We start from the raw sequence: 46340 nt of genomic DNA, 5'->3' as shown, positions 1-46340 counted from the left end.
CCGCCCGCCGACTCACCCGCCGACGCGGACGCCACCGCGGACGCCGACCTACTCCCCGTGCTCGTGACGCTCGTCCGCGGGAGAGTCGCACCCGCCTGGCGCTCGCTCGACCTCGGGGTCTCCTCGTCGCTCACCCGCCGGGCGGTGGCGAAGGCGACCGGCGTCGACGCCGACCGCGTCGACCGCGAGTGGGAGGCGACGGGCGACCTCGGCGACGCCGCGGCGTGGGCCGTCGAACACGCCGCTCAGCGCACGCTGTTCTCGACCCCGCTCACGGTCCGTCGGGTGTACGACACGCTTCGCGACCTCGCGACGTACGAGGGGGCGGGCAGTCGGGACCGCCGGGTCGACGCCGTCGCGGGCCTCGTCAGCGACGCCGACCCGGAGGAGGCGCGCTACGTCGTCCGGACCGCGCTGGGCCACCTGCGCGTCGGCATCGGCGAGGGCACCGTCAGAGACGCCATCGCCCTCGCCTTCCTCGACGGGGCGGGCGACGGCGACACGCTCGTCACGGACGCCGCGGTGGCGGCGGTCGACCGTGCCCACCAGGTGACCAACGACTTCCCGCTCGTGGCGACCGCCGCCCGCGACGAGGGTGTCGAGGGCCTCGCTACGCTCGGAATCGACCTGTTTCGCCCGGTGAAGTCGATGCTCGCGGAGAAGGCCGAGGGTCTCGACGACGGCCTCGACAGCGTCGCCCCCGCCCCGTCGAGCGTCCTCCTCGAACACAAGTACGACGGCGCACGCATCCAGATTCACGTCGACGGCGACGACGTGCGGGTGTTCACCCGTCGGCTGGAGGACGTCACCGAGCAGTTCCCCGACGTCGTCGCGGCCGTCCGCGAGGCCGTCACCGCCGACTCGTGTGTCCTCGACGGCGAGGCCGTCGGCTACGACCCCGACACCGAGCGGCCGGTCGTCTTCCAGGAGTTCTCCCGGCGCATCAAACGCGAGAACGGCGTCGACCGCCTCGCCGAGGAGATTCCCGCCGTCGTCTTCCTGTTCGACTGCCTCGCGGTCGACGGCGAGTCGCTGCTCGACGCGCCGCTCCGCGACCGCCTCGACCGTCTCGACGGCCTGCTCGACCCCGAGCCGATGGCGCTCGAACGCGCGACCCACCGTTCGCTCGCCGACTGCGACAGTCGGGCGGAAGCGCTCGACGTCGCCGAGTCGTTCTACGCCGACGCCCTCGACGCGGGCCACGAGGGGTTAATGCTGAAGAACCTCGACGCGACCCACCAGCCGGGTCGTCGCGTCGGTGCGATGATGAAGGTGAAGCCGACGATGGAGCCGCTGGACCTCGTCGTCCCGCGCGCACAGTACAGCGAGGGGCGACGCAGCGACTGGCTCGGGCGACTGTTCCTCGCCGCCTACGACCCCGAGGACGACGCGTTCGTCGAGGTCGGTCGCCTCGCGACGGGCTACACCGACGAGGAGCTACGAGAGATAACCGACCGTCTCGAAGCGCTCGTCGTCGACCGCGACGGCCGACTGCTGGACCTCCAACCGGAACTGGTCCTCGAGATCGAGTACGAGGAGATACAGGCCTCGACGGAGTACGCCTCGGGCTACGCGTTGCGGTTCCCCCGGTTCGTCCGCATCCGCGAGGACCTCGCACCCGAGGACGCCGACACCGTCGAGCGGGTCGGTGAGTTGTTCGAGGGGCAGTGACGTGTCGGTGCTCGGGCGGTCTGCAGAGGGGTGCCTGCGCTGGCGGCGACAACGCTCACGTGTCCGCGTCCCCTCACCGAAGTAGTGACCGGAGTCCGCCTGCGCGACGGCGTCGAACTCACCCTCGACTCGGGCGAGCGCGTCGTCTGTGACGCCGACGCCCCCGACGGCGACGTGAACGTGCTGAGCCACGCCCACGGCGACCACCTCTACCGCGACGCGCCCGACGAGGTGGTCTGCTCGGACCTGACGGCCGCCCTCGCCCGCGCCCGTCGCGAGGACGAACCCCACCCACGGACCCGCGAGGACCACCCCTACGTCGACCTCTCGCCGGCGGGTCACATCCCCGGCTCTCGGGCGACGCTCGTCACCGACCCCGACAGCGGCTACCGGACGCTCTACACCGGCGACTGCTCGACCCGCGAGCGCTTCGGGATGGACGGGTTGGACGCGCCCGACGCGGACACGCTGGTGATCGAGACCACCTACGGGAAACCCGAGTACGAGTTCGCCCCACAGGCCGAGTTGGAACGCGACATCGTCGACTTCCTCGACGACAGCGACGGTCCACTGCTCCTCTTCGGCTACACGCTCGGCCGGGCGCAGGCGCTCGAACTGCTCGTCGAGCGCTCCTCGCGGCCCAGACCGTACGTGACGAAGGCGACCGCACGCATCAACCGCGCTATCGAGTCGGTGGAGGGTGTCGACTACGGGGCGCGGCGCTACCGCGAGGCCACCGAGTTGGGCGAGGAGGACGTGTTGATACTGCCCTCGCAGACGAGCAAGCTGACGTTCGTGAACCGCATCGTCGAGGAGACCGGTGCGACGAAGGTGGGGTTCTCGGGGTGGGCCAGCGACTCGTCGTTCAAGTTCCGCGGGGACTACGACGAGACGTTCGTGCTCTCGGACCACTGCGACTTCTCCGAGTTAGTCGCCGTCGTCGAACGGGTCGACCCCGAGATGGTCTACACCCAACACGGCTTCGCCGCCGAGTTCGCCGACCACTGCGTCTCGCTGGGCTACGACGCCCAGGCGCTCAGACGCAACCAGACCTCGCTGGGCGACTTCTAGGTATCAGTCGCCCTCCTCGGCCGACCACCGCACGTCCGCGAGCGTCCGCTGGACGACCTCCTGACCGACCGACGCTGCGAGCGTCTCGAAGCCCATCCGCTCGTTCGTGTCGCTCGCCTCGGCGACGAGACGCGAGACGATGAACTCCGGCGTCGAGCGCCCCACGGTGCCGAACCGTGGCTGGTAGTCGACCTCCAGTTCGAGGTCGGGGGTCAATCCCTCCGCGAAGATGCCGTCCACGCGAGCGACCTCGGGGAGCGGTTCGAGGTCCTCGGCGAGGTGGGTGACGTACGCCCCCAGCGCGTCGCGTTCGACGGTGAGCGTCACGAGGCCGTGGAGCAGGTCCGCCGCAGAGCCCGGTTCGGTGATGGCCTCGAACTCGTCGACGAGCATCAGCGTCCGGCCCTCCGTGGTCAGCGGCGGGACGACCGAACGCAGCGTCGATTCGAGGACGCCTGCGTTGAACGAGGCGTGCCGGCGGTGGAACACGAGCGAGTCCACCAGCCCCACTTCGCACTCCTCGGCGGGCACGGGCAGCCCCATGTGCGCGAGCAGCGCGACCTGACAGAGCGTCTCCAGAAGCGTCGTCTTCCCCCCGGAGTTCGCGCCCGTCAGCACCGCCACGCGGTCGCCCGAGGGAGCCTCCCCGCCCAGCGAGTGGTCGCCGACGGCGTAGTCGACCGACTGGACCGAGACGTCCGCCGCCAGCAGGTCGAGGTTGCGTGCGCCGCGCATCGCCAGCGCGTCGCCCTCGACCAAGGTGGGTGCACGGAGGTCGAACGCGACGGCGAAGCGCGCCAGCGACACCTGCAGCGCCACGTCGTCTACCGTCTCGACGGCCGCGTCGACGGCGTCGCGACCAGCTTCGACGTCCCCCTCCAGTGACTCGCGGACGGCCTGCTCGCGGTCGTGGACGCGCTCGCGGAGGTCCGTCGACAGCGTCCGGAGCGTCTCGGTCGCGAACGCGGTGGTGTCGATGGCGTCGTCGGGCATCGCGTCGCGGACCGTCTCGCGCTCGACCCGCGACTCCGAGGTGATCTCGCGCAGCATCGCGTCGCGGAAGTCGCTGGCGTCGCGCGCGGCGGACTGCACCGACTCGGCGACGCTGCCCGCGTCGGCGGTCATGTCCTCGACCTCGCCGAGGGCCGCTCGAAGTCGGTCCAACTCCTCGTCCGCGCCCTCGCCGACCCCCTCCGCTTCCAGTGCACGGAGGGCGACCGCCGACTCCCGGAGCGTCTCCGCGTCGAGGTCAGCCAGCGGCGCGAAGACGCCCTCCGAGACCCCGGTGTCTCGCAGGGCGAGCGCGGTCTCCACCGCGGCCGCCGTCCCGGCCCGGTCGTCGTGGGCCTCGAACGCCGCGACGACGGCCTCTCGGGTGTCGTCGTCCAGCGCCCGCCAGGAGTCGACCGCGGCGGTGACGTCTGCCAGGCGCTCTTCGATTGCCTCGCGGTCGCGCAGCGGCGTCAGGACACGAACTCGGTCGGCGGCGTAGCCCGTCACGGCGAACGACTCGGCCTGCGAGACGAGGTTCCGGTAGACCGAGCGTGCGTCTCGCGTGGCGAGCAGGTCCATCCCGTCGCCGCCCTGGACCCGGCGGAGGATGCGCGTGGCCCGCCCGCTGGGCAGGCCCGCGGCGACGAGCGTCCGACCGTCCGCGGCTTCGATGGCCTCGATGGCCGCCTCCTCGCCCAACTCCTCGCGCAACAGTGCGGCGGTCTTCGGTCCGACGCCCCAGTAGTCCTCCAGTCGCATGACAGGGGGTGGCGCGCGGCGTGGCTTAACGCCACGGACTTCGGTTCGGTGTCAGGTCGTCTCGCGGCGTCGTCGCACGTCCGCTCAGTCGAGGTAGTTCGGTCGTTCGGCGTACTCGATAGGGTCCCGCTCGCCGGCCCGCTGGAACGCCTGGAGGCGGTAGGCACAGGAGTCACACGTCCCACACGCCGGCTGTTCGTCGCGGTAGCACGACCACGTGTGTTCGAACGGGACGTCCAACTCGGTGCCGCGTTCGACGATGTCGGTCTTCGACCACTCGACGAACGGCGCTTCGACGTCGATGGTCGTCTCCGGGCGCGTCCCGACGTCGACGACCCGCTCGAACGCCTCGAAGAACTCGGGGCGGCAGTCGGGGTAGCCCGCGTAGTCCTCGGAGTGCGCGCCGACGAACACCGCCTCGGCGTCCTGGGCCTCGGCGTAGGAGACGGCCATCGCCAGCAGGTTGGCGTTGCGGAACGGGACGTAGGTGTTCGGAATCTCCTCCTCCTCGTCGTCCTCACTCTCCTCACTCATCTCGGCGTCCTCGACGGCCATCGCCTCGTCGGTGAGCGACGAGGCCCCGATGCGCGCGAGGTGGTCGGTCTCGACGTGGAGCGTGTCGAGCGCGTCGAAGTCCGTGGCGAGCAACTCGGCGCACTCTGCCTCGCGGGTCTCGGTACGCTGGCCGTAGGAGGTGTGCAAGAACAGCGGGTCGTAGCCCCGGTCGATGGCCTCCGCGACGGTCGTCGCAGAGTCCATCCCTCCGGAGACGAGAACCACGGCTCGGGGGCGCTCGCTGCCGTCTGTAGCGCTGTCTCGGTCGGTCGTGTCGGTACGGTCGGTCGCGTCGTGGTCGTCGGTCATGAGTGGTGTGTCGGGGGTGTTCTCCGGCGGTGCTGTCGGCTGACGGCGTCGGCTCAGGTGCCCGGCGCGTCGTTCCAGAGGTCGACGTGGAGGCGTGGCGTGTAGCGATAGCCGTGTTCCAGCGCGAGGTCCGCCACGGTGTTTCGGGTCTCGTCGACCTGCTCGCGGGTGACGCCCTCGGGCATCAACAGGACGCGGTCGTTCGGCACCGGGGCGCTCGCGCGGTCACGAACCTCCTCGACGAGCGTCTCTATCTCGGGCATATCGTCGGGCCCTGTGACGACGAACTTCAGTTGCGTCTCGTAGGCCTCGACGAGTCCGACGAGGGCGTCGTAGTCGATGCGCCGGGCCTCGTGGCGCTGTTCCCACGCGCCGGCGTCGACGCCTTCGGGTGCGTTCTCGAGGGTAGGCGTGCTGGAGGCGAGTTTCGGGCTGACGCTCGCGAGGTCGATAGCGGCGTCGCGGTAGACGGTGCCGTTGGTCTCGACGGTGGTGTGGTACCCCTTCGAGGAGAGGCGGTCGAGCAGGTCGACGCTCGCCTCGTGGACGAGCGGTTCCCCGCCCGTCAACACGACGTGGTCGGCGTCGAACTCGGCGACGCGTTCGACGACGTCGTCGACGCTCAGCCACGCACCGGTCGGCTCCCAGGAGGTGTGGTAGGAGTCGCAGAACCAACACCGGAGGTTACAGCCGCTGGTGCGGACGAACACGCTCGGCGTGCCGACGAGCGTCCCCTCGCCCTGCAGCGAGCAGAACAGTTCGTTGATGGGCAGCGCCTCGCTCGCGTCGAGGTCGTCGGGCATCGAGTCGCTCGGGGCGTCGGTCCCCGTCGACGGGTCGGTCAGCGTCGTCGCGTCGTCGTTGACGGGCATCTAGTACTCCGCGCAGAGTTCGGCGGTCTCGGCGACGGCCACCGAGACGTCGGTGACGTTCTCGGGCAGGCGCTCGGCCAGGCGGCGTTCGAGGAGGACGGCCATCACCTCCGCCGTCGGCGGGTGGTCGAGGACGACGAGTCCGTCGGCGTCGCCCGACGCCTCGAACGCCTCGACCAGCGGGTCGCCCCTTTCGACGAGGAAGCGGTGGTCCCACTCGTCGACGATACCCGTCACGTCGCCCTTGTCGACGACCCACCCCTCCTCGGTCAGAGTGCCCCGAACCTCGACGCGAATCTCGTAGTTGTGGCCGTGGGGTCGGGAACACTTCCCGTCGTGGTGCATGAGGCGGTGGCCCGCGCTGATGCGGATGGGCCGGTCGCCGCCGACGACGAGGACGCGTTCGCCGGCGTCGGCGAGCGTGTCGGGTTCTCCCAGTGTGACTCCAGTCATATCGTGATGTTCCCTCGGGACTACTTACCTGCTCGGGTTCGGGACGACGAGTCGGGGGGCGACGAGCCGCAGTCGTGCGATTCGGGCCGTGTTGGTGCCCGTCGTATCGTCGTCGTACCGCCACCGTACGGTCACCGCCCCGCCACCGCAACCGAAATCGACCTCGCGCCCCTCTCGGCGGTATGGCAGACAGACGCGCCGCGGTCCGTCGTGCGTGGGACGCCGTCGCCGAGGACTACGCCGCCAAGCGCCGCGCCGACGGCGAGGACTCGGCGCTCCTCGCGGACCTGCTCGACGCGCTCGGAGCGGCCCCGCTGGTCCTCGACGTGGGCTGTGGCGACGGTGCCCGGACGCTCGCGAACCTCCCGCTCGGGAGCGTCGGCCTCGACTTCTCCCAGCGACAACTCGAACTGGCCGCCGACCGGGTCCCCGACGCCCGCTTCGTCCAGGGCGACATGACGAGCCTCCCTCTCGCGGACGCGAGCGTCGACGCGGTCACCGCCTACCACGCCGTCTTCCACGTGCCACGCGCGGAGCACCCGACGGTGTACGAGGAGTTCGCGCGCGTGCTCCGGCCGGGCGGCCTGCTCCTGCTGACCGTCGGGACGGGTAGCGGCGACTCGACGACGAGCAACTGGCTCGGCAGCGGCCACGAGATGTTCTGGTCGACGCCCGGACGCGCCGCGACCCGCTCGCAGTTGGAGGCGGCCGGGTTCGCCGTGGAGTGGGAGCGGTTCGTCGACGACCCGCTCGGCAGTCGGGCGCTGTTCACGTTCGCGACGCGAACGTGAGCTCCGAGCGAGAATCGAGAGCGACCGTGTGCTGTCTCGCGCGACGGCCGTGACCGGGGGTGGCCGCGATTCACACACCGACCGCTATCGACTCACCACGACCCGAGAATCGCCCGGACGGCCGTCGCCTCGGCCTTCCGAAGGTGTTCGGCGGCGGTGCTCGGTGCACACGACAGCGCCGTGGCGACGTCCTCGACGCTCGCCTCGCGCGGGACGTCGTAGTAGCCCAACGCCAGCCCCGCCGCGAGCGCCTCGCGCTGGCGCTCGCTGAGACGCGTCTCGCCCGACGGAGGGACGTGGGTCAGTCCGCCGACCTCCTCGACGTCGACCTCGACGGGCGGGTCGATGGCCGCGACGGTCTCGCGGAGTCGCTCTCCGGGGCCGAACACCGACAACGTGACGCGGCCGTCGGCGTGGTAGACGATGGGCGGGACGACGACGACGCCCTCGCCCGCGAACGCGCCGAACAGTCCCCGCGAGGCGGCCGTCAGGCTGTCGACGACGTAGGCGTAGAACGCGCCCTCTCCCGCGGGTTCGAGTTCGTAGTCGACGACGGGGTCGATCGCCCCGATCGCCTCGTCGAACGCGTCGACGTCGCCCTCGACGTGGTGGAGGATGCCGAGCGTGTCGCCGGTGACGTTCCACTGGAGCGCGGTCGCCCGCTCGACGAACGGCGCGTTGGTGAGCACGTCGTACGTCGGGTGGACCGCCCCCTCCTCGCCGTGGGCGGTGATGGCGACCCGGACGTGTTTCATGCGCGGGGGTTCCGGTCGAACGACATAAACCCCCCGGGCCAGTGCGGCAGCCAGGTTACGCTCTCGCGTGACCGACGTCCTCCCATGACCAGAACCCTGCTCACCGGGGCGACCGGGACGCTCGGGACCGCACTCCGGCCACGACTGCGCGCGGCCGGCCACACGGTCCGGGCCGCGAGTCGCACGCCCGTCGACGACGCGAACGAGTGGACCGCCCTCGACCTCGCGACGGGCGAGGGCGTCGAGGCCGCCGTCGCGGACGCCGACGTCGTCGTCCACACCGCGAGCGCCCCACGCGGTGACAGCGAGGCGGTCGACGTCGAGGGGACGAAGCGCCTGCTCGCCGCCGCCGAGGACGCCGGTGTCTCGAACCTCCTGTACGTCTCCATCGTCGGCGTCGACGAGATACCGCTGTCGTACTACGAACACAAACTGGCCGCCGAACGGGCCGTCGAGGCCAGCGCGGTCCCCTCGACCGTCGTCCGGGCGACGCAGTTCCACGAGTTCGTCGCCGACCTCCTCGACGGCGTCTCGCGACTGCCGGTGTGGCCGCTCCCGACGCGCTTCCGGGTCCAACCCGTCGCGGTCGAGGCGGTGGCGGCCGCCGTCGTCGAGCACGCGACGCCCGAGTCCGGTGGTCGGGTGTCGCCGGTCTGTGGCCCCGAGGTGCTGTCGCTCGGCGAGGTGGCGAGAACCTACCGCACGACGAGAGGCCTGCGCCGGCCCGTCGTCAGACTGCCGGTACCGGGGGCCGTCGCCCGCGGGTTCCGCGACGGCGCGGCGACCTGTCCGGACCGGGGCGTCGGAGCGACGTGGGAGGAGTGGCTGGCCGACCGGTACGGGTCGACGACGACCGGCCCCTCGGTGCGGACGGGGTCGCCGTCCTGACACACCACGTCGGGTCGACTCGACCGCTCAGCCGCGCTGTGTGACGGCGTCACCGGCCGTCCCCGCCGACAGGACGGGGTAGCCGACGACGGCGGCGACGGCGACCAGCACGCCGCTGCCGAGGACCGTGATCAGCCGCGCCCACGGGGTGACCGCGACGACGTCGCCGGTCGCGAGGAGTCGTCTCGCGGGACCGAACAGCGCGTCGGCAGCGACGACCGCGAGCGCGACGACGCTCCCGACGGCGAGTGCCCACCGTGCGGGCGCGGTTCGACGGTGCGATGCGTGGACGAACACGAGGCCGCCGCTCAGCACGCCGAGGCCGACTGCGGCGACTACCAGGGGGAGGTACACTCCAGACAGTCTCTCGAACTGGCTTGTAAGCCTTCTACCGCTCGCCCCGGCGTCGCGCGCCGTCGTCGAGCGAGTCCGCCTCGGGTCGTCACCCGTCGCCGTCGGGCGTCTCGGTGGTTCCGCCGAGGTCGTCGACCCGTGCCCGCGCCCGTTCGACCAGCGCGGGTCGCGCCTCGAAGGTGAAGTGGACCGTCTCGCCGTCGTACTCGCGGCCGACGACGGTGCCGTGGTCGTGCGCCCACGCGAGGAACGCCTCCGTGTCGCCGCCGTTCGGGAGGTTCGCGCGGAGCGTCTCGCCGGGGAGTGCCTCGTGCACGCGGTCGCACAGCGCGTCGACGCCCGTCCCCTCGACGGCGCTCACCGCGAGCACGTCGTCTACTCGGTCCAGGTCGGCGACGGCCTCGCGGCACTCGTCGAGTGCTCCGTCGTCGAGCAGGTCGCGTTTGTTGAGCACGACGAGTAGCTCCCCACGCGGGTCGTCAAGTTCGCCCAGCGACACCCGGAGTTTCTCGCGGACTGCCTCGACGGGGTCGCTCGCGTCGACGACGAGCAGCCCCACGTCGGCGTCCGCGACGGCGTCGAGCGTCGCGCTGAACGACGCCACGAGGTCGTGGGGGAGCGCGTCGACCAGCCCGACCGTGTCGGTCAGGAGGACGCGCCGCCCGCCGACGGTCGCGCGTCTGGTCGTCGTCTCCAGGGTCTCGAACAGGCGGTCCTCGACCGCTGCGGTGTCGTCGAGGTCGGCGTGGCCCGTCCCGAGTGACTCGACGGAGAGGTCGTCGGCCAGTCGGTGCAACAGCGTCGACTTCCCGGCGTTGGTGTACCCCGCGATGGCGACCGGGTCGAACCCCTGTTCGCGGCGCTCCGTGCGGCGGCGCTCGGCACGGTCGCTGACGGCCTGCAACTCGTTGTGGAGGCGGTCGATGCGGTCCTCGACGTCGAGGACGACCGACCCCTTCTCGGTCGCCTGGTTCAACAGCGACTCCTCCGTCACCTGCCGGAGCCGCGGGAGTCGGTACTCCAGTGTCGCCAGTTCGACCTGCAGCTGTGCGGCGCGGTCGGCCGCCCCCTCGGCGAAGATGCCGAGAACGAGTCGATAGCGGTCGAGCAACTCGACGTCCGGTGGGAGCAACGCCGCCCAGTTGGCGTACTGCCCGGGGCTGAGCGCGCCGTCGTACACCACGGCGTCGACGTCGTGGTCGGCGGCAGTCTCGGCGACCGCCTCGGCCTTCCCCTGGCCGAGGCCGTAGCCAGCGTCGCGTGCGCGGCGCTGGGTCCGCTCGGCGACCACCTCGTAGCCGGCGGCGGCGGTCAGTCGGCGAATCTCGGTCGTGTCCGGTTCGTCGTCGGTGCGGCGGGCCGCGACGACCGCGGTCCCGCCCTGCAGTGAGTGTCCTGAGTTCATGCGTCGTGTGGCCGCAACGCCGCCGACCGACACCCGCGGGGGCGACGGTCGGTGACGGACGGCCCGGTCCGCTCGGCATCCGATACCCGCCGACGGAGCGTGACGATGGGCGTCACCACACGCGTCGCTCGGCGGCGGTCGGTGCTGTCCGGGACGCGCCCGCGCGTCGTCCCCTCAGCAGGACGAGGAAGAGGTCTCCATTCGTTCACGTCGAGCGACGCGACACACTTCAACGTTACTCGGGGGTGAGAGGAGCTGTCACGCCTCGGTCGGGTATCGGGTGATCATCGGCCGCCAACGGCCGTGAGCGACGGTCAGTCGGCGACGACGAGTCGGCCATCGTCGTCGCGAACCGGGACGGCGTCGAGGGTGTCGAACGCCCGGATGACGCGCTGGTCGGGGTGGACGTCCGGCGGGTTGTTCAGGTGGCCGGCGGTGGCGTAGACGTGGTCGAGCAGTCGCAGGTGCATCGCGTCGGTGACCGACGACCCGCCCTCCAGCAGGTGGTGGAGGACGCGGTAGACGCCGAAGGTGTCTTCGACGGCCTGGTTCCCGCGGGTGCCCGCCGCGACGAAGTGGACGGGCGAGTCTCGACCGTCGAGCCAGTCGGCGACCGCGCGGGCGTTGACGGGTGAGGCGACGACGCAGTCGGCGTTCTCGCGGACCGCACAGACGGCGTTCGCGCCGTTGATGGACTGGAGGCCGACGGGGGTGTCGTCCCACTCGTGGTGGGCCTCGGCGCAGTCGCTCGGCGAGTTCTTCAGGTCGCCGCGTCCGGGGTCGTCGTGGGTGTAGTCCCCGCCGACGAGCGCCTCGGGGGTTCGCTCGGCGAAGCTCTCGGCGGCCGCCTCGTCGCGAAGCGGCGTCACGGCCGAAACGCCGCGGTCGAGCAGCCACGCGACGGTCGTCGAGAAGTTGATTGCGTCGACGACGACGTACGCCCCGTCGGACTGGTCGGCCGGGTCGGGAAGCGCCTGGTAGGTCTCGTAGAACGTCCAGTCGGTCGCCCGCCCGAGGTCCGTCGCCGGCAACGTGACGACACCGGGGTCGAGCGGTTCGGTCGCCGTTCGGTGGGTGATGGGCTCGTCGTACCGTTGCACGTCTGCTCCTCGGCGACCGACCGGCTTAAACGGCGCTATAGATGCGACAGTCTCTCTATATTCGTGGCCGTGGTCCCCCTCCATCGTCGTCGGTCGTGGCCGGTCAGGACCGGTGGCGGGGTCGTCGCGGCGTGGTACGGTGTCTCGGTCCATCGGCACGCTCTTGGGGCCGTCGCCCGGAGTGTCGCCAATCCATGGTCATCGAGCTCTCCGGGGAGTACACCGACGCTCGCGTGCTGGTCGACGACGAGTCGCTCGTCGAGGAGAGCGCGCTCGACCAGGTCCGCGAACTCATCGACCACCCGGCGTTCACCGAACCGGTCCGGGTGATGCCCGACACCCACTGGGGGGCGGGCGCACCCATCGGGTTCTCGATGCCGCTGTCGGACCGTATCGTCCCGAACATCGTCGGCGTCGACGTCGGCTGTGGCATGACGGCCACCAGGCTCGGCGACACGCTCCCGCTGGCGGACGCCGAGCGCGAGCGTGCGGTCCGCGACGTCGTCCCGATGGGTCGGAACACCCACGACTACGACGACTCGGTCCACCTCGTCGAGCAGTTCCCGTTCGAGCGCGCCAACGAGGTGTTCGCGTCGTTCGACGCCGCCTACGAGGAGCGCTTCGGTCGCCCCGTCGCCCCGCTGGAGTTCGAGTTCGACGGCTACGACGGCGACTACTTCGAGTCGCTCTGTGCGCGCGTCCTCGCCGGACGCAACCCGGGGATGGGCCACATCATCCAGTCGGCGGGCACCCTCGGCGGCGGCAACCACTTCGTCGAGTTCGCACGCGGCCGCGAGTCGGGCGACTACTGGCTGGTCGTCCACAGCGGGTCGCGCTACCTCGGTCTCGCGACCGCACAGTTCTGGCAGGAGCGTGCCAGCGAACGGCGCAACACGCAGGCCATCAGGGACGCCGTCCCCGAGGAGTACGCCGAGTACCTTCGATTCGACCCCGAGACGGTCTCCGACGAGGACCTCTACGCGTGGGTCACCGGCGGGATGGGCGAGTCCCACATCGACAAGGAGCGTCTGCGCGCCGAACTGGACGGGAAGGCCATCGAACACGCCTTCGACGCGCTGGGAGACCTCGCGCCGACGAGCGACGGTAGCGAGGAGCGAAACACCGACCTCGACTGGCTGGCCGGCCGAGAGGCCCACGGCTACTACGTCGACATGCTGTTCGCCCAGCAGTACGCCCGCTGGAACCGCGAGTTGATGAGCGAGAACGTCTGCGAGGCGCTCGGCGTCGACCCGGTCGAACGCTTCGGCTCGATTCACAACTACATCGACTTCAGGGACCTGACCGTCCGGAAGGGCGCGACGCCCGCCCGCGATGGCCAGCGCCTCGTCGTCCCGTTCAACATGGCCGACGGGTCGGTCATCGCCCGCGGGAAGGGGAACGACGAGTGGAACGACACGGCCCCCCACGGCGCGGGTCGGACGATGAGCCGTCGGCAGGCCCACCGCGAGGGGTCGCTGGAGGAGTTCGCGGCCGCGATGGACGGCGTCTACTCGGAGTCGGTCGTCGAGTCGGTGCTCGACGAAGCGCCGATGGCGTACAAACCCGCCGACGCCATCGCCGACGCCATCGAACCGACGGCGACCATCGAGGAGTGGCTAGACGTCGTCCACAACCTGAAGGCGACCGAGTAGGTGGGGTCGGTACGCCGCCGGGTTACACCGACTCCTCGACCGTCACCGACTCGACGGTCACCTCGTCGGTCGTGTCGTGGCCCGGCGACTCGTGGTCCAACTCGGGGTGTCGACCGGCGTCGTAGCCAGCGACGGTCGGCGTCTGCCACTCCGAGCCGTGGCGCTCCATGCGGATGCGCCAGCCCTCGACGGTGCCATCCTCGTCGACCCCCTCGGCGTCGTGGTAGCCGGTGATGGTCGTGCGCACGTCGTGGGTCGACGCGGGGTTCCGCACCGACTCGGGGTCGTGGACGGACCTGACGGTGAACGTCGCGTCGGTGTGGGTCGTCCCGTCGTACTCGATGGTCTCACCGAACGTGACCCGGAGGCGGTCGCCCTCCTCGACGCCGAGCAGTGTCTCACGCAGGTCGTGACCATCTCGTTCGTCGCTCGCTCGTCTCGATTCGTCCATGCCGTCCGTAGTCGCGGCGGTCACCTAAGCGACCACGCTGCCCGTGCGGGGTGGGGCGGTGACCGGGCAGGCGACGGGGCCGCCCGGCCACGTCCGCGACGCTACTCCGTCCCGGACCGTCAGTCGACGTTGACTCTCCGGAACTGTCGATTTTCGTCCGTCAGCGAAGGAGAATGGCCGAACATTCGGTAATCGTCCTACCCTCGTGAACTATATCGAGAATATTTACGGCATTCGTACGGAATCGAAGACAGGTGGCCGTGGAAGCTAAGGATGTCTGGGTCTCCTCTCGGGACACACCAATGTTGGATAGCGACGATATCGCCGTCAGTACGCGCGTGGTCGCGGCCGTCGCGGCGACGAAGGACGTCGATCCGCTCTCGCTCACGCCGCCGCTCGCAGACGAACTCGACCCCGACGCGCTCGATAGACTCGTCGAGGCGGACGCGCCGTTGCGCATCACCTTCGCCGCGTGGGGGTGTCGTGTCACCATCGACGACGGGACGGTGTCGGCCGTCGAGTGCCCGTCGCTCGTGACGGTCCCGGCGGGTTGAGGGGCGTCGGTAGTTACTTCAGGTCGGCGAGAGTTGCAGTGACTGGTTCGTCGGTGCACGAAGTACGTCGACACGACGAACGCACTGACGCCGTTCTGTCAGTACGTCGGGCCGCCCGACGCTCGGCTGGGCACGTCGGAATGTCGACCGAACGCCGTGGGCGAAGGGCTTCACGCGGTACACCGTCCACGGTGCAGAGCAACCCGCTCGCGGTGTCCCAGCGACGACTGCCGCCCGCTCGGCCGTCGCCTCGGCCGGCGGGCCCACTCGTCGGCGACGCTCTCGACGAACGACGAGCACCGAAAAAGCCCCAGAGGGGCTTCGGGCTTCACGTAGGGGCGATACCGCCCCGGCGATGTGCAGGAGTACGTCGTATTGAAGCTACCGCGTTCGCCCCGCTTCGGATGTCACTCGTTCTCACTCTCGGAGCCGACCGCTCGCCGAACGCCCCTACCGGAGTAACCACGGACGGTTGAGACACGCTTATCGTTCAACCACTACGAGTTACGTGGTATGACGGCCGACTCGCGGGTCGACCGGCGGACCGTCCTGGCGGGACTCGCCGGGACGCTCGGTGGTCTCGGGGGGTGTTCTGGCGTCCTCGGTCGCGGCGGGGGGTCGCGAGTCGTCTCGCTGCTCGCCGCCGGCAGTCTGAACAACGCCCTCGAGAACGGCCTCCGCCCGAGCGTGGACGCGCCGCTCGCCGTCGAGGCGCGCGGGTCGGCGGAGGCCGCCCGTCTCGTCGCGGCGGGGCAGAAGACCCCCGACGTCGTCTCGCTGGCCGACGTGGCGTTGTTCGACGTCGTCGACGCGCCGTGGTACGCCGAGTTCGCGACCAACTCGCTGGTCGTCGCGTACAACCCCGACACCGAGGGCGGGCGGCGCGTCGCCGCCGCCGGCGTCGAGGGCTGGCACCGGACGCTCCTGCGGGACGACGTCGCCCTCGGGCGGACGGACCCCGACCTCGACCCGCTCGGCTACCGGACGCTGTTCCTGTTCGAGTTGGCGAACGCGTACTACGACACCGACGTCGACCTCCGGGCGGCCGTCCCACGGGACGACCAACTGTACCCCGAGACGCAGCTGCTCGCCCAGTTCGAGACGGGCGGTATCGACGCGGCGGTCACCTACCGGAACATGGCGGTCGAACGCGGCTACGACTTCGTCGACCTCCCGCCCGACGTCGACCTGGGCGACCCCGCGTTCGCCGAGCGGTACGCGACGGCGACGTACGAGTTGCCCGACGGCACCGTCGTGTCCGGCGGCGTCGTGAGCTACGGGTCGACGGTCCGGCGACGCTCGCCGGCGGTCGACGACGTGTTCCGCGCCCACGTCACGGGTCGCTATCTGACCGAGTTCGGGTTCGTGGTGCCCGCCGACTACCCACGCTACACCGGAGATGCACCCGACGCGCTCACGGTCTGAGTCCACCGGACGACGCGCGGGCGTCGACTGGCTCTCGGTGTCGTTCCTGCTCGGTGCGCTGCTGTGCTGTTACTACCTCCTCCCGGTGGTCGCGCTCGTCGTCGCCCAACCGCCGGGCGTCGTCCTCGCCCGCCTGGGCGACCCGACGGTGGTGTCGGCGGCCGCCACGTCGCTGGTCGCGGCGCTCGCGAGTGCGACGCTCGCTGCAGTGTTCGGCCTCCCGCTGGCGTACTGGCTGGCACGGGCGGAGGGGCGGGCGCGGACGCTCGTCACCGCGCTCGTCGTGTTGCCGCTCGTGCTCCCGCCCATCGTCAGCGGGATGGTCCTGCTGACCGTCGTCGGGCCGACCACGCTCCTGGGGAGTCTCGCCGCGGCGAACGGCGTCCCGTTGACGCGCTCGCTGGCGGGCGTCGTCCTCGCTCAGACGTTCGTCGCCTCGCCGTTCGTCGTCGTCACCGCGACGGCGGCGTTCGAGGGCGTCGACCCGCGACTGGAGGCCGCCTCGCGCTCGCTCGGGAAGCGTCGCCTGACGACGGTCCGTCGGGTGACGCTGCCGCTGGCGTGGCCGGGCGTCCTCGCGGGTGTCACGCTGGCGTTCGCCCGCTCGATGGGCGAGTTCGGCGCGACGGTGATGCTCGCGTACTACCCGCGGACGATGCCGGTCCAGATCTGGGTGTCGTTCACCACGCTCGGCCTGGACGCGGCGTTCCCGGTCGCCGTCGTGCTCGTCGGTGTCGCCGTCGTCACGCTCGTCGTCCTCGACCGCCTCGGCACGACCCCGTGGGGTCGCTGAGCGTGCTGGAACTCGCCGGCCTCGCCAAGCGCTACGCCGGGTTCGAGTTCGGCCCCGTCGACCTCGCGGTCGGCGAGGAGGTGCTGTGCGTACTCGGCCCCTCCGGCAGCGGGAAGACGACGCTGCTCTCGTTGGTCGCCGGTCTCGTCACCGCCGACGCGGGGAGCGTCTCGCTCGACGGTCGGTCGCTCGACGGCCTCCCGCCCGAGCGTCGGAACGCGGGTGTCGTGTTCCAGGACGGCGCGCTGTTCCCACACCTGACCGCCCGAGAGAACGTCGCGTACGCCGCGACCGACGAGGGTCGCGTCGCGGACCTCGCCGCGTTGCTCGAACTCGACGACGTTCTCGACCGACGGCCAGCGACGCTCTCGGGCGGTGAACGTCAGCGGGTCGCGCTCGCCCGGACGCTCGCGGCCGACCCGGACGTGCTGTTGCTCGACGAACCGCTGTCGAGTCTCGACGCGCCCATCCGTCGACGACTGCGCGAGGACCTCCACGACCTGTTCGCCGCGCTCGCCGTCCCCGTCGTCTACGTCACCCACGACCAGCGGACGGCGACGGCGCTGGGCGACCGCCTCGCCGTGTTGCGCGAGGGCCGTCTCGAACAGGTCGACACGCCACGGTCGGTGCTCGAACGCCCCGCGACGCGGTTCGTCGCGGAGTTCACCGGCTGTGAGAACGTCTACGAGGTGCCGGTCGTCGGGAGTGGCGAGGGGGTGGTTCGTGTCCGCCTCGGCGACGCGACGCTCCGTGTGCGCTCTGCGACGGCGAAGCCGACTTCGGGAGCGACCGTCACGGCCTGCGTCCACCCCTCACGCGTCCGATTGGACGGCGCGGTGGGTGCCCTCGACGGCCCGAGTGCGCCCGACCAGTCGTTCCCCGGGACGGTCCGTCGCTGGCTGGACGAAGGGGACCAGTACCGCGTGGTCGTCGCCCTCGACGCCGGCGTCGACCTCGCGGCGACCGTCTCCCCGGCGACGGCCGACCGGCTCGCGTCGCTGGACGGGGCCGCCGTCAGCGTCGCGATACCGCCGGATGCTGTCCACGTCCTGTCGTAGTCCCGCTCGGCTCTCCGCGAGGGTCACGATTCGTTCGGCGAGCGTCCCGGAACACCCCTCGAACGGCTGGCCCGTCGCGGCCCGAGGGACGGAGCCTCCCCTCCGTCGGACTCTCCGGGGTTCGCGAGCGACCTGTCTGCGTGGCTACAGGGTTATGCTGGTGCTGGCGCTACCGTCGGCTATGGCTCCGAAAGGGCGGAGAGAACGACGACGAGCCAGGCGTGAGGCGCGGCGCGCAGCACGACGTGGCGAAGAATCGAGCGACGACCAGCACGGGGAGCGACCGGGCGACACCCCCGGATGGGAGCGCTTCGTGATGACACAGAAGCTCGTCGCCGTCGGTGACGACTACACGGTCGAGACCGCGGCGGGCGACCCGGCGTTCGAGGTCGACGGGAAGGCGTTACGGGTCCGCGAGACGCTGCGGATGATCGACCTCCGGACCGGCGACGAGTACAAACTGCAGGAGAAGTTGGCCCGCGTCAGAGACACGATGACTATCGAGAAGAACGGCGAGCGAGCGGCGACGGTGAAGAAGGCGCTCGTCGCCCCGTTGCGCGACCGGTTCACCGTCTCCATCGACGGGATGGACGACCTCCGCGTGCAGGGGAACGTCTTCGACCACGAGTACGAACTGTTCCGCGACGGCGAGCGCGTCGCGGGGGTCTCGAAGGCGTGGTTCAGGTACCGCGACACGTACGGTATCGAAGTCGCCACGGGGATGGACGCGGGTCTCGTCGTCGCCTGCGCCGTCGTCCTCGACATGATGGTGCAGCCAGAGCGGTAGCCAGACGGCCGACCGCGCTCGCTCCCCGACGGTCTGGTGGTCGGGTGTGCGAAACCGTGACGTTCGCCTGTCGCCTCCGGTCGGTCGAGAGACCATGGAGACCGTCACGTCGGCCGACGGAACGACCATCGCGTACGAGCGAACGGGGCGTGGTCCGCCGCTCGTCCTCGTCCACGGGTCCGCCGGCGACCACACTCGCTGGGAACTGTTCGGCGTGCGAGAGCGCCTCGCCGAGGAACACACGGTGTACGCCGTCGACAGACGCGGACGCGGCGAGAGCGGCGACGCGCCCGAGTACGCCATCGAACGGGAGTTCGAGGACGTGGCCGCGGTGGTCGACGCCATCGACGAACCAGCCGCGGTGCTCGGTCACTCCTACGGCGCGACCTGTGCGATGGAGGCGGCCCTCCGGACCGACGCCGTCGACCGACTCGTCCTCTACGAACCGGACCTCGTCGTCGACGACCTGCTCGACGACCTCGAATCGCGGGGCGTGCTCGCCGACCTGAAAACCCGTCTCGACGCGGGCGACGACGAGGGCGCGCTCGTGCGCTTCCTGGCGGACGTCGCCGAACTCGACCCCGCGGAGGTCGACGCGCTCCGAGCGGCTCCGAACTGGCCCGACCGCGTTGCGGCGGCCCACACCCTCTACCGCGAGACGGTCGCACCGCGCGAGTACACGTTCGACCCGACCCGATTCGAGAGCCTGACCACACCCACCCTGCTGTTGACCGGAAGCGAGAGTCCCGCGTACCTGCGGGCGTCGACCGACCTCGCCCGCGACAGCCTCCCGAACTGTCGCGTCGTCGTCTTCGAGGGCCACGGCCACGTCGCGATGAACACCGCACCGGAGCGGTTCGTCGAGGCGGTGCTCACCTTCTGTCGCGAGTGAGGGGGCGACGCACCCTCCGAGCACCGCTCGGCCGCCGTCGCTCGTCGCCAACGAGTGTGGGTGTCGGCAAGGCCCGCAGCGAGCCCCAGACGTATGCGTCGCCGGGGTGAGGACACGAACGGATATGCCCACCTGTGACCACTGCGACGCGCACATCTCCGAACAGTTTCGGGCGGTGTTCGCCGACGAACGCGGCGAGGTTCTGGCGTGTCCGAACTGTTCGGCGAACTCCGGAATCGCCGACGAGTCGCGCCGCCGGTCCGGGTCCGGGTGACCCGGCCCGCCGCGGCGTTCTCTCCGTCCCCGAGCGTCAGCTCAGGATGAGCGGGCCGACGGTGAGCGTCTGTCTCGCGAGCGTCGCCAGCCGGAGGATGTAGGCGGTGAACACGAGAAACGGCGTCACCGAGAGCGCGAACGCGGCGCTGACGACCCACAGCGTCGTCTCCAGACCGAGTATCGTCCCGCCGAACGTGGTGGCGTCGACGAACACGACCATCCCGCCGGCGACGATGAGCGCCGGAATCGAGGCGTAGAGGATGGCCCGCGACAGTTTGACGAGCGCCCACTGGATGTACAGCACCTTGATGTACTCGCGGACGGGGCCGAACATCGTCACCGCCTCCAGCATCTCTCGGAACGCCGTTCGCTGGGGCTCGGTGAGTTCGGTCTCGTACGCCTCACCCAGCCGTCTGATGTCGTGCATCTTCCGGGCGTAGTTGAAGTCGAGGGCGGGCGAGACGACGGCGAACGACCCGAAGTCAGCGTCGTCGAGTTCGCCGTAGGCGGTGTCGGCGTTCTCCTTCAGGTCGTCGACGTAGGCGTCGACTCGCGCCCGGAGGTCGTCGTCGTCGGTCTCGCCGACGACCTCCCGGAGTACGTCCGCGCGCTGCTCGCAGGTCTCGATGAGCTTCCGGAGGAAGACGGCGGGGTTCGCGGGCGTCACGTCGCCGAACAGCTCGTCGGTGTTCTGATAGAAGTCCATCGTCGTGTCCATTCGGCTGCGCTGGGTGCCGAGCGACCCGATCTCCTGGGAGAGCACGAGCTGGTTGATGGAGACCACGAGCGTCGTCGAGGTGATGATGGCTCCGACCAGCCCCGAGAACACCGTCTCGACCATGTCGCTGGTCGTCATCATCTCCCGGAGCAAGACGGGTTTGGCGACACCGAACAGCATGAACGACGCGAACACGACGAGCGCGAGGGCGGCGACGAGCACCCACCGGTTGAGGCTGAGCAGCACCCAGAACAGGTAGGTGTTCACGTCCGTCCGTTCGCGAAGCCGGTCGGCCGTCGAGAGGTCGGTCTCCTTGTCCGACTCACTCATCGTACACCGGTCGTTTGAGGACCAGTAGCTTCGTCCCGCCCTTGTCGTAGTCGATGGTCGCGGTCAGCTCCCAGCCCTCCGCGCCGAGGCCGTTGAGGCGGTCGGTCGGGTCGATGGTCTCGCGCTTGGTCAACCCCTTCGGCGGTTCGATGGTCATGTACTCCCAGTTCGGTCGGCGCGGCGCGTCCATACGCCTCCCAACAGAACACGGCCCATTAAACGACGGCGTTGCGAGCACCCGCGCTCGCCGTCGGCGACGCCGCCGTTCTCTCCGCTCGTCCGTCCGAGCGGCCGCCCCGCACGAGCGTCCCGGAGACCGACGCGTGCAGGGTGAACGGTTTTTCACGTCGCCCCGGAAGGGGGCGGTATGCACACCGACCGGTTCGGTCGCCTCCTCCTCGCGGTCGCGGTGACCCTGGCGCTCCCGCTCGGGGGGTGTCTCACGCTCGACCCCTCCGTCGACGCCGCCGTCGCCGACTCGACGGTGTTCGACGACATCGCGGCGACCGAGTCCTGGTCGGGGTCGGGCGTCCGCGTCGTCGCCACGCTCGCGTCGACGCCCAACGCCAGCGAGGTGACGACCGTCTCGGTCGTCCGCGCGAACGGCGACCCGTACCACACGACCCAGCTCGAACCGGGCCAGTCCCGGGTCGTCTTATCGCTACCCGCCCACGAACGCGTCACCCTCGTCGCCATCAACAGCGTCAACTCGACGACCGTCGAGAGGCTGAACGTCACCACCGGCGGCGACCGGGTCGTGTGAGCGGCCTCCCCAGTACGGCTCTCGACGGTACGTGGTTCGCGGCCTCGTCGTTGCTGGAGACCACACCCGGGCGCGACCGACGAGCCCGATTCACACGAAGAGTTCACGCTCGGTGAGTTCACGCTCGGCGCTCCGTACGACTACGCGTGGACTGCTCGTCAGCGCGCGCCCGGCGTCTCCCGTCCGGGTCCGCTGTGGGTCGGCCCTCGCTCAGGCCATCATCGTCCGACAGCTCTCGGCGCACTCCCGGAGGACCTCGGCACAGGTCTGGCAGTGGTCGGCGTCGTGCTGCTCGCACTCGTCGGCGCAGGCATCACACGCGTCCGCACAGGCTTCTGCGATACCGTGGTCGTAGTCGGACTGCCGGAGGCACGTCCGAGCGCAGAGCGCGGCGATGTCCGCGACGTCCCGACAGAGCCGGACGCACTCGGCCATCTCCTCGCCGTGACCGGCGCACTCGTCGGCACACCACTCACAGGCTTGGACGGCCTCGAAGCAGTCGTCGATGCAGTTCTGGGCGTTCTCGTCGAGGTGACTGAGGTCTTGCAGTACCATCGCGTCTCGATAGACGGGTGGCTGTTTCAAGCGATTTTTCGCTAACAGTTCGACCCCCTCTGTGCCGGCACTACGTTGATACGGTTCGACCAGACCGCCGGTCCTGGGGTCGCTCGCCGACTGTCGACCGACCCTCCCACCGATCGCCGGTTTACGAATCGAAAGTGACCGGCGGTCGGACTCGGCCTTCGCAAAAGCAGCGTTCGCGTGGTCGCTGGTTAGCAGGCGTCCACCGTGTACAGGAAGGCAGTACAACCTCTCACGAGCCACCTGAGGCCGCGTGCACAGTATCGGACGTACACTTTGGAAGCCGAGGGGCAAACGCGTTAAAACAGGCGCGTGAACAGTGTGGCGAGCAATGGTCGAAGACATCGGCGTGACTGCGACCCCTCTAGCACGGTCGTCTGGAGGACCCAGCGGTCTCACGAGGCAGGTCGAGCACGCGTTGGAGCCTGCCCGAGAGGCGCTCGTGCCCATCCTCTCGGACCCGCTCGTCGTCGGTGTGTGGGCGCTCGTCGTCCTCGCGTGTGTCGGCGTGCTGTGGTGGGACCTCTGGTCGAACAACGAACCGCTCGGGTCGATGATGAAGGGTGTCTGGACGCTCGTCGTCGCCTACTCCGGGCCGTTCGGCCTCGCCGTCTACTGGTACACCGGCCGAACACAGATCGCACACGACTCGTTGTGGCGGCGGGGGTTCCGTTCGACCGCACACTGCTACTCCGGCTGTGGCGCGGGGGAGGTCGTCGGCATCGCGCTCGCGCAGGGCATCCTCGCGCTCACCGTCGGCTGGGTCGCCGCCGTCACGTTCGGCTTCGCGTACCTGTTCGGGTACGCGCTGACCATCGGCCCGTTGATGCAGGACGGTGTCGGGTTCAAAGAGGCGACGTGGGATGCGTTGCTGAGTGAGACGCCGTCCATCACGGTGATGGAGGTGTTCGCCATCGGGACGGACCTGTTGTTGGCGGCCGACGCCCACATGGGTGAGCTACTGTTCTGGTCGGCGCTGGCGTTCTCGCTGTCGATCGGCTTCCTCGTCGCGTGGCCCGTCAACGTCCTCCTCGTCAGGTTCGGTGTGAAAGGAGGGATGAGCAACCCCGCCGAGATGCGCGAGAGTGCATCGACGGCCGATTGAACGTTCATGACACAGTTCGACGACATCGACCGGCAGATTCTCGCGTTCCTGATGGAGGACGCCCGCCGGTCGTTCCGTGACATCGCCGACGAGGTCGGTCGCTCCGCGCCGACGGTCTCGAACCGAGTCGAACGACTCGAAGAACTCGGCGTCATCCGACGGTTCACGGTCGACGTCGACCGCTCGACGCTCGGCACGACGGACGAATCGCTCGTCGTCGCCGAGTGTAGCCCCGCGAGTGCAGCCGAACTCGCCCGCGACCTCTCGAATCACGACGCCGTCGAACACGTCTGCCGTGGTGTCGGTGGGACCGTCGTCGGGACCGTTCAGTCGGGTTCGATAGAACTCGACGAGTTGCTCGGTCCTCTCGCCGAAGAGTACGACGCCGAGTGGTCGGTCGAACCGCTCGCCGAGTCACGGTGGAACCCACGGCTCGGCGTCGAAGGGGCGTTCGGCCTCGTCTGCACCGTCTGTGGGAACACGATTAGCGACGGTGGGGAGACTGTCGAAGTCGACAGTGGCGACAGCCATGCGGTCTGTTGCTCGTCGTGTGCGACCGAAATCTCCGAGCAGTACGAGCGCCTGGCCGAAGGAGAGTGAACGTCACCTGAGAGCCGACGGTCTCACACCTCGACGTCGAACGAGGTCGTGAGGAGGGCGTCGTCCGGTTTCGCCTGCAAGAACAGGCGGTAGTGACCGGGCGTCGGGAACGTGACTGCGAACTCGACGCGCCCCTCGACTTCCGTCTCCGTGGGGTGGACGTGGAGGTACGCGAGGTCACCGTCGCGTACCGCGACGAGGTGTCCCCGAGCGCCGAGATACGGTCGGAGGTCTGGAGTCGTTCCATCCGTTCGGGAGACGGCGAACGAGAGCCGGCTAGAGCGGCCCGCTACGACTTGTTCGCTCTGGAGTTCGACCTCGTACCGAGCGTCAGCGTCCGTCTCCACGGGCGGGAGCGCCGCACCGACGTCGAACGTCCCCGAAGCGAAGAGGTCCAAACCGAGCGTGCTCGCTCGTCCGTCGACGACGACGTCGACGAACGCGCGGTAGACGCCGCCGAGTGGGAGCGTGAACCCGTCACAGTGCCACGTGCCCGTCTCGTCCAGTGTCGGATGGAGATGCTGGAACGCGACGAGGTCGCGACGAACGACGACCAGGTGGCTTCGCCGGCCGTGACTCTCTTCGAACGCCTCGACGGGGTCGCCACGGTCGTCGAGGATACGGAAGGTCCAGTCGACGGGGACGCCCGGTTCGAACGTCCTCCGGTCGGCGACGAACCGGAGTCCGTCGGCCGCGAGCGACAGTCCGGCGACTGCTCCGTGGGTCGTCCCCGACGCTGTCTCGTTCGTGTCCGCTGAACGGCTGTGTGACCTGTGGCGACGCATGCTGTACGAAACGTCACGCGAGTACTTCTCGGAAGTGCCGGGTCGGCGTGACTGACCGAGGAATACGGATGACGACCGGGAACTCACACGTGGTCGCCTGGGTCGTGTCTCTCGGTCATCCGTGCGACCGCGTCGGCGTATCGCCGACGGGTCTCGGTCTCGTCGACCGACGAGAGGTCGTCCGGCGAGCGTTCGCCGTGCCCGTTCACGAAGACAGGTCGACCGTCTTGAGCCGCCGAGCGTTGATAGCGACGACGATGGTCGAGAGCGACATGAACACCGCCCCGATGGCCGGTGAGAGGAGGATGCCGATGGGCGCGAGCAGTCCGGCCGCGAGTGGGAGTGCGACGACGTTGTAGCCCGTCGCCCAGACGAGGTTCTCCTGCATCTTTCGGTAGCTCGCCGCCGAGAGCCGAACGAGCCGAACGACGTCTCTCGGGTCGTTGTCGACGAGGACGATGTCGCCGGACTCGATGGCGACGTCGGTGCCCGAGCCGATGGCGATACCCACGTCGGCTCTGGCGAGTGCCGGTGCGTCGTTCACGCCGTCGCCGACCATCGCGACGAGCTTCCCCTCCGATTGGAGCCGGGCGACCGTCGTGTCCTTCTCGTCCGGGAGGACCTCCGCGAAGTACTGGTCGATACCGAGTTCGACGGCGACCGCACGAGCGACGTCTTCGGAGTCACCTGTCAGCATCGCCACCTCGATGCCCATCGCGTGGAGCGCGTCGATGGCCGCTCGACTCTCCGCACGAACCACGTCCGCGAGTGCGAACGCCGCCACGACCGCCGACTCCTCGCGAACGAGGTAGACGACGGTCTGTGCGTTCGAACCCGCTTCGTCGGCGAACGTCGCGATTGCGGATGGTCGTTCGACGCCGAGTCGTTCGAGGAGGTTCGGACCACCGAGGTGAACTGTCTCGCCACCCTTCGACGCACTCGACGTACCACTCGGCCGCGTCGGTGCCGACGTCGCCTCGGGAGCGACGGTCGCGCGGACGCCGAGTCCGCGGAGGTTCTCGAAGTCGGTGACGGTCGCTGGCTCGACCCCGCGCTCGGTCGCGGCGCTGCGAACCGCCCGAGCGATCATGTGCTCGGAGTCGCCCTCGACACCGGCCGCGACGGCGAGCGCTCGCCGGTCGTTCCACCCGTCGACGGTCGTGACACCGACCACACCCTGTTCGCCCTCGGTCAGCGTTCCGGTCTTGTCGAACATCACGGTATCGAGGTTCCGTGCCTCCTCCATGGCGATGCGGTCGCGAATCAGCATCCCGTTCCGGGCGGCCGTCGAGGTGTTGATGGCGACGACAAGCGGGACGGCGAGGCCCAGCGCGTGGGGGCAGGCGATGACCAGAACCGTCACGACGCGTTCGAGGACGGCGATGTCGAACCCGGTTGCCAGCACCCACGCGATTGCGGTGATGGCGGCCACGGCGAGCGCGACGTAGAACAGCCACCCGGCCGCACGGTCGGCGAGCACCTGTGTCCGAGACCGCGACTGCTGGGCTTCGTCGACGAGTCGCACGATGCCCGCGAGCGCAGTCTCGTCGCCGGTCTTCGTCACTACGACGCGGAGACTGCCGTCCTGATTGACGGTCCCGGCGACCACCTCGTCGCCCGGTTCCTTCCCGACGGACCTGGACTCCCCGGTTATCATCGACTCGTCGACCGACGACGCTCCCTCGACGACCTCGCCGTCTGCTGGCACCGACGCACCCGGCCGAACGAGGACGACGTCGCCCTCGGTGAGGTCGGCGACGGCCACTTCCTCGACGTCGCCACGCTCGGTGATGCGTTCCGCTGTATCGGGCATGAGCTTCGCCAGTTCGTCGAGCGCACCCGACGCCCGACGGACCGAACGCATCTCTATCCAGTGACCCAGCAGCATGACGTCGATGAGCGTCACGAGTTCCCAGAAGAACGGCGTCGTCCCCGGCAGGAACAGACTCGCGATGGAGTAGACGAACGCGACGGTGATGGCCAGCGAGACGAGCATCATCATCCCCGGTTCGCGATTGGCGAGTTCCGTCCGGGCCATCGAGAGGAACGGGACGCCACCGTACGCGAAGACGACCACCGAGAGCACCGGCGTAATCCAGGCGCTTCCGGGGAACGTCGGTGCGGTGTACCCGACCACCTCCTGGACGAACTCGCTGAAGTAGACGACCGGAATCGAGAGGACCAGTGACACCCAGAACCGGCGACGGAACAGCTGTTCGTGGCCGCTGTGGTCGGTGTGAGACCGCTGGCTTCCGTCACTGGAAGCACGTCCGCCGCTCTCCCTTCCGTCGCCCGAACCGTCGTGGTGTGTGTCCATCGTGCTCTCCTGGGTCGTTGTCGGCCGCTGTCAGTTAGGCGGCCACCTCTTATCCGGGTTCCCCCTTCGTTCGTTCTGCTGTGAGCCTCGTCGACTGACGAATCGAAGGTCCGCTCTCGTCACTCGACCGGTCCGAGGTCTCCCTTCACCGATGACACTCGGGGCGTGAGCGTCTCACGGCTGAGAATCTATCTCAACGGTGGCTATTTGATTCGTTATTTCACTTCTCTCAGTATGAACGTTGAGGGAGTCATTCATTCCGTGAATACATCTGGCACTCGACCGTGTGTGAGTGTCGGAATCGACCGATTCGTTCGCGTCCGTGCGACCGACGGCGCGCCCGCGACTGGCGACGGGAGTCGACTGGCCGTTCGAACCGCCAACGGCACGACGCCAGACGGAGTCGGCGCGTGACGTCCGTGAACCCGACGCGGGCGGTGTTCCTCTCGGCGCTGCTCGTCTGCTCCGTCGTGGGCGGGTCGGTGGCGCTCACCGGGACGGCCGCGGCGAGTGTGACGGGTCTGTCGGTCGACGGGACGGGGCCGTTCACCCAGAACACGTGTCTCCCGTTCACTTTCGACGACGACGACTCCGGCGGGAGTCGCGGAGACGTGTGGGTCTGGGTCGACGACGGCGACGGCGTCGTTGAGCAGGGCGAGACCGTGATCGAGGTCGAGTCCGGCGGCGACGAAGTTGGTGGCGGTATCCCCATCATCCGGAGCGTCGGCCGGTACTTCTCGCTGGACCTGCCCACGTCGCTGTTCGACGTCGGGACGGCCACGCTGCCGACCCGGTCGTCGTGTATCGACCTCGCCGGTGTCCCGGACGGAACCTACCAGCTCGCGGCCACCGAGTTCGGCTATCTGCGCGAACACGAGACTATCTACGGCCTCAGTTCGCAGGCGACCACCGGCACCTTCGTCGTCGACTCGTCCGCCCCGACGTTCGGCGACGCGTCGCCCACGGGGACCGTCGCCGACGACCAGCCACTCGTCTCGGTGGACGTCTCCGACCCGAACCTCGATACGAGCGCACTCCGTGTCGGCGTCACCGACGCCGCCGGTGCGAAACTGACCGACGCTGGCGTCGACGACCCGCACGTCTCGTACAGCGGTGGGACGCTCACCGTCGACCCGAGCGCGGGAACGCCGTTCACCTTCGCGGACGGCGACGTCACCGTCGCCGTGAGTGCGGTCGACACAGCCGGCAACACCGGGTCGACAACCCTCTCGTTCGCCGTCGACACGCCCGCGCTCGCGATTTCGAACGCGACGCTCGCCGACGACGGTGACGGTGTCGTCGGCGACGGCGACGTGGTGACGGTCGAGGCGACGGTCACCGACGCGAAGAGCGGCGGCGTCTCCGCCGACGCGTCGGCGTTCGGCGCGGGAACCGTCGCGATGGCCGCCACCGGAAACGGGGTCTACACCGGTTCGTTCCAGGTCGACACGACCGCCGCGACCGCCGGTGACCGGACCGTCACGGTCGACGCCGAAGCCGCCGACGGAACGACGACCAGCGCGGAGACGAACGCGCTCACCGTCGAGACGGCACCCACCAGCGGTGGCTCGCTCTCCGACCTCTCGGTCACCGAGTCGGGGCCGTTCACCGAAGAGCAGTGTCTCGCCTTCGAGTTCACCGACGCGGAGCCGGACGACGGTGACGTGCTGGTGTGGGTCGACGACGGTGACGGCGTCTTCGAGTCGGGCGAGCAGTCGACGACGGTGGCGTCGGTCGCCGACACCGGCAGCAGCGGTGGCGGTGACGACGGGAGCGGAGACGGTGGAGACGGTGGCGACGGTGGTGACGGAATCCGCATCATCCGGAGTGTCGACCGGTACTTCTCGCTGGCTCTGCCCGCCTCGGTGTTCGAGGTGGGGACCGTCACGACGCCGACCGAGTCGGCGTGTGTCGACCTCGCGGACGTCGCCGACGGTACGTACCGACTCGCGGCAGTCGAGAGCCCGGACGCGAACACGCCGAGTGTGCTCGTCGGCACGAGCGCGCAGGCGACGTCCGGGAGTTTCGAGGTCGACTCGCCGACGGACGGCGACACGTCCGCGCTCGCGATTTCGAACGCGACGCTCGCCGACGACGGTGACGGTGTCGTCGGCGACGGCGACGTGGTGACCGTCGAAGCGACCGTCACGAACGTCGGGGCGGGAAGCGTCTCCGCGAACGCCTCCGCGTTCGGTGCCGGCACCGTCGCGTTGACCGACGCCGACGGCGACGGTGTCTTCGAGGGGACGTTCACCGTGACCGCCGCAGACAGCACCGACGGCGACCACGAGGTGACGGTCACCGCTGTCGACGGCAGCGGCGACCGGGCCGAGGGGCGGTCGAACGCACTCACGCTCGACACCACGCCGCCGGTCGTCGTGCTCCCCGCACCGGGCCGGAGCCTGACGGTGTACGACGCCGCCGACGGCGACCGGTACCTCAGGCCCGGCGACACCGCGGCCGTCGAAGCGAAGGTCACCGACGCAACGCCCGTCAGCGTCGGCATCGACACCACCATCCTCAACGGCACGACGGTCGAGTTGACCGACGCCGACGGCGACGGTGTCTTCGAGGGGACTTTCCGGGTCGACCCGGCGTCGACGACTCCCATCCACCAGGCGAACTTCCTGGTCACCGCCACGGACAGCCAGGGGCTGAACACGAGCGTCTACACCGACTCGAACGCGTCGCTCGTCTCCGACGACCTCCCACCGACGGCCGTCGCGGGGCCGAACCGAACCGTCGACGTGGGCAGTTCGGTCACGTTCGACGGGAGCGCCTCCACCGACACTGTCGGCATCGCCAGCTACGAGTGGGCGTTCGGCGACGGCGAGACCGCGACCGGCGCCCAGCCGTCACACACTTTCGACACGGCCGGCGTCTACACGGTCACGCTGACGACCACCGACCTCGCGGGTAACGAGGCCAGCGACAGTCTCACCGTCACGGTCGACGGCGCGACCGAACTCACCGTCGACGCTGGCGCGAACCGGACGGTCGACGAGGACACCGCGGTCACGTTCCACGGGAACGCCTCGTCGACCGACGAGGGGCCGACGAGCTACGAGTGGGCGTTCGGCGACGGCACCACCGCGAACGGGGCCACGGCGACTCACACCTTCGCCGACCCCGGCGTCTACACCGTGACGCTCACCGTCACCGACGCCCTGGGCAACGAGGACACCGATACGGTCGTCGTGACGGTCGCGGACGTGACCGCACCGACGGCCGACGCCGGTGCGAACCGGACGGTCGACGAGGACACCCTCGTCACGTTCGACGGGAGTGGCTCCACCGACGCCGTCGGCGTCACCGACTACGAGTGGGCGTTCGGCGACGGCACCACCGCGAGCGGTGTCTCCCCGAGCCACGCCTACGCCGAACCGGGCGAGTACACCGTCACGCTCACAACGACGGACGCGGCGGGGAACACCCACACCGACCGACTCACGGTGACGGTCACGGACGGCACCGCGCCGACCGTCGACGCCGGCCCGGACGCCGTCGCGACGGCCGACACTCCGGTGACGTTCTCGGCGACCGCCACGGACGACGTCGGCGTCGTCTCGTACGAGTGGGCGTTCGGCGACGGCACCACCGCGAGTGGCGCGCACGCGACTCACACGTACACGAAATCGGGGACGTACACGGTGACGCTGACGGTCACGGACGCCAACGGCAACGCCGAGACCGACACGCTGGTCGTTCGGACGCCCGCCGTCGACCTCTCGGCGTCGACCCTCGACTTCGGGAGGGTCGGTCTCCACCAGGACGCGACGAGAACGCTCCTCGTTGAGAACACCGGCAGCGCCGACCTGACGCTCGCCGACGTGACCCTGAGCGGTGCGGACGCCGACCGATTCGAGGTCGCGTCTGCTCCCACGACCGTCGCCCCTGGTGCGAACGGCTCAGTCGTCGTCGGGTTCGACGCGGCCGCGACGAGCGAGCACACCGCGACGCTCCACCTCGTGACCGACGCCCCCGGCGACGACGCGATAGCGGTCTCGCTGGTGGGAGAGGGGACGCAACCCACCGACAGCGACTCCGGCGACACCACTGACGACACCGGCGACATCACTGACGACACCGACGACATCACTGACGACACTGCTGAGGACGCCGCGGGTGACGCTACCGACGACGCCACTGACGACACCAGCGACGACGCTACTGGCGACGCTACCGACGGCTCCGGCGGCACCGCGGAGGGGACCGAGAGAGTCAGCGTGACCGACGTCTCGCTGTCGTCGCCGCACGTCACCGTCGGCGAGACGGTGACCGTCACTGCGACCGTGACGAACACCGGTGACGAACCGGCGTCGCACACGGTCCGCGTGTTCGACACGACCGCCGACCGCGAACTGCTGACGAAGGACGTCGACGTGCCGGCGCACGACTCGGTCACCGTCGACCTCTCGACGACCGTCAACCGATCGGGGACTGTCGACCTCGAAGTGGACGGTCGGACGGTCGGGTCGGTCACGGTCACCCAGTCGACCACGCCGCCAACGGCGACGCCGTCGACGCCGACCACGACGCCCGCACCGGCCGACACGGTCACGACCACGTCGGTCGTCGAAACGCCGGTCTCGTCGACTCCCGGTTCGGCACCGACGACTGCCGGTTCGGAGACGGCGGCCTCGGAGTCGAACGGATTCGGCCCCGGCTTCGGACTCACGACGGCGCTGGTCGCACTCTGCCTCGCCGGTCTGCTCGCAGTCCGCCGGCAGCGATAGTCGACCCGCGACGCTGCTCTTCGATGCGGCTCTCGCCGAACTACGAGGTGACGCTCGGTCAGCCGATCAACTCGGCGTCTCGACGACCCTGCAGAATCGAATTGACCCTGTCGGAGTTGAACCGCGGTCGCTCACTGGCGTTCGCTCACTCCTTCGACTCGGCAGGAGTGATTCGATACGCCGCGCTGTCGCGAGTCGGTCGCATGGGCCCTGCCGGAGTTGAACCAGCGCTCACCCGGTTATGAGCCGGGCGCTTTAACCAGACTAAGCTAAGGGCCCTCGGTAGGACGCTGTTCCGCGCCGCTCTTTAGCCTACCGGGATGCCTCACAGCCCCGGGACCGGCACGCCGACCACCAGCGAGAGCCCGACGAACACCGACAGCGCGCCCACGGCGAGCGCGGCCGTCGCGAGGCCCTGGCCGCGCAAGAGGGCGTCCTCGTCGCGTGTCGAGAGGACGAACGGCTCGTCGGCCGGTTCGACGACTGCGGTCTCGGGCCGGAGGCGGACGTTCCCGTCGCGGTCCTCGGGGTCGCGGGCGCGGACGGTACCGAGCAGGTACACCTCGTCGCCGGGACGGACGACGTTCTCGTAGTACCGCCGGTCGCCGTGGGCGTTGCCGATGTCGACGAGGTTGGTGATGGAGCCGCGTTGGGGTGGGATGCCTCGCGCTTCGGCGACGAACGACGCGATGTGCTGGGGGGTCTGTGCTTCGGCCCCGACGCGGTCGGCCAGCGGCAGGTCGTGGAAGTCGACGAGGACGTTCCGGACGGAGATGCTGGCGGGGAAGTCCCCGAGGTCGCCGAGTTTCTCCAGCAGTTTGCCGGTCGGGTCGGTGTGGCTGCCGGGGTCGACGAGCACGCGGTCGGTGCCGTCACCAGAACGCCGTGCGTTCTGGTTGGCACGAGAATCGCGTCGCGACTCTCGCACGTCGTCGACGTAGAACGGGACGGAGTAGACGCCGTCGCCGATGGTCCACCAGTTGCTGTGGTCGCCGCGTTCGCTCCACTCCTCGACCTCCCAGCCGCCGACGACGCAGTCCTGTCGCGTGATGGGTGCGGTGAGCGTCGCCTGAACGGGCCGAGACCGTCGACCGGGAATTTCTATCGCTAAGTTCCAGCCGCCGAGTGTGTTCTCACCGAATCGGCGGACAGGTGGTGGCGGTTCGTCGAACTCAGAGCGTCCCGGTCCCTTCGAACACCCAGTAGCCGACGTTCTCGTTGGCGTGGCTCGTCTCCGTGTCCTCACTCTGTTCTTCCTCCATGAACACTTCGGCACCACTCCCGGTCAGGTCCCGGTAGCGGATGCCAGCAGTCTCACCGCCGTTCGTCGTCTGTCCGTCGGCGAGGAAGGTCGGTGAACCGAACGAGTCGGTGAACCCGATGGCGTACCAGTCGTCGGAGACCGATAGACCGGTGTCGCCGACCTCCATCGCCGTGCCGTTGATGCTCGTCGTTCCTGGTTCGATTGCGACGTAACCGATGGTCTCGACGGAGTGGCCGCCGAGTGCCATTTCCTCCTGAACACGGACGTCGAACCCACTCGTGGTGACGTTCCGGTTCCGGGTAACGATCGGTGCGCCGCCGTTGAACGTCATCGATTGTGTGAACACGATCGGCGTCGTTCCGAACGACTGAGACAGCGACACCGAGGTCCAGGAGTCGGTGGTAGTCGTCGTCCCGACCTCGATTTTCGTCCCGTCGTCGGTCGTGTGCTGACCCTCCTCGAAGACGGCGTAGCCGACCGTCTCGGTGCCGTGGTTGCCGGCGGTGTAGTCCCACTTCTCGAGTTCGAAGTCGAAGCCCGTGCTGGTGACGTCCCGGACACGGGGGTGAACGGGCTCGCTGTCGTTGTACGACGCGGGGTTCATGATGACGACCGGGTTGTCGTACGACTGCGCCAGTGAGACGCTGTGGCGGGTCGTACTCGTCGCTTGGTCGGTCGTCTCCGATCCAACCTCCGCGAAGCTCTCGGTGGGGGTCTGGGTTCCAGACCCGTCGAGGGCGAGGTAGCCAACCGTCTCGGAACCGTGGGCGACCTCCGTATCGCCGCTCTGTTCTTCGTCGACCTGCAGTTCGACGCCCGAACTGTCGAGGTTCCGGTGACGGAGTGTACAGGGGTCACCGCCGTTGGCAGTCTGCATGTCGGCGAGGAGCCCCGGCGAGGACGGTGCCGACTGGAATCCGACCGAGTACCAGTCGTCGGAGACGTTGTTCCCGGTGTTTCCGGTCTCGACAGCGATGCCGTCGAGGTCGGTGAGGCCGTCCTCGACGGCGATGTAGCCGACCGTCTCCGTTCCGTGTGCGTTGACGCCCAGTTCCGTCTGGAGTTCGGTCTCGAACCCACTCGACGTGACGTTGTCGTTGCGGGTCACGACGGGCAGTGCGTCGTTCTCGGTCTGTGGCTGTGTGAACACGAGGGGTGCAGCCGAGAAGTCCCCTCCGAGCGCGACGGTCGCGGTGGCTTCGTCGGTCGAGACGGTTCCGGTTTCGACAAGCGAACCGTCACTGCTCGCGAACGTCCCTCGTTCGACGACGAGGTACGTCACGGTCTCGGTGGCGTGGGTTCCATCCTGGTAGTCCCACTCTTCGAGTGTGATTTCGAACCCGCCCGACGAGACGTTCCGGAGTCGAGCGTGGACAGGGTCGCTACCGGCGTAGGAGGCTGGCTTCGCGACGACGATGGGGTCGGTGAACGACTTCGAGAGCGACACGCTCGTCCACTGCGAAGGGGTCAGCGCCACAGTGTCGGCTTCTGCGACGAGCGACGAACTGGTGTCCGTGTCGGTGGTGAACGAGACCGTGGTCCCAGTCTCAGCGTCTGCGACTGCCCGGTACTCGTAGGTCGTGTCGGCGGTGAGGCCACCGACCTGCTCGCTGAACGACCCAGTACTCGATTGCGAAGACGAGGACGTCGACGTCCACGAGGAGACTCCGTTCTCGCGGTACTCGAAGGAGACGGACACCGACGACGACCCGCCGAGCGAGTCGAGGGTGCCTTCGAGCGTCGCGTCCGTCGTCGTTACGCTCGACGGCGCGTCGGTCGAGACACTGACGCTGCCAGAGCCGCCACCACCAATCTGGGTGAACGAACAGGCTTCGTCGGTCGTAACACCGCTCTTCGAGACGTTCGAATCGTCGACGAACGGGGCTCCGGTGACGTTGACGTTCGTATTCGACACCGACGCGCTCACGCCGTCGGAAAACCGGATGCCGTTGCGGTCCGTCCCCTGTTCGTAGATACAGGAGTTGCTGATACTGGACCCTGCGCCGGCGTCGGCGATGGTTGGTCCATCCGATCCAGTCCCGATGACGGTGATGCCGTCGACGGTGATGGTCTCTCAGTCGGCGTAAATCGCGGGGAGATTCCCAACCTCTACGTCGCCTAATTCGAACTCACAGTTCGAAATTTCCGGTGCGACTCCTCCACGCGTGACGATTGCACCCTGTGCTTTCAGCGCGTTGCTCATCCGGAACGTACAGTCACTGATTTCCAATCCCGACTCACGTGGGGTGTAGTTCCCGTCGACCCAGATTCCACGGAACGAGTAGTCGCTCTCCGTGTCGTTGAGCGGGCGGTCGTGGTCGGACATGTCCGTGACGAACTCACAGTTCCGGACGTAGCTCCCCTCTCCTTCGACACGTACCGAGGCCGGGGTGTTGTTCTTGAACGTGCAGTCCTCGATGAACATCCGTCCCTCCTGCCCGACGGTGTAGACCCCGTTGTTCGGGAACTCCGAGAACTCACAGTTGATCATCTCGATGTCGCCGTTGCACCATTCGGGGTTGTGCATCCCCCATTTACCCGATCCGCCACCAGTGTCCGCACTATACCGGCTTACGTCGTACGCACCGTGCTTTATGACGACGTTCTCCATGGTGCCCAGCTTTCCCGAAATGGCCTCTCTGATGGAGACGTTGAACCCGTTGGCGATCTGCTCTCCGGAGACCGAGAGGTTCCCGCCGATGCCCAAGAACTCTACGTTGCCGATGTAGAACTCCTCGTTCGCGATGAGCCGGAACCCGGCGTTCGTCGTCTTCTCTGAGGCAGTCTGGTCGACGTCGATGTTGTCCAGAACATACGCGTCGACTTCGTCGAGGTTGAACAGGTAGTAGTTCGCCCCCTCGTCCGGTCTGAATTTGACATCGCCGATGCCGAGGAAGCCGATGTTCTTCCGTGCAGGCCGACCATCACCACCGATAGGAATCTCCCCGGTAAACCGGTAGGTCCCTTCTGGAAATTCGATGAGTATACTGTCCCCGTACGGTTCGAGGTCCGAGTCACTGAAGTCGGCATTGACGGACCGACCACCGGTTGGATCAAGTCCGAGGTCGTCTACCGCGTCGATAACACGGTCGAATGTGATACCGCGTTCTTCTCTCGCGCTCGCGATACCACTCGCGGAAACCCCAAGTGCGCCCCCTGCAGCGGCTCCTGACAGTCGGAGGTAGTCTCGACGAGAGACTGTGTGGTCGGCTGACGAATCCTTGGCACGGGAATCGTTTTCTCGAGTCATCCAGGTTTGACGACACCTCTCTAGTGTATATATCTAATCTAGAATCAACTGAAAATTAACGGAATAGATTATATGTGAACAATTTCCGGTTGTGAAATATTATTCCGGGAGGGTGGAGAGTGATTGGGCTCAATCCGTTCGTCGGGACGGCAGTTCGCAAGACGGAGCGGAGTACGGTCCGGCTGACTGACATTGACGACACACGGTGTCACCGCTCGGCAACTAGAGCGACGTGAGAGTTCGAGGAGCGCCGTCACCAGGGCTCGAACCTGGGACAACCTGGGTAACAACCAGGTGCTCTACCAGCTGAGCTATGACGGCTTACCTCCGAGTAACGCGATTCGAACAATAGGGCTTTCGCTTCGGTCGCGGCACGGCGTGGGCAATCATAGCACGCACCCCGGGCGCTCTGCGGACCGACACGCTTTCCGCTCGCGGCGGGAACCTGCGGGCATGGACGAGTTCGAACGCGTCGTCGCGGCCGTCGACGAGCGCGTCACGCCCGACGCGGCCGAACGCGAGCGTCTCGCCGCGGTGGCCGAGCGCGTCGTCGAGCGCGCGGAGACGGCCATCGCCGACCTTCCGGTCGCGGCCGACGTGGTGCAGGTCGGCTCGACCGCCCGCGGGACGTGGCTCGCCGGCGACCGCGACATCGACGTGTTCGTTCGCTTCCCGCCGGACCTCTCGCGAGCGGACCTCGAAGCGTACGGCCTCCAGGTCGGCCGCGCCGCGGTCCCCGACGGCCGCGAGGAGTACGCCGAACACCCCTACATCAAGGGGCGCGTCGAGGGGTTCGACGTCGACTGCGTCCCCTGCTATCGGGTGCCGACCGCGCCGGACATCCAGTCGGCGGTCGACCGCACGCCGTTCCACAACGCCTACCTGCTCGACCGCATCGACGACGACCTCGCCCGGGAGGTCCGTCTCGCCAAGGCGTTCTTGAAGGGCGTCGGCGCGTACGGCAGCGACCTCCGGACGAAGGGGTTCTCGGGCTACCTCACCGAACTGCTCGTCGTCGAGTACGGCGGCTTTCGCCAGTTGCTCGCCGCCGCCGCCGACTGGCACCCGCCCGTCGAACTCGACCCGGAAGGGCACGCCACCCGCGACCACGACGACCCGCTGGTCGTTGTCGACCCGACCGACCCCGACCGGAACGTCGCGGCGGTCTGTTCGGCGCGGAACGTCGCCCGTCTCACCCACTACGCTCGGGAGTTCCTCGCCGCCCCCGACGAGTCGGCCTTCGAGCCGCGTGCTGCCGACCCGCTGACCGAGTCCGAGGTCCGCGACCACCTCGACCGACGTGGTACCCACCCGGTCGCGGTCCGCTTCGACGCGCCAGACGTCGTCGAGGACCAACTGTACCCCCAACTGGAGAAGTCGCTGGCGGGTGTCGTCGGCGCGCTCGACCGCAACGGGTTCGACGTGCTTCGCGCTGACGCGTGGGCCGCGCCCGACGCCGCCGCGGACGCGAACGGGGACCCCAGCGACGCGACGTGGGGTGACGCCGTGTTGTTCTGTGAGTGTGCGGTCGTCGAACGCCCGCGAATCGAGCGCCACGACGGGCCGCCCGTCGACGTCGGCGAGCACGCGACGGGCTTCTACGACGCCTACGCCGACGACGGGGAGACGTACGGCCCGTTCCTCGACGGCGGGCGGTACGTCGTCGAACGCGAGCGCCCCTACCGCACCGCCCGCGACCTGCTCGAATCGGCGCTGTTCGAGGTGCGCCTCGGCGTGGGGGTCGAGCGTTCGCTCCGGGAGGGGTACGACGTGCTCGTCGGCGAGGAGTGCGTGACGCTGGTCGACGCGTTCGGCGGGCAGTTGGCGGCGTACTTCGACCCGCGGCCCTGACACGGTGTGCTGGGGTGGGGGTCTCGAACCGTCGCCTGCTCAGAGGTCGAACCGCTCGACGAGGTCGTCGACGACCGACCGAGCGCCGTCGTCGGCGTCCCCGTCGGGCGTCACCGGCTCCTTGCCCATGTACACCTCCTGGATGGTGCCGATGGACTCGGCGAGACACTCCAGGCCGTAGCCGCCTTCGAGCACGTAGCCGAGCGCGACGTCGTTGTCCGCAGCGAAGTCACGACAGCGTTGAGCGAGCAGGCCGTAGCCCTCCGTCGAGACACGCATCCGGGAGATGGGGTCGCGTTCGTGGGCGTCGAACCCGGCGCTGAGGAGGAACAGGTCGGGGTCCATGCGCTCGATGGCGGGGAACACCGCCCGGTCGAGCGCGTCGACGTACTCGGCGTCGCCGCTCCCGGCGGGGAACGGGAGGTTCATCGTCGCCCGCTCGCCGTCGCTCTCGCCGGTCTCGTCGGCCGCGCCGGTGCCGGGGTAGAGCCCCTGTTCGTGGAGCGAGGCGTAGAGCACGTCGTCGCGGTCGTAGAAGATGTCCTGCGTGCCGTTGCCGTGGTGGACGTCCCAGTCGAGGACCGCGACGCCGTCGGCACCAGCGTCGAGAGCGGCCTGCGCGGCGACGGCGACGTTGTTGAAGAAACAGAACCCCATGGCGTCGTCGTAGACGGCGTGGTGTCCGGGCGGTCGCCCGAGCGAGAACGGCGTGTCGTTGCCGTCAGCGCCGTCGAGGGCCTCCTCGGCGACCCACTGGGCTGCCCCCGCGCTGGCGAGAGCGGCGTCCCAGGTCGCCTCGACGGCGACGGTGTCGGCGTCCCACGACCCACCGCCGTCCGCACAGAACTCCCGGACGGCCTCGACGTAGTCGGCGTCGTGGACGGCCTCGACGGCCCCGACGCTGGCGTCGTCGGGGGTGGCGTACTCGACGCCGTGGTGTCGCGAGAGCGCCCGGCGGATGGCACGCAGACGGTCCGGCCGCTCGGGGTGGCGTGGGCCGGTGTCGTGGTCGAGACAGACCTCCCGGTAGGCGAACCTCATCCGGGTGGGAAGTAGTCGTCGAGGTCGAAGTACGTCTCGACGTCGGCGGCGATGACCGTCCGACGGTCGGCGTGGTGGGCGAGGACGGCCGCGGCGGCCGCGACGTCCTCGGCGTACGCTTCGAGGACGGTCGCCAGTTCGACGCGCGCCTCCCGCGAGACGCGATAGCGGTCGTCGATGTCGAGTCGAGCGATGCGGTCGACGGGCGCGATGGGCAGGGTCGGTTCTTCGGTCGGGGCGTCGGCCCCGTCCGCCGCCTCCCGTGGTGTGTCCCGGGGTGTGCCGCCGTCGGACGCCGCCCGGCCGAAGTCCTCGGCCATCAGCGTCTTGCGGCCGTCGTCGGTCGCGCGGTCGGCGGCGGCGGTGGCGAGGGTCGCGCCGTGCGTCTGGATGCGCCGAGCGAGCGCCTCCGCGGCGTCGGCGCTCACCCGGAGGTCCCCCGCGTTTCGCCGGATGATAGCGTCCACCGGCGCGAACGGAAGCTCGACGCTCATACCGTGCCACGGGAGTGTTGCAGCCTTAAGCGTTCCGCGTGAGCACGCGACAGGACCGACCGCCTCCTCCCGCCAGTCGGCGCGAGAGGCTCTGTGTGGGTGTTCCACACGGCTCCACAAGACGCTTGACCGACGCGCGGGACGCCCGACCATGGACGACCGCCTCGCGACGGCCCTCGACTGCGCCTTCCCCGACCGTGAGGTCGCCACGGTGGACACGACCGGTCCGTCGTGGAACCACCGCAACGAGACGGTCCGAGTCACCTTCGGCGACGACGAGCAGGTCTACCTGAAGGTCGCGACCGACGGCGACGCCACCCGTATCGTCCGGGAGCGAGCGGTCGTCGAGTACGTCGGGGCGAACCGCGCCGTCCCGGTTCCGACCGTCCGCGTCTGCGACCCCGACGCGACCGTGCCGTACCTCGTCACCGACCCGGTCGACGGGCCGACGCTACTGGAGTCATGGTCCGAGGCGCGTACCGAAGAGCGGGCCACCCTCGCCCGGCAGGTCGGTGCCTCGCTCGCCCGTCTCCACGCCGAGCGCTTCGAGCGGGCCGGCCGCATCCTCGGTGGCGACGCCGACGGCCTCGACCTCGACACCGCGCCGTGGACCGACGTGCTCCGCGACTGGATCGAGTGGTACCGCGAGTACAGTCCGTCCGACCGGTTCGACCACCACTTCGACGCGGTCTCCGACGCCGTCGAGACACACCGGGGGTCGCTCGACGCCGCGCCCACAGCGCTGCTCCACACCGACACGGCCAGAGCGAACTGCTTCGTCGACGAGGAGACGGTGGGGTTTCTCGACTGGGAGATCGCCCAGGTCGGCGACCCCGTCTGGGACGTCACTCGCGGCCGGTACTACCTCGTCGGCGTGCGCGACGACGCCCCCGACGCCATCGTCGACGCGTACCTCGACGGCTACCGCGAGACGGCCGGTGGCCTCCCGGCGGGCTACGACGAACGCGTCGCGCTCTACCGTGCGGTGTGGTTCCTCAGCTGGTCGGGCTTCTTCGACAACTACCTGGAGTTCGTCGAGGAGTCCCCGGCGGCCCTCGCCGACTGGGTCGAATCCGAGATGGACCGACGGCTCTCTGCGCTCGAATAGTAGTGAGAACCGCCGGCTCAGAACACGTCGTCGGCCTCCAGTCGACCGTCGACGAGTCGCCCGCGGACGGTCACCTCCTGGCCGAGTCGCACGTCCGCGTCGGTGTCGACGGTGAGCGTCTCCGAACCGTCGTCGAGCATCACGGGGTCGCCCGTCTGGACGACGGTCCCGGTGAACTCCGTCGGCCCGCCGTCGCTCGCGTCGCCGCTCGTCTCGGCGTCATCTCCGTCGGCCTCCGACTCACTGCTCGTCGACGTCTCGTCCCCGCCGTCGTCGGAGGCGAACGCCGAGAGGCCCGTCGACTGCTGGCCGCCGCTGTCGCTGCCGCCACCGCTTCCCCTGCTCGCCGATTCAGGCGCAACGTCGCCCGCGTCCGTCGCACCGTCTTCGAGCACCGACACGGTCGACCGCCACCCGGCGGAGGCTTCGAGGTCGTCCTGCCAGCCGTCTTTGACCTCGACGTCGGCGAACAGCACCTCGTCGCCCGGCCCGATGTCGGCGTCGGCCTTCTCGCCCCACATCGCGACGCGAATGTCGCCGCTCTTGTCCTGCACGCGGACGTTCCGGACCTGCCCCTCCGAGCCGTCGTCGCGGTCGAAGGTGCGCTTCGGGTCCGCCGAACGGACGACGCCGGCGATGTCGACGGTGTCGCCCATCTCCAGGTCGGCGATGTTCGTCGTCTCGGGGACGTAGGCGACGCTCTCGGTGAGTTCCTTGATTGCCCCGCGCGAGCCGACGTGGAGTTCGAGCGTGCCGTCGCGGTCACGCACGTAGCCGTCGACTATCTCGACGGAGATGCCCTCCGAGAGCTCCTCGACGGTGTCGGCCTGCTCGTCCCACATCGTGACGCGCACGCGGCCAGTCTCGTCGCCGAGGACGAGGTTCGAGACGCGCCCCTCCGAGCCGTCGTTGCGGTCGAACGTGCGGACGGGTTCGACGCCCAGCACCTTCCCGCGGACGCTCACGTCGCTCTGACCCAGCGAGAGCGACTCGATGGTCCCGTCCTCGGCGAGGTCGACGTCGATGGTCGCGTCCTGGTCGCCCTCGACGCGACTGGCCGACACTTCGAGGCCGTTGTACCCCTCCTTGGGGCGGCCCTTGATGCGTAGCACGTCGCCCGGTGCGAGTTCTTCCTCGGCGTTCGCGGCGTCCTGGTCCCACAGCGCGACGCGGACACGACCGGTCTCGTCGGCGACCTCCAGGTTGAGCACCTGCCCCTCGCCGTCGTCGCGCTCGAACGTCCGCACGTCGCCGACGCTGACGATCTTCCCGAGGAACTTCACCTCCTCCATCCCCGGCTCGATGTCGGCGATACCGTTGACCTCGTCCTCGCTCAGCTCGTGCGCGATGAGCATCGCGGCGGTCTCCTCGTCTGCTAACCCGTCCATCTGCTCGACTTTCTGCTCGACAGCCTCGCGGAACTCCTCCTCCGAGACGTCGGTGTCGAGGTCCGCGTACGTGTCCTCGATGACTCCCATTGGTTCGGTCATGGCAACTGGGCTGTTAATCGTTGTCGGTCCGTCGGACATGCCGGGGCTGGTCGCGCCTTCGCCCTTGAACGCACGTGTGTCGTGCGAACCTCCGCCACCCGCCGGACGAACCGTAACCGTCTTACGTACCTCGCGGGTATCGATGAATGAGTCCTGGTAGGGTAGTGGACTATCCTCTTGGCTTGCGGAGCCAGGGACCGGAGTTCAAATCTCCGTCAGGACGTTTTCAGGTGCGTAACGTCGCGAGCGTAGCGAGCGACCGCGCACCGAAAACGCCGCGCGGTGATTTGAGCAGACGAGACGAGCGCGAGCGAGTCTCGGCGTGTTCAAATCTCCGTCAGGACGCTCACTTATTCGGCGAGTCGCTCGGTGAGCGACTCGCCTCACCGTTCGCGCCCTGACGTGCCTCACGCTCGTTTCACTCGCGTGAGACTCCGTCAGGACGTCTCCGTGAATCGATTTGTCTCTGTCCGTCGGCTGGTTAGAACCGGCGCATCGGAAGAAGTCGAACGGAGTCGTGTCGGGTCGCATCGCACCTGTTGTCGCATCGGTGGCGTCACCCACCTCGCACCGTGTCATGCAGTCGGTCGGTCCGACATCGACGCTGAGGGTCGAAAGGGTGAATCTCTTGTGGGCACGTGACAAGGAGACGATGACTGCATGAGAACGCGCTCGCGAGCGACGTCCGGGGCGGTCGACGATGGGTGAGCGACGCCGTCGGGCGTTCCTCCAGGGGGCCGGTGCACTCGCGTGTCTCGGTCTCGGTGGGTCGCTCACGAGACCGGCGACCGAGGAGGCACACCAGCGGCCGGTCGCGGACCGACCCGTCCCCTCGACGCCGTCGACCGGCCCGAGCGAAGAGCGGCGCGACGACTTCGTCTGGCTCGCACCCGGTCTGTGGCGCGACGAGCGCCTCCGCGAGAACCTGGTCGCGTTCGCGGCGCGTCAGGACCTGGCGGTGGTGTTCTCCCAGCCGACGGTGACCGACGGGGAGGCGGTCGACCGCGTCCTCGACGCGATGGCGAGGACACGGGAGGCGGGGGCGACGCCGTGGCTGGAGACGGCCGTCCCCGAGCGACACACGCCGAAACAGCTCGTGACCGACGCGACGGCGCGCGAACGCCACCTCGACGCGCTCCGGGAGGCGGCCCGACGCTACGCCGCCATCGTCCCCGACGGGAACCTGCTCCTCTGGGAGGAAGCACCCGTCGGGGGTCGGTGGATCGCGAGCGGGAAGTGGAACGGCGCGGCCGTCGACGCGTTGCGCGAGTACGGCCCGGCGCTGTACGCCCACCAGCGGGCGGCGGTCGCCGAGGCGGCCCCCGACCTGGCCGCAGGCGTCTTCTTGCACTTCCCGTACGTCGTCGAGTCGCGCCAGCCGGGGGTGTTCGCGGGGCTGATGGACGACCTCGCCGCCCGCGACGCGCTCCCGGATTTCGTGTTCACGGACTTCTACCGCGGGTGGTACGAGAAGGACGTCGGCCCCGGTCCGGCCAACGCCGCCGTGCGGAGCCTCGTCACCAACGCCGCGCGCCACTCGCGTGGTCGGCCCGTCTACTTCCTCGGGCAGGCCCACACCGTCAACCCGCGTCACACCTCCAGCACCCAGTCGATGCGGATGGACCTGCGGGCGGCGCTCGATGCGGGCGCGAGCGGCGTCGGCTGGTACGCACGGACGGTGTACAAACAGACGCGTCGCGGGTTCGACGCGTTCGTGCCGAACGTCCCCGCGGAGTCGACGGTGCCCGAGGGTATCCTGGCGAACACGTTGACCGTCGCTCGCGACCGGTTTCACTACCCGTATCGCGCGACGCTCGCCGCGCGGGCCGACGTCGACACCACGACGCGGTTCGACCTCTGGGTCCACGCGGACGCGCCGGGCTTCCTCGGGCACCGCGTCTCGGTCCGGGGCGGAGACGGCTGGGTCCCGCTCGGGGATATCGCGGGTGCCCACCCCGCGGTCGCACCGGTCGAAGACGACGAGCACGTCTCGGTGTTCCACGCGCTCGACGGCGCTGCCCTGGTCGCCGACGGCGACCTCACGGTGCGCGTCGAGACCCGCCCGGACGCCGACGGGCGACTGCTCGGGGTGTACGCCCTCCCGTTCGACCCCGGCGTCGCGTACACCGAACGGGCGGCGACCGCGCTGGTCGGTCGTGGTCGGGTCCGACCGTTCGCGCTCGGCGCGACGACCGAGTCGGGTGTTCTCCGTCCCGGTGGCGTCCTCGAACGCACGCTACCGATGGCCGTCGCCGACCGGTTGCGCTCGGGGGCCGTCCACCGTCGGGTCCCACCGGTCGCCGACCTGCTCGCGCCGGGGACGCTCACGCACCGACGCCGACTCGCGACCGTCGAGGCCGGCGAGCGGTTCGACCGCGACGCGCGGTTCGACTGCTGGCTCCGAACGGACGGTGTGACGGACGCGGACGCGCTGTTCGAAGACCTCGGGGTGGGTGGCGAGGTCGTCACCGCCGCTGCCGGCGACGGGGCGGCGGTGTTCTGGGGCCTCCGGCGGAGCGTCCTCGGGGACGACGCGAGCGGGACGCTCGCCGACTGTCTGGGGGAGTTCGACGCGGGGACCGTCGAAGCGGCCTACGCGATGCCGTACTTCGGGAGCGAGGACCTGCGACTGCCCGCCCACGTCGGGAGCCTCCTCCGCGACTCGTCGGCAGCGGCGGCGACGTACGCGTTCGCGCACGCCGAGGAGTAGTTAGCCAACGTAAGTCTCTGGCCTCGCCTCGCTCTCTGCGCCCGCCGTCACTCCCCGCTCATCGGGTACAGCACGCGTCCGACGTACGACTGGGCGACCTCGCCGTCGGCTTTCGTCGTGGTGATGCGCGTCGGGACGACACCGATGCCCTCGCGCCACGGCTCTTTCTCCAGAATCTCGACCTCGATGGAGAGGACGTCACCGGGACGGACGGGGTTGGGCCAGCGCAACTCGTCGACCCCGACCGCGCCCATCGCCCCCGAGTCGTTGAGGATGCCGTCGACGACCAGCCGCATCGTGACGCTCGCGGTGTGCCACCCGCTGGCGACCAGGCCGCCGAACAGCGACTGCGCGGCGGCCTCCTCGTCGAGGTGGAACGGCTGGGGGTCGTACTGTTCGGCGAACGTCAGAATCTCCTCGCGGGTGACCTCGTACTCGCCGACGGTCGTGGTCGCGCCGACCTCGACCTCCTCGTAGGTTGCGAACATACCCCTCCCTCTGGTGGGGGCACCGTAAGCGTTCGTGGCACGGTCCGGGGACGCCGCTCCGAACCGGCCTCCTCGCCCCCGCCCGGGCGACTTTACGCGTGGCTCCCCACGGGCGAGCATGGACCGCACCGAGCGCCACCTGCGGGCCGGCCTCGCGCTCTACACCGCCGGGGAGTACCACGCCGCCCACGAACCGTGGGAACGTCGGTGGCTCGAACTCGGTGACGACGGTGACGACGCGGCGTCTCCCGCGCTGTCCGAGGGTGCGGACTCGCCCGACCGCCGCCTCCTGCAGGGGCTCATCCAGACGACGGCCGCCGTCTACCACGCTCGCACCGGCAACTGGCAGGGTGCGAGCGGACTCGCCGAGAGCGCCCAGGGCTACCTCGGCGGCCTCGGCGAGTCCCACCGCGGGGTCGCCCTCGACTCGGTCCGGGAGTACCTCCGGACGGTCGCGGTCACTCCCGAAGCCGCAGAGCGCGACGCGCCGGTCGCCATCACCCTCGACGGCGAGTCCGTCGACGCGACGACCGAGGCGTTCGAGACGGTCGTCCTCGCCGTCGAAGCGGTCGTCGAGGAGTACGACCTCGACGCCGACACCGTGGAGTCGGCGGTCGCGTACGCCCGCGAGGACCTCAACGCCGGCCGGGCGAGCAGTCCGTTCGTCGCACTGCTCGTCGACCTCGTCGGCGGGGGCAACCGCCCCCTCGTCGTGAAACGCCTCGGTGACCACGTCGCACGCCACGACCACCGCACGGCCGGCATCGAAGGGCTGTTCGACCCCGAGGAGTGAGTGTCGCCGCCACTCTTATCCTATTGGAATAATCTCTCACTTTCGAATACG

The 46340-nt window shown here is 69.1% G+C and carries 41 protein-coding genes, 3 tRNA genes and 2 pseudogenes; 21 read left to right on the top strand and 25 right to left on the bottom strand.

Features of this window, described 5'->3' with window-relative positions; genetic code table 11:
* On the top strand, positions 1-1671 hold a 1671-nt coding region (locus M1L36_RS06190; protein ID WP_250872852.1), incomplete at its 5' end, for an ATP-dependent DNA ligase.
* 84 nt (positions 1672-1755) lie between these two features.
* Positions 1756-2742, top strand: coding sequence for an mRNA 3'-end processing factor (locus tag M1L36_RS06185; RefSeq protein WP_250872851.1), 987 nt, complete (start codon positions 1756-1758; stop codon positions 2740-2742).
* Positions 2743-2745: 3 nt separating this feature from the next.
* On the opposite strand, the gene M1L36_RS06180 is transcribed toward M1L36_RS06185, so the two are convergent.
* The 4 genes from M1L36_RS06180 to M1L36_RS06165 form a co-directional block, all read right to left on the bottom strand.
* Positions 2746-4494: a MutS-related protein gene (locus M1L36_RS06180; RefSeq protein ID WP_250872850.1), complete on the bottom strand. Its 1749-nt coding sequence runs from the start codon at positions 4492-4494 to the stop codon at positions 2746-2748.
* An 84-nt stretch (positions 4495-4578) separates the two neighbouring features.
* Positions 4579-5358 (bottom strand): 7-cyano-7-deazaguanine synthase QueC, encoded by a 780-nt coding sequence (gene queC, locus M1L36_RS06175; protein ID WP_305794366.1) that lies wholly within the window; start codon positions 5356-5358, stop codon positions 4579-4581.
* A gap of 53 nt (positions 5359-5411) precedes the next feature.
* Positions 5412-6230, bottom strand: coding sequence for a 7-carboxy-7-deazaguanine synthase QueE (locus tag M1L36_RS06170; RefSeq protein WP_250872849.1), 819 nt, complete (start codon positions 6228-6230; stop codon positions 5412-5414).
* A complete protein-coding gene (locus tag M1L36_RS06165; protein ID WP_250872848.1) occupies positions 6231-6683 on the bottom strand; it encodes a 6-pyruvoyl trahydropterin synthase family protein in 453 nt (150 codons plus the stop codon).
* A gap of 182 nt (positions 6684-6865) precedes the next feature.
* Here M1L36_RS06165 and M1L36_RS06160 point away from each other — a divergent pair, with 182 nt between their 5' ends.
* A complete protein-coding gene (locus M1L36_RS06160) occupies positions 6866-7474 on the top strand; it encodes a class I SAM-dependent methyltransferase (RefSeq protein WP_250872847.1) in 609 nt (202 codons plus the stop codon).
* 92 nt (positions 7475-7566) lie between these two features.
* Here M1L36_RS06160 and M1L36_RS06155 read toward each other — a convergent pair whose 3' ends face one another.
* On the bottom strand, positions 7567-8229 hold the full coding sequence (locus tag M1L36_RS06155) for a helix-turn-helix domain-containing protein (RefSeq protein ID WP_250872846.1): 663 nt from the start codon (positions 8227-8229) through the stop codon (positions 7567-7569).
* 84 nt (positions 8230-8313) lie between these two features.
* Here M1L36_RS06155 and M1L36_RS06150 point away from each other — a divergent pair, with 84 nt between their 5' ends.
* A complete protein-coding gene (locus M1L36_RS06150) occupies positions 8314-9117 on the top strand; it encodes an SDR family oxidoreductase (RefSeq protein ID WP_250872845.1) in 804 nt (267 codons plus the stop codon).
* Positions 9118-9144: 27 nt separating this feature from the next.
* Here the strand turns inward: M1L36_RS06150 and M1L36_RS06145 are convergent, their stop codons facing one another.
* The 3 genes from M1L36_RS06145 to M1L36_RS06135 all read right to left on the bottom strand — a co-directional run bounded on the left by M1L36_RS06145 (position 9145) and on the right by M1L36_RS06135 (position 11976).
* Positions 9145-9471 (bottom strand): hypothetical protein, encoded by a 327-nt coding sequence (locus M1L36_RS06145; protein ID WP_250872844.1) that lies wholly within the window; start codon positions 9469-9471, stop codon positions 9145-9147.
* Positions 9472-9559: 88 nt separating this feature from the next.
* Complete coding sequence (gene hflX, locus M1L36_RS06140) at positions 9560-10876, bottom strand: GTPase HflX (RefSeq protein ID WP_250872843.1); 1317 nt, start codon at positions 10874-10876, stop codon at positions 9560-9562.
* Positions 10877-11190: 314 nt separating this feature from the next.
* Positions 11191-11976 (bottom strand): 2-phosphosulfolactate phosphatase, encoded by a 786-nt coding sequence (locus M1L36_RS06135; protein WP_250872842.1) that lies wholly within the window; start codon positions 11974-11976, stop codon positions 11191-11193.
* A 194-nt stretch (positions 11977-12170) separates the two neighbouring features.
* Here M1L36_RS06135 and M1L36_RS06130 point away from each other — a divergent pair, with 194 nt between their 5' ends.
* Positions 12171-13628 carry an RtcB family protein gene (locus M1L36_RS06130; protein ID WP_250872841.1) on the top strand — a complete coding sequence of 486 codons (1458 nt, stop codon included), beginning with the start codon at positions 12171-12173 and terminating at the stop codon, positions 13626-13628.
* Between the two features lie 22 nt (positions 13629-13650).
* Here M1L36_RS06130 and M1L36_RS06125 read toward each other — a convergent pair whose 3' ends face one another.
* On the bottom strand, positions 13651-14103 hold the full coding sequence (locus tag M1L36_RS06125; RefSeq protein WP_250872840.1) for a hypothetical protein: 453 nt from the start codon (positions 14101-14103) through the stop codon (positions 13651-13653).
* A gap of 278 nt (positions 14104-14381) precedes the next feature.
* On the opposite strand from M1L36_RS06125, the gene M1L36_RS06120 reads away from it, so the two are divergent.
* The 7 genes from M1L36_RS06120 (at position 14382) to M1L36_RS06090 (ending at position 19862) form a co-directional block, all read left to right on the top strand.
* On the top strand, positions 14382-14633 hold the full coding sequence (locus M1L36_RS06120; protein WP_250872839.1) for a HalOD1 output domain-containing protein: 252 nt from the start codon (positions 14382-14384) through the stop codon (positions 14631-14633).
* Between the two features lie 513 nt (positions 14634-15146).
* The gene (locus M1L36_RS06115) at positions 15147-16058 is read left to right on the top strand and encodes an extracellular solute-binding protein (protein WP_250872838.1); all 912 of its coding nucleotides are present in this window, start codon (positions 15147-15149) and stop codon (positions 16056-16058) included.
* Positions 16033-16851 (top strand): ABC transporter permease, encoded by an 819-nt coding sequence (locus M1L36_RS06110; protein ID WP_250872837.1) that lies wholly within the window; start codon positions 16033-16035, stop codon positions 16849-16851. The genes M1L36_RS06115 and M1L36_RS06110 overlap by 26 nt, the downstream gene beginning before the upstream one ends.
* A 2-nt stretch (positions 16852-16853) precedes the next feature.
* Positions 16854-17909, top strand: coding sequence for an ABC transporter ATP-binding protein (locus M1L36_RS06105; RefSeq protein ID WP_369694217.1), 1056 nt, complete (start codon positions 16854-16856; stop codon positions 17907-17909).
* Between the two features lie 316 nt (positions 17910-18225).
* A complete protein-coding gene (locus tag M1L36_RS06100; protein WP_250872835.1) occupies positions 18226-18696 on the top strand; it encodes an LURP-one-related/scramblase family protein in 471 nt (156 codons plus the stop codon).
* A 94-nt stretch (positions 18697-18790) separates the two neighbouring features.
* Complete coding sequence (locus M1L36_RS06095; RefSeq protein ID WP_250872834.1) at positions 18791-19588, top strand: alpha/beta fold hydrolase; 798 nt, start codon at positions 18791-18793, stop codon at positions 19586-19588.
* A gap of 124 nt (positions 19589-19712) precedes the next feature.
* Positions 19713-19862: a DUF7563 family protein gene (locus M1L36_RS06090; RefSeq protein ID WP_250872833.1), complete on the top strand. Its 150-nt coding sequence runs from the start codon at positions 19713-19715 to the stop codon at positions 19860-19862.
* Positions 19863-19898: 36 nt separating this feature from the next.
* On the opposite strand, the gene M1L36_RS06085 is transcribed toward M1L36_RS06090, so the two are convergent.
* Both M1L36_RS06085 and M1L36_RS06080 read right to left on the bottom strand, forming a co-directional pair.
* Complete coding sequence (locus M1L36_RS06085; RefSeq protein WP_250872832.1) at positions 19899-20912, bottom strand: DUF7972 family membrane protein; 1014 nt, start codon at positions 20910-20912, stop codon at positions 19899-19901.
* A complete protein-coding gene (locus tag M1L36_RS06080) occupies positions 20905-21102 on the bottom strand; it encodes a DUF4177 domain-containing protein (RefSeq protein ID WP_250872831.1) in 198 nt (65 codons plus the stop codon). The genes M1L36_RS06085 and M1L36_RS06080 overlap by 8 nt, the downstream gene beginning before the upstream one ends.
* A gap of 177 nt (positions 21103-21279) precedes the next feature.
* Between M1L36_RS06080 and M1L36_RS06075 the strand changes: the two genes are divergently transcribed.
* Positions 21280-21675 carry a hypothetical protein gene (locus M1L36_RS06075; RefSeq protein ID WP_250872830.1) on the top strand — a complete coding sequence of 132 codons (396 nt, stop codon included), beginning with the start codon at positions 21280-21282 and terminating at the stop codon, positions 21673-21675.
* Between the two features lie 210 nt (positions 21676-21885).
* Here M1L36_RS06075 and M1L36_RS06070 read toward each other — a convergent pair whose 3' ends face one another.
* Positions 21886-22230, bottom strand: a complete 345-nt coding sequence (locus tag M1L36_RS06070; protein ID WP_250872829.1) for a four-helix bundle copper-binding protein — start codon at positions 22228-22230, stop codon at positions 21886-21888.
* Between the two features lie 358 nt (positions 22231-22588).
* On the opposite strand from M1L36_RS06070, the gene M1L36_RS06065 reads away from it, so the two are divergent.
* Both M1L36_RS06065 and M1L36_RS06060 read left to right on the top strand, forming a co-directional pair.
* Entirely contained in the window at positions 22589-23362 is a 774-nt protein-coding gene (locus M1L36_RS06065; RefSeq protein ID WP_379819672.1) for a DUF4396 domain-containing protein, read from the top strand.
* Between the two features lie 6 nt (positions 23363-23368).
* Positions 23369-23962, top strand: a complete 594-nt coding sequence (locus tag M1L36_RS06060) for an Lrp/AsnC family transcriptional regulator (protein ID WP_250872827.1) — start codon at positions 23369-23371, stop codon at positions 23960-23962.
* 23 nt (positions 23963-23985) lie between these two features.
* Here M1L36_RS06060 and M1L36_RS06055 read toward each other — a convergent pair whose 3' ends face one another.
* From M1L36_RS06055 to M1L36_RS06050, 3 genes are all read right to left on the bottom strand, one after another.
* Positions 23986-24747, bottom strand: coding sequence for a DUF8832 domain-containing protein (locus M1L36_RS06055; protein WP_250872826.1), 762 nt, complete (start codon positions 24745-24747; stop codon positions 23986-23988).
* Between the two features lie 83 nt (positions 24748-24830).
* Positions 24831-24956: a DUF7967 family protein gene (locus tag M1L36_RS21330; protein WP_305794364.1), complete on the bottom strand. Its 126-nt coding sequence runs from the start codon at positions 24954-24956 to the stop codon at positions 24831-24833.
* Positions 24953-27064, bottom strand: coding sequence for a heavy metal translocating P-type ATPase (locus M1L36_RS06050; protein ID WP_250872825.1), 2112 nt, complete (start codon positions 27062-27064; stop codon positions 24953-24955). The genes M1L36_RS21330 and M1L36_RS06050 overlap by 4 nt, the downstream gene beginning before the upstream one ends.
* Before the next feature lie 410 nt (positions 27065-27474).
* Between M1L36_RS06050 and M1L36_RS06045 the strand changes: the two genes are divergently transcribed.
* Positions 27475-31800 (top strand): PKD domain-containing protein, encoded by a 4326-nt coding sequence (locus tag M1L36_RS06045; RefSeq protein WP_250872824.1) that lies wholly within the window; start codon positions 27475-27477, stop codon positions 31798-31800.
* A 204-nt stretch (positions 31801-32004) separates the two neighbouring features.
* On the opposite strand, the gene M1L36_RS06040 is transcribed toward M1L36_RS06045, so the two are convergent.
* From M1L36_RS06040 to M1L36_RS06020, 5 genes are all read right to left on the bottom strand, one after another.
* Positions 32005-32079: transfer RNA gene (locus tag M1L36_RS06040), tRNA-Ile, on the bottom strand.
* 46 nt (positions 32080-32125) lie between these two features.
* Positions 32126-33046 carry a GIDE domain-containing protein gene (locus M1L36_RS21555; RefSeq protein WP_250872823.1) on the bottom strand — a complete coding sequence of 307 codons (921 nt, stop codon included), beginning with the start codon at positions 33044-33046 and terminating at the stop codon, positions 32126-32128.
* The gene (locus M1L36_RS06030; RefSeq protein WP_250872822.1) at positions 32973-34979 is read right to left on the bottom strand and encodes a hypothetical protein; all 2007 of its coding nucleotides are present in this window, start codon (positions 34977-34979) and stop codon (positions 32973-32975) included. The genes M1L36_RS21555 and M1L36_RS06030 overlap by 74 nt, the downstream gene beginning before the upstream one ends.
* 159 nt (positions 34980-35138) lie before the next feature.
* On the bottom strand, positions 35139-36314 hold the full coding sequence (locus M1L36_RS06025; protein ID WP_250872821.1) for a right-handed parallel beta-helix repeat-containing protein: 1176 nt from the start codon (positions 36312-36314) through the stop codon (positions 35139-35141).
* 248 nt (positions 36315-36562) lie between these two features.
* Positions 36563-36635 (bottom strand) — tRNA-Asn (locus M1L36_RS06020).
* 132 nt (positions 36636-36767) lie between these two features.
* On the opposite strand from M1L36_RS06020, the gene cca reads away from it, so the two are divergent.
* Positions 36768-38165 carry a CCA tRNA nucleotidyltransferase gene (gene cca / locus M1L36_RS06015; protein WP_250872820.1) on the top strand — a complete coding sequence of 466 codons (1398 nt, stop codon included), beginning with the start codon at positions 36768-36770 and terminating at the stop codon, positions 38163-38165.
* A gap of 39 nt (positions 38166-38204) precedes the next feature.
* Here the strand turns inward: cca and M1L36_RS06010 are convergent, their stop codons facing one another.
* The 3 genes and pseudogenes from M1L36_RS06010 to M1L36_RS21720 all read right to left on the bottom strand — a co-directional run.
* Positions 38205-39206, bottom strand: a complete 1002-nt coding sequence (locus tag M1L36_RS06010; RefSeq protein WP_250872819.1) for a histone deacetylase family protein — start codon at positions 39204-39206, stop codon at positions 38205-38207.
* Positions 39203-39424 (bottom strand): annotated as a pseudogene (locus M1L36_RS21725) (histone); the annotation flags it as partial. The pseudogene M1L36_RS21725 and the gene M1L36_RS06010, both read right to left, overlap by 4 nt.
* Positions 39425-39504: 80 nt before the next feature.
* A pseudogene (locus M1L36_RS21720) lies at positions 39505-39700 on the bottom strand (histone-like protein); the annotation flags it as partial.
* Between the two features lie 151 nt (positions 39701-39851).
* Between M1L36_RS21720 and M1L36_RS06000 the strand changes: the two are divergent.
* The gene (locus M1L36_RS06000; protein WP_250872817.1) at positions 39852-40808 is read left to right on the top strand and encodes a phosphotransferase family protein; all 957 of its coding nucleotides are present in this window, start codon (positions 39852-39854) and stop codon (positions 40806-40808) included.
* 17 nt (positions 40809-40825) lie between these two features.
* Here the strand turns inward: M1L36_RS06000 and M1L36_RS05995 are convergent, their stop codons facing one another.
* The gene (locus M1L36_RS05995; RefSeq protein ID WP_250872816.1) at positions 40826-42286 is read right to left on the bottom strand and encodes a single-stranded DNA binding protein; all 1461 of its coding nucleotides are present in this window, start codon (positions 42284-42286) and stop codon (positions 40826-40828) included.
* A gap of 162 nt (positions 42287-42448) precedes the next feature.
* Between M1L36_RS05995 and M1L36_RS05990 the strand changes: the two genes are divergently transcribed.
* Positions 42449-42521 (top strand) — tRNA-Arg (locus M1L36_RS05990).
* Between the two features lie 477 nt (positions 42522-42998).
* Positions 42999-45008 (top strand): hypothetical protein, encoded by a 2010-nt coding sequence (locus tag M1L36_RS05985; protein WP_250872815.1) that lies wholly within the window; start codon positions 42999-43001, stop codon positions 45006-45008.
* A gap of 47 nt (positions 45009-45055) precedes the next feature.
* Here the strand turns inward: M1L36_RS05985 and M1L36_RS05980 are convergent, their stop codons facing one another.
* Complete coding sequence (locus tag M1L36_RS05980) at positions 45056-45496, bottom strand: MaoC family dehydratase (RefSeq protein WP_250872814.1); 441 nt, start codon at positions 45494-45496, stop codon at positions 45056-45058.
* Between the two features lie 118 nt (positions 45497-45614).
* Between M1L36_RS05980 and M1L36_RS05975 the strand changes: the two genes are divergently transcribed.
* Positions 45615-46289 (top strand): DUF309 domain-containing protein, encoded by a 675-nt coding sequence (locus M1L36_RS05975; RefSeq protein ID WP_250872813.1) that lies wholly within the window; start codon positions 45615-45617, stop codon positions 46287-46289.
* Positions 46290-46340 lie beyond the last annotated feature (51 nt).

Source organism: Halomarina rubra (assembly GCF_023699475.1).
Taxonomy (GTDB): domain Archaea; phylum Halobacteriota; class Halobacteria; order Halobacteriales; family Haloarculaceae; genus Halomarina; species Halomarina rubra.
The sequence above is the reverse complement of the archived record's forward strand: the minus strand, read 5'-3'. Positions and strand labels throughout refer to the sequence as shown.

Excerpts from the sequence above, each read along its gene's own strand:
- M1L36_RS06180 (WP_250872850.1), bottom strand. The coding sequence starts at position 4,494 with ATGCGACTGGAGGACTACTGGGGCGTCGGACCGAAGACCGCCGCACTG.
- queC (WP_305794366.1), bottom strand. The coding sequence starts at position 5,358 with ATGACCGACGACCACGACGCGACCGACCGTACCGACACGACCGACCGA.
- M1L36_RS06170 (WP_250872849.1), bottom strand. The coding sequence starts at position 6,230 with ATGCCCGTCAACGACGACGCGACGACGCTGACCGACCCGTCGACGGGG.
- M1L36_RS06165 (WP_250872848.1), bottom strand. The coding sequence starts at position 6,683 with ATGACTGGAGTCACACTGGGAGAACCCGACACGCTCGCCGACGCCGGC.
- M1L36_RS06160 (WP_250872847.1), top strand. The coding sequence starts at position 6,866 with ATGGCAGACAGACGCGCCGCGGTCCGTCGTGCGTGGGACGCCGTCGCC.
- M1L36_RS06155 (WP_250872846.1), bottom strand. The coding sequence starts at position 8,229 with ATGAAACACGTCCGGGTCGCCATCACCGCCCACGGCGAGGAGGGGGCG.
- M1L36_RS06150 (WP_250872845.1), top strand. The coding sequence starts at position 8,314 with ATGACCAGAACCCTGCTCACCGGGGCGACCGGGACGCTCGGGACCGCA.
- hflX (WP_250872843.1), bottom strand. The coding sequence starts at position 10,876 with ATGAACTCAGGACACTCACTGCAGGGCGGGACCGCGGTCGTCGCGGCC.
- M1L36_RS06130 (WP_250872841.1), top strand. The coding sequence starts at position 12,171 with ATGGTCATCGAGCTCTCCGGGGAGTACACCGACGCTCGCGTGCTGGTC.
- M1L36_RS06120 (WP_250872839.1), top strand. The coding sequence starts at position 14,382 with ATGTTGGATAGCGACGATATCGCCGTCAGTACGCGCGTGGTCGCGGCC.
- M1L36_RS06115 (WP_250872838.1), top strand. The coding sequence starts at position 15,147 with ATGACGGCCGACTCGCGGGTCGACCGGCGGACCGTCCTGGCGGGACTC.
- M1L36_RS06110 (WP_250872837.1), top strand. The coding sequence starts at position 16,033 with ATGCACCCGACGCGCTCACGGTCTGAGTCCACCGGACGACGCGCGGGC.
- M1L36_RS06100 (WP_250872835.1), top strand. The coding sequence starts at position 18,226 with ATGACACAGAAGCTCGTCGCCGTCGGTGACGACTACACGGTCGAGACC.
- M1L36_RS06095 (WP_250872834.1), top strand. The coding sequence starts at position 18,791 with ATGGAGACCGTCACGTCGGCCGACGGAACGACCATCGCGTACGAGCGA.
- M1L36_RS06090 (WP_250872833.1), top strand. The coding sequence starts at position 19,713 with ATGCCCACCTGTGACCACTGCGACGCGCACATCTCCGAACAGTTTCGG.
- M1L36_RS06085 (WP_250872832.1), bottom strand. The coding sequence starts at position 20,912 with ATGAGTGAGTCGGACAAGGAGACCGACCTCTCGACGGCCGACCGGCTT.
- M1L36_RS06080 (WP_250872831.1), bottom strand. The coding sequence starts at position 21,102 with ATGGACGCGCCGCGCCGACCGAACTGGGAGTACATGACCATCGAACCG.
- M1L36_RS06075 (WP_250872830.1), top strand. The coding sequence starts at position 21,280 with ATGCACACCGACCGGTTCGGTCGCCTCCTCCTCGCGGTCGCGGTGACC.
- M1L36_RS06070 (WP_250872829.1), bottom strand. The coding sequence starts at position 22,230 with ATGGTACTGCAAGACCTCAGTCACCTCGACGAGAACGCCCAGAACTGC.
- M1L36_RS06065 (WP_379819672.1), top strand. The coding sequence starts at position 22,589 with ATGGTCGAAGACATCGGCGTGACTGCGACCCCTCTAGCACGGTCGTCT.
- M1L36_RS06060 (WP_250872827.1), top strand. The coding sequence starts at position 23,369 with ATGACACAGTTCGACGACATCGACCGGCAGATTCTCGCGTTCCTGATG.
- M1L36_RS06055 (WP_250872826.1), bottom strand. The coding sequence starts at position 24,747 with ATGCGTCGCCACAGGTCACACAGCCGTTCAGCGGACACGAACGAGACA.
- M1L36_RS06050 (WP_250872825.1), bottom strand. The coding sequence starts at position 27,064 with ATGGACACACACCACGACGGTTCGGGCGACGGAAGGGAGAGCGGCGGA.
- M1L36_RS06025 (WP_250872821.1), bottom strand. The coding sequence starts at position 36,314 with ATGACTCGAGAAAACGATTCCCGTGCCAAGGATTCGTCAGCCGACCAC.
- cca (WP_250872820.1), top strand. The coding sequence starts at position 36,768 with ATGGACGAGTTCGAACGCGTCGTCGCGGCCGTCGACGAGCGCGTCACG.
- M1L36_RS06010 (WP_250872819.1), bottom strand. The coding sequence starts at position 39,206 with ATGAGGTTCGCCTACCGGGAGGTCTGTCTCGACCACGACACCGGCCCA.
- M1L36_RS06000 (WP_250872817.1), top strand. The coding sequence starts at position 39,852 with ATGGACGACCGCCTCGCGACGGCCCTCGACTGCGCCTTCCCCGACCGT.
- M1L36_RS05995 (WP_250872816.1), bottom strand. The coding sequence starts at position 42,286 with ATGGGAGTCATCGAGGACACGTACGCGGACCTCGACACCGACGTCTCG.
- M1L36_RS05985 (WP_250872815.1), top strand. The coding sequence starts at position 42,999 with ATGGGTGAGCGACGCCGTCGGGCGTTCCTCCAGGGGGCCGGTGCACTC.
- M1L36_RS05980 (WP_250872814.1), bottom strand. The coding sequence starts at position 45,496 with ATGTTCGCAACCTACGAGGAGGTCGAGGTCGGCGCGACCACGACCGTC.
- M1L36_RS05975 (WP_250872813.1), top strand. The coding sequence starts at position 45,615 with ATGGACCGCACCGAGCGCCACCTGCGGGCCGGCCTCGCGCTCTACACC.